The 57,671-nt window shown below is 70.7% G+C and carries 50 protein-coding genes (1 of these 50 running past the window's edge); 15 read left to right on the forward strand and 35 right to left on the reverse strand.

Annotated features, from left to right (window positions below):
- Positions 1-406: 406 nt before the first annotated feature.
- The 3 genes from ACH4OW_RS26965 to thyX all read right to left on the reverse strand — a co-directional run bounded on the left by ACH4OW_RS26965 (position 407) and on the right by thyX (position 4,101).
- Entirely contained in the window at positions 407-2,092 is a 1,686-nt protein-coding gene (locus ACH4OW_RS26965) for a ribonuclease J (protein WP_360137798.1), read from the reverse strand.
- 113 nt (positions 2,093-2,205) lie between these two features.
- Positions 2,206-3,105 carry a 4-hydroxy-tetrahydrodipicolinate synthase gene (dapA, locus tag ACH4OW_RS26970; RefSeq protein WP_360137795.1) on the reverse strand — a complete coding sequence of 300 codons (900 nt, stop codon included), beginning with the start codon at positions 3,103-3,105 and terminating at the stop codon, positions 2,206-2,208.
- 237 nt (positions 3,106-3,342) lie between these two features.
- Positions 3,343-4,101, reverse strand: coding sequence for an FAD-dependent thymidylate synthase (thyX, locus tag ACH4OW_RS26975; RefSeq protein WP_360137792.1), 759 nt, complete (start codon positions 4,099-4,101; stop codon positions 3,343-3,345).
- Positions 4,102-4,334: 233 nt separating this feature from the next.
- Between thyX and ACH4OW_RS26980 the strand changes: the two genes are divergently transcribed.
- Both ACH4OW_RS26980 and ACH4OW_RS26985 read left to right on the forward strand, forming a co-directional pair.
- Positions 4,335-4,574 carry a hypothetical protein gene (locus tag ACH4OW_RS26980; protein WP_360137789.1) on the forward strand — a complete coding sequence of 80 codons (240 nt, stop codon included), beginning with the start codon at positions 4,335-4,337 and terminating at the stop codon, positions 4,572-4,574.
- A gap of 130 nt (positions 4,575-4,704) precedes the next feature.
- Positions 4,705-5,259, forward strand: a complete 555-nt coding sequence (locus ACH4OW_RS26985; RefSeq protein ID WP_398030403.1) for a hypothetical protein — start codon at positions 4,705-4,707, stop codon at positions 5,257-5,259.
- A gap of 60 nt (positions 5,260-5,319) precedes the next feature.
- On the opposite strand, the gene ACH4OW_RS26990 is transcribed toward ACH4OW_RS26985, so the two are convergent.
- The 6 genes from ACH4OW_RS26990 to eccD all read right to left on the reverse strand — a co-directional run bounded on the left by ACH4OW_RS26990 (position 5,320) and on the right by eccD (position 12,460).
- The gene (locus ACH4OW_RS26990; protein ID WP_360137783.1) at positions 5,320-5,772 is read right to left on the reverse strand and encodes a tetratricopeptide repeat protein; all 453 of its coding nucleotides are present in this window, start codon (positions 5,770-5,772) and stop codon (positions 5,320-5,322) included.
- A gap of 15 nt (positions 5,773-5,787) precedes the next feature.
- Positions 5,788-6,540: a 4-hydroxy-tetrahydrodipicolinate reductase gene (gene dapB, locus ACH4OW_RS26995; RefSeq protein ID WP_398030404.1), complete on the reverse strand. Its 753-nt coding sequence runs from the start codon at positions 6,538-6,540 to the stop codon at positions 5,788-5,790.
- Positions 6,541-6,608: 68 nt separating this feature from the next.
- Positions 6,609-7,988 (reverse strand): pitrilysin family protein, encoded by a 1,380-nt coding sequence (locus ACH4OW_RS27000; RefSeq protein WP_360137777.1) that lies wholly within the window; start codon positions 7,986-7,988, stop codon positions 6,609-6,611.
- On the reverse strand, positions 7,985-10,198 hold the full coding sequence (locus tag ACH4OW_RS27005) for a polyribonucleotide nucleotidyltransferase (protein ID WP_360137804.1): 2,214 nt from the start codon (positions 10,196-10,198) through the stop codon (positions 7,985-7,987). The genes ACH4OW_RS27000 and ACH4OW_RS27005 overlap by 4 nt, the downstream gene beginning before the upstream one ends.
- Positions 10,199-10,500: 302 nt before the next feature.
- Complete coding sequence (rpsO, locus tag ACH4OW_RS27010; protein ID WP_003982664.1) at positions 10,501-10,788, reverse strand: 30S ribosomal protein S15; 288 nt, start codon at positions 10,786-10,788, stop codon at positions 10,501-10,503.
- A 202-nt stretch (positions 10,789-10,990) separates the two neighbouring features.
- Positions 10,991-12,460: a type VII secretion integral membrane protein EccD gene (eccD, locus tag ACH4OW_RS27015; RefSeq protein ID WP_360137772.1), complete on the reverse strand. Its 1,470-nt coding sequence runs from the start codon at positions 12,458-12,460 to the stop codon at positions 10,991-10,993.
- 282 nt (positions 12,461-12,742) lie between these two features.
- Here eccD and eccCa point away from each other — a divergent pair, with 282 nt between their 5' ends.
- Positions 12,743-16,699 carry a type VII secretion protein EccCa gene (eccCa, locus tag ACH4OW_RS27020; protein WP_398030405.1) on the forward strand — a complete coding sequence of 1,319 codons (3,957 nt, stop codon included), beginning with the start codon at positions 12,743-12,745 and terminating at the stop codon, positions 16,697-16,699.
- 113 nt (positions 16,700-16,812) lie between these two features.
- On the opposite strand, the gene ACH4OW_RS27025 is transcribed toward eccCa, so the two are convergent.
- Complete coding sequence (locus tag ACH4OW_RS27025) at positions 16,813-17,571, reverse strand: WXG100 family type VII secretion target (protein WP_398030406.1); 759 nt, start codon at positions 17,569-17,571, stop codon at positions 16,813-16,815.
- Complete coding sequence (locus ACH4OW_RS27030; RefSeq protein ID WP_398030407.1) at positions 17,568-17,876, reverse strand: WXG100 family type VII secretion target; 309 nt, start codon at positions 17,874-17,876, stop codon at positions 17,568-17,570. Before ACH4OW_RS27030 ends, ACH4OW_RS27025 begins: the two co-directional genes overlap by 4 nt.
- A gap of 273 nt (positions 17,877-18,149) precedes the next feature.
- Between ACH4OW_RS27030 and ACH4OW_RS27035 the strand changes: the two genes are divergently transcribed.
- From ACH4OW_RS27035 to ACH4OW_RS27050, 4 genes are all read left to right on the forward strand, one after another.
- Positions 18,150-18,569 carry a hypothetical protein gene (locus ACH4OW_RS27035; protein WP_360137761.1) on the forward strand — a complete coding sequence of 140 codons (420 nt, stop codon included), beginning with the start codon at positions 18,150-18,152 and terminating at the stop codon, positions 18,567-18,569.
- Positions 18,570-18,869: 300 nt separating this feature from the next.
- Positions 18,870-19,880, forward strand: coding sequence for a hypothetical protein (locus ACH4OW_RS27040; protein WP_398030408.1), 1,011 nt, complete (start codon positions 18,870-18,872; stop codon positions 19,878-19,880).
- Between the two features lie 139 nt (positions 19,881-20,019).
- The gene (locus ACH4OW_RS27045; protein ID WP_398030409.1) at positions 20,020-22,206 is read left to right on the forward strand and encodes an ATP-binding protein; all 2,187 of its coding nucleotides are present in this window, start codon (positions 20,020-20,022) and stop codon (positions 22,204-22,206) included.
- Positions 22,203-23,540 (forward strand): SUKH-4 family immunity protein, encoded by a 1,338-nt coding sequence (locus tag ACH4OW_RS27050; RefSeq protein WP_398030410.1) that lies wholly within the window; start codon positions 22,203-22,205, stop codon positions 23,538-23,540. The genes ACH4OW_RS27045 and ACH4OW_RS27050 overlap by 4 nt, the downstream gene beginning before the upstream one ends.
- 53 nt (positions 23,541-23,593) lie before the next feature.
- Here the strand turns inward: ACH4OW_RS27050 and ACH4OW_RS27055 are convergent, their stop codons facing one another.
- From ACH4OW_RS27055 to ACH4OW_RS27070, 4 genes are all read right to left on the reverse strand, one after another.
- Positions 23,594-23,893: a hypothetical protein gene (locus ACH4OW_RS27055; protein WP_360137749.1), complete on the reverse strand. Its 300-nt coding sequence runs from the start codon at positions 23,891-23,893 to the stop codon at positions 23,594-23,596.
- Between the two features lie 144 nt (positions 23,894-24,037).
- A complete protein-coding gene (locus ACH4OW_RS27060) occupies positions 24,038-24,595 on the reverse strand; it encodes a hypothetical protein (RefSeq protein ID WP_360137746.1) in 558 nt (185 codons plus the stop codon).
- 238 nt (positions 24,596-24,833) lie between these two features.
- Entirely contained in the window at positions 24,834-25,454 is a 621-nt protein-coding gene (locus tag ACH4OW_RS27065) for a hypothetical protein (RefSeq protein ID WP_398030411.1), read from the reverse strand.
- A 47-nt stretch (positions 25,455-25,501) separates the two neighbouring features.
- Positions 25,502-25,993, reverse strand: a complete 492-nt coding sequence (locus tag ACH4OW_RS27070; protein WP_398030412.1) for a hypothetical protein — start codon at positions 25,991-25,993, stop codon at positions 25,502-25,504.
- Between the two features lie 765 nt (positions 25,994-26,758).
- On the opposite strand from ACH4OW_RS27070, the gene ACH4OW_RS27075 reads away from it, so the two are divergent.
- Positions 26,759-27,088, forward strand: coding sequence for a WXG100 family type VII secretion target (locus ACH4OW_RS27075; protein WP_398030413.1), 330 nt, complete (start codon positions 26,759-26,761; stop codon positions 27,086-27,088).
- Positions 27,089-27,320: 232 nt separating this feature from the next.
- A complete protein-coding gene (locus ACH4OW_RS27080) occupies positions 27,321-28,313 on the forward strand; it encodes a PE-PGRS family protein (RefSeq protein WP_398030414.1) in 993 nt (330 codons plus the stop codon).
- Positions 28,314-28,425: 112 nt separating this feature from the next.
- Here the strand turns inward: ACH4OW_RS27080 and ACH4OW_RS27085 are convergent, their stop codons facing one another.
- From ACH4OW_RS27085 to eccB, 9 genes are all read right to left on the reverse strand, one after another.
- Positions 28,426-29,442 carry a PE-PGRS family protein gene (locus tag ACH4OW_RS27085; protein ID WP_398030415.1) on the reverse strand — a complete coding sequence of 339 codons (1,017 nt, stop codon included), beginning with the start codon at positions 29,440-29,442 and terminating at the stop codon, positions 28,426-28,428.
- Between the two features lie 36 nt (positions 29,443-29,478).
- Positions 29,479-29,817, reverse strand: coding sequence for a WXG100 family type VII secretion target (locus ACH4OW_RS27090; RefSeq protein ID WP_398030416.1), 339 nt, complete (start codon positions 29,815-29,817; stop codon positions 29,479-29,481).
- A gap of 938 nt (positions 29,818-30,755) precedes the next feature.
- A complete protein-coding gene (locus ACH4OW_RS27095; protein ID WP_398030417.1) occupies positions 30,756-32,078 on the reverse strand; it encodes a S8 family serine peptidase in 1,323 nt (440 codons plus the stop codon).
- 99 nt (positions 32,079-32,177) lie between these two features.
- The gene (locus ACH4OW_RS27100; RefSeq protein WP_398030418.1) at positions 32,178-33,818 is read right to left on the reverse strand and encodes a hypothetical protein; all 1,641 of its coding nucleotides are present in this window, start codon (positions 33,816-33,818) and stop codon (positions 32,178-32,180) included.
- A gap of 57 nt (positions 33,819-33,875) precedes the next feature.
- Positions 33,876-34,190: a hypothetical protein gene (locus tag ACH4OW_RS27105; protein WP_398030419.1), complete on the reverse strand. Its 315-nt coding sequence runs from the start codon at positions 34,188-34,190 to the stop codon at positions 33,876-33,878.
- Positions 34,191-34,192: 2 nt separating this feature from the next.
- Complete coding sequence (mycP, locus tag ACH4OW_RS27110) at positions 34,193-35,458, reverse strand: type VII secretion-associated serine protease mycosin (RefSeq protein ID WP_360137716.1); 1,266 nt, start codon at positions 35,456-35,458, stop codon at positions 34,193-34,195.
- Positions 35,459-35,681: 223 nt separating this feature from the next.
- Entirely contained in the window at positions 35,682-35,972 is a 291-nt protein-coding gene (locus ACH4OW_RS27115) for a WXG100 family type VII secretion target (RefSeq protein ID WP_360137713.1), read from the reverse strand.
- A 131-nt stretch (positions 35,973-36,103) separates the two neighbouring features.
- A complete protein-coding gene (locus tag ACH4OW_RS27120) occupies positions 36,104-36,427 on the reverse strand; it encodes a WXG100 family type VII secretion target (protein ID WP_030681314.1) in 324 nt (107 codons plus the stop codon).
- Between the two features lie 393 nt (positions 36,428-36,820).
- Positions 36,821-38,452 carry a type VII secretion protein EccB gene (gene eccB / locus ACH4OW_RS27125; RefSeq protein ID WP_398030420.1) on the reverse strand — a complete coding sequence of 544 codons (1,632 nt, stop codon included), beginning with the start codon at positions 38,450-38,452 and terminating at the stop codon, positions 36,821-36,823.
- A gap of 374 nt (positions 38,453-38,826) precedes the next feature.
- Between eccB and eccE the strand changes: the two genes are divergently transcribed.
- The 3 genes from eccE to ACH4OW_RS27140 all read left to right on the forward strand — a co-directional run bounded on the left by eccE (position 38,827) and on the right by ACH4OW_RS27140 (position 44,186).
- On the forward strand, positions 38,827-40,041 hold the full coding sequence (eccE, locus tag ACH4OW_RS27130; RefSeq protein ID WP_360137707.1) for a type VII secretion protein EccE: 1,215 nt from the start codon (positions 38,827-38,829) through the stop codon (positions 40,039-40,041).
- Positions 40,041-40,889 carry a hypothetical protein gene (locus tag ACH4OW_RS27135; protein ID WP_360137704.1) on the forward strand — a complete coding sequence of 283 codons (849 nt, stop codon included), beginning with the start codon at positions 40,041-40,043 and terminating at the stop codon, positions 40,887-40,889. Before eccE ends, ACH4OW_RS27135 begins: the two co-directional genes overlap by 1 nt.
- A 396-nt stretch (positions 40,890-41,285) precedes the next feature.
- Positions 41,286-44,186, forward strand: coding sequence for an SCO5717 family growth-regulating ATPase (locus ACH4OW_RS27140; RefSeq protein ID WP_398030421.1), 2,901 nt, complete (start codon positions 41,286-41,288; stop codon positions 44,184-44,186).
- A 97-nt stretch (positions 44,187-44,283) separates the two neighbouring features.
- Here ACH4OW_RS27140 and ACH4OW_RS27145 read toward each other — a convergent pair whose 3' ends face one another.
- From ACH4OW_RS27145 to rimP, 8 genes are all read right to left on the reverse strand, one after another.
- Positions 44,284-45,234 carry a bifunctional riboflavin kinase/FAD synthetase gene (locus tag ACH4OW_RS27145; RefSeq protein WP_360137698.1) on the reverse strand — a complete coding sequence of 317 codons (951 nt, stop codon included), beginning with the start codon at positions 45,232-45,234 and terminating at the stop codon, positions 44,284-44,286.
- Positions 45,235-45,591: 357 nt separating this feature from the next.
- Positions 45,592-46,572 carry a tRNA pseudouridine(55) synthase TruB gene (gene truB, locus ACH4OW_RS27150; protein WP_360137695.1) on the reverse strand — a complete coding sequence of 327 codons (981 nt, stop codon included), beginning with the start codon at positions 46,570-46,572 and terminating at the stop codon, positions 45,592-45,594.
- The gene (rbfA, locus tag ACH4OW_RS27155; protein WP_360137692.1) at positions 46,572-47,018 is read right to left on the reverse strand and encodes a 30S ribosome-binding factor RbfA; all 447 of its coding nucleotides are present in this window, start codon (positions 47,016-47,018) and stop codon (positions 46,572-46,574) included. Before rbfA ends, truB begins: the two co-directional genes overlap by 1 nt.
- A gap of 55 nt (positions 47,019-47,073) precedes the next feature.
- Complete coding sequence (locus ACH4OW_RS27160) at positions 47,074-47,370, reverse strand: DUF503 domain-containing protein (protein WP_360137689.1); 297 nt, start codon at positions 47,368-47,370, stop codon at positions 47,074-47,076.
- Between the two features lie 130 nt (positions 47,371-47,500).
- The gene (gene infB, locus ACH4OW_RS27165; RefSeq protein WP_398030422.1) at positions 47,501-50,581 is read right to left on the reverse strand and encodes a translation initiation factor IF-2; all 3,081 of its coding nucleotides are present in this window, start codon (positions 50,579-50,581) and stop codon (positions 47,501-47,503) included.
- 148 nt (positions 50,582-50,729) lie between these two features.
- Positions 50,730-51,041 carry a YlxR family protein gene (locus ACH4OW_RS27170; protein ID WP_398030423.1) on the reverse strand — a complete coding sequence of 104 codons (312 nt, stop codon included), beginning with the start codon at positions 51,039-51,041 and terminating at the stop codon, positions 50,730-50,732.
- Positions 51,042-51,207: 166 nt separating this feature from the next.
- Entirely contained in the window at positions 51,208-52,197 is a 990-nt protein-coding gene (nusA, locus tag ACH4OW_RS27175; RefSeq protein ID WP_360137680.1) for a transcription termination factor NusA, read from the reverse strand.
- Positions 52,198-52,199: 2 nt separating this feature from the next.
- On the reverse strand, positions 52,200-52,733 hold the full coding sequence (rimP, locus tag ACH4OW_RS27180; RefSeq protein WP_360137677.1) for a ribosome maturation factor RimP: 534 nt from the start codon (positions 52,731-52,733) through the stop codon (positions 52,200-52,202).
- Between the two features lie 118 nt (positions 52,734-52,851).
- Here rimP and ACH4OW_RS27185 point away from each other — a divergent pair, with 118 nt between their 5' ends.
- The 3 genes from ACH4OW_RS27185 to ACH4OW_RS27195 all read left to right on the forward strand — a co-directional run bounded on the left by ACH4OW_RS27185 (position 52,852) and on the right by ACH4OW_RS27195 (position 55,026).
- Positions 52,852-53,457: a hypothetical protein gene (locus ACH4OW_RS27185; RefSeq protein ID WP_398030424.1), complete on the forward strand. Its 606-nt coding sequence runs from the start codon at positions 52,852-52,854 to the stop codon at positions 53,455-53,457.
- Positions 53,458-53,533: 76 nt separating this feature from the next.
- Positions 53,534-54,055 (forward strand): ferritin-like domain-containing protein, encoded by a 522-nt coding sequence (locus ACH4OW_RS27190; RefSeq protein ID WP_398030425.1) that lies wholly within the window; start codon positions 53,534-53,536, stop codon positions 54,053-54,055.
- Between the two features lie 53 nt (positions 54,056-54,108).
- A complete protein-coding gene (locus ACH4OW_RS27195) occupies positions 54,109-55,026 on the forward strand; it encodes an aminoglycoside phosphotransferase family protein (protein WP_398030426.1) in 918 nt (305 codons plus the stop codon).
- 147 nt (positions 55,027-55,173) lie between these two features.
- Here ACH4OW_RS27195 and ACH4OW_RS27200 read toward each other — a convergent pair whose 3' ends face one another.
- The 3 genes from ACH4OW_RS27200 to ACH4OW_RS27210 form a co-directional block, all read right to left on the reverse strand.
- Complete coding sequence (locus ACH4OW_RS27200) at positions 55,174-56,874, reverse strand: proline--tRNA ligase (protein WP_398030427.1); 1,701 nt, start codon at positions 56,872-56,874, stop codon at positions 55,174-55,176.
- A gap of 96 nt (positions 56,875-56,970) precedes the next feature.
- Positions 56,971-57,504 carry a GNAT family N-acetyltransferase gene (locus ACH4OW_RS27205; RefSeq protein WP_360137662.1) on the reverse strand — a complete coding sequence of 178 codons (534 nt, stop codon included), beginning with the start codon at positions 57,502-57,504 and terminating at the stop codon, positions 56,971-56,973.
- Positions 57,505-57,560: 56 nt separating this feature from the next.
- Positions 57,561-57,671 carry the 3' end of a GNAT family N-acetyltransferase gene (locus ACH4OW_RS27210; RefSeq protein ID WP_360137659.1) on the reverse strand. 735 nt of this gene lie beyond the right edge of the window, so 111 of the gene's 846 nt are visible here — the last part of the coding sequence; its start codon lies off the right edge, out of view; the stop codon is at positions 57,561-57,563.

Raw genomic sequence — 57,671 nt, forward strand, 5'->3', positions numbered from 1 at the left:
AAGGAACGGACGCTTCCTTTGTGCCTGTTTCACCAGGCTCTCCGGGCGCTTCCCTTCGGTCTTGCGTTTCCGACTCTATCAGATCCTCGCGGTCCCGATTTTCGCCGGTGCGTTTCGGCCTTTCGGCTTCTTCGCGGTTCCAACCTTACCAGATCCGTTCGGCGTTTCCGCTTTCCGTTTCCGGCCCCTGTTGGAGTGGGGCGGCCGTCCGGCTTTCGCTTTTCGGCCTTTCCGACTTTATCAGATTGCTCTGGGCCGGAATTCCGCTCCGTCGGGGCGGCCTCCGGACGTCCATGACGTACCGGGGTTCCCCTCAGGCGGAACCGTAAACGTACTGGAGCGGGGCGCCCGGATGCAAATCCGGTTGCCCCGCTCCGCGTACCTGTGCAGGCGTACCCCTGAGGGGTCAGACCTCGACGACCACCGGAAGGATCATCGGGCGCCGGCGGAAGTTGTCGGACACCCACTTGCCGACCGCGCGGCGGACGAGCTGCTGGAGCTGGTGGGGCTCCGCGACGCCGTCCTGGGCGGCCTTGGAGAGCGCCTCGTCGATCTTCGGGATGACGGCGGCGAAGTCCGAGTCGTCGATGCCGGAGCCGCGGGCCTGAATGTGCGGACCGCCGACGATCTTGCCGGAGCTGGAGTCCACCACCAGGAACACCGAGATGATGCCCTCGTCGCCGAGGATGCGGCGGTCCTTGAGGGAGGACTCGGTGACGTCGCCGACCGACAGGCCGTCGACGTACACGTAGCCCGCCTGGACCTTGCCGACGATCTTGGCGACGCCCTTCACCATGTCGACGACCACGCCGTCCTCGGCGATGACGATCCGGTCCTTGGGGACGCCGGTCAGCGCGCCGAGTTCGGCGTTGGCACGCAGATGGCGCCATTCGCCGTGCACCGGCATCAGGTTCTTCGGCTTGCAGATGTTGTAGAAGTACAGCAGCTCGCCGGCCGAGGCGTGGCCCGAGACGTGCACCTTGGCGTTGCCCTTGTGGACGACGTTGGCGCCCCACCGGGTCAGGCCGTTGATGACGCGGTAGACCGCGTTCTCGTTGCCGGGGATGAGCGACGACGCCAGGATCACCGTGTCGCCGGGGACGATGCGGATCTGGTGGTCGCGGTTGGCCATCCGGGACAGGGCCGCCATCGGCTCGCCCTGGGAGCCCGTGCAGACCAGCACGACCTCGTCGTCCGGCAGGTCGTCGAGGGTCTTGACGTCGACGACCAGCCCGGCCGGGACCTTCAGGTAGCCCAGCTCGCGGGCGATGCCCATGTTGCGGACCATCGAGCGGCCGACGAAGGCGACCCGGCGGCCGTACTCGTGTGCCGCGTCCAGGATCTGCTGGATGCGGTGCACGTGGCTGGCGAAGCTGGCGACGATGATGCGCTTCTGGGCGCTCGCGAAGACCTGGCGCAGCACGTTGGAGATGTCGCGCTCGGGCGGTACGAAGCCCGGGACCTCGGCGTTCGTGGAGTCGGACAGGAGGAGGTCGATGCCCTCCTCGCCGAGCTTGGCGAACTTCGGGAGGTCGGTCAGGCGGCGGTCCAGCGGGAGCTGGTCCATCTTGAAGTCGCCGGTGTGCACGACCATGCCCGCGGGGGTGCGGATGGCGACCGCGAGGGCGTCCGGGATGGAGTGGTTGACGGCGACGAACTCGCAGTCGAAGGGGCCGATGCCCTCCGTGTCGCCTTCCTTGACCTCCAGGGTGTACGGCCGGATGCGGTGCTCCTGGAGCTTCGCCTCGATGAGGGCGAGGGTCAGCTTGGAGCCGATCAGCGGGATGTCCGGCTTCTCGCGCAGCAGGTAGGGGACGCCACCGATGTGGTCCTCGTGGCCGTGCGTGAGCACGATGCCGTCGATGTCGTCGAGGCGGTCCCTGATGGACGAGAAGTCCGGCAGGATCAGGTCGATTCCGGGCTGCTCCTCCTCCGGGAAAAGCACTCCGCAGTCGACGATCAGCAGCCGGCCGCCGTATTCGAAGACGGTCATGTTGCGGCCGATCTCGCCCAGGCCGCCGAGCGGGGTGACGCGCAGGCCGCCCTTGGGGAGCTTCGGCGGCGCGCCGAGCTCAGGATGCGGATGACTCAAAAGACTCTCCTCACCACACGCGCCACGTCGCCCTGAGGCACACGTGGCGCGCATGACATTCGTGCACTTGCGGTTTGGCGGTTGTTTTCCGTATTCAGTTGTGAAGTCTGTGGTTACAGCTGTACCCCGCCGGCGGCGAGATCGCGCTTGAGCTGTTCGGTCTCCTCGGCGGACAGTTCCACCAGCGGCAGGCGCAGCGGCCCGGCGGGCAGGCCCTGGAGGCCGAGCGCGGCCTTGGTCGTGATGACGCCCTGGGTGCGGAACATGCCGGTGAAGACGGGCAGCAGCTTCTGGTGGATCTCGGTTGCCTTGGTGACGTCGCCGTGCAGGTGGGCGTCGAGGAGGGCGCGCAGCTCCGGCGTGACGACGTGGCCGACGACGGAGACGAAGCCGACGGCGCCCACGGACAGCAGCGGGAGGTTGAGCATGTCGTCGCCGCTGTACCAGGCGAGGTTGGAGCGCGCGATGGCCCAGCTGGCGCGGCCGAGGTCGCCCTTGGCGTCCTTGTTGGCGACGATGCGCGGGTGCTCGGCGAGCCGCACCATGGTCTCGGTGTTGATCGGGACGCCGCTGCGGCCGGGGATGTCGTAGAGCATGACCGGCAGGTCGGTGGCGTCCGCGATGGCGGTGAAATGCCGGAAGAGACCTTCCTGCGGGGGCTTGCTGTAGTACGGCGTCACGGCGAGCAGGCCGTGGGCGCCGGCGTCGCGCGCGGCGCGGGCCAGCTGCAGGCTGTGGTCGGTGTCGTTGGTGCCGGCTCCGGCGACGACGAAGGCCCGGTCTCCGACCGCGTCCACCACGGCCCGTACGAGCTGGGCTTTCTCCGCATCGCTGGTGGTCGGTGACTCACCGGTGGTGCCGTTGACGACGAGGCCGTCGTTGCCGGAGTCCACCAGGTGCGCGGCGAGCTGCTGCGCACCGTCGAGGTCGAGAGCGCCATCCGCCGTGAACGGCGTGACCATGGCGGTCAGCACCCGCCCGAAGGGGGTCTGCGGTGTGGAAGTCGGAGCCATGGGTCCCACGCTACTCGTAGCGCACCTCGGGTCGCGCCCCTGGGGAGCCGGGATGTGGACTCCGGCACTGCTTGCTCGGGGGTTCAAGCAGTGCCGGGTCCGTTTCCTCAGCGTAGATGAACTTCTCAAAATGCCGCAATACGGACACTTGGCACGTCTGTGCGGTCTGGTACGGCCCCTGGGGGCGGCGGCCGGGCCGCACAGCGGTCCCGCGGGTCGCCCCCGGGGGACGGATCCTTACGGGGCGATACGGCCGTTGGCGTTGAAGGCCGCGTACGTGAGCGGCATGAGCTTGGCCCACTCGGCCTCCATCCGCTCGCCGACCATCTCGATCTCGCGCTGCGGGAAGGACGGCACGGCCGCCAGCTCGTGCTGCGTGCGCAGGCCCAGGAAGTGCATCAGCGAACGGGCGTTGCACGTCGCGTACATGGAGGAGAAGAGGCCGACCGGGAGGACCGCGCGCGCGACCTCACGGGCGACGCCGGCGGCCAGCATCTCCTGGTACGCCTCGTACGCCTGCCGGTAGGAGTCCTCCATGACCTTGCCGGTCAGCTCGTGCTGCTCGGGGGTGCCGGGGACGAACTCGTACTTGCCGGGGCGGCCCTGCTGGACCAGCTTGCGGGACTCGGAGGGGACGTAGAAGACCGGCTCCAGCTGGCGGTAGCGGCCGGACTCCTCGTTGTAGGACCAGCCGACGCGGTGCCGCATGAACTCGCGGAAGACGAAGATCGGGGCGCTGATGAAGAAGGTCATCGAGTTGTGCTCGAAGGGGCTGCCGTGCCGGTCGCGCATCAGGTAGTTGATCAGGCCCTTGGAGCGCTCCGGGTCCTTCTGCAGCTCCTCCAGCGACTGCTCGCCGGCGGTGGAGACGCGGGCCGCCCACAGCACGTCGCTGTCCGCGGCACTGTGCTTGACCAGCTCGACCGTCACCTCACTGCGGAAGCTGGGAGCCGTGCCTTCGGAGCTTTGGACGTTCTCGGCGGGGGTAGGGGACACCGGGCGGATCCTTCCGTTCGTTCCACGTGGGGCGCCCAGCCTACGGCCCGCCACTGACAGTCCAGGAAATACGGCGGGATACCGCGTACCGTACAAAACGGACTCTTCCATGGCCCGCCCGTGCCACGGTTGATATTTTTCACAGAACTTGCAGAAAACGGGCACCAAACGGACGCGTCACGCGTCTAACCCTGTGACAGTGCCCACTTCGAGGTTCCAAGGAGAGCCCGCTCATGTTCCGCCGGCGAGAGCCCGTACCGTTCGCCTTCGTCGCCGAGGCCGACCGGTTCCGCAGCAACGTCGCGCCCCCGCCCCGAGAACGCGTCAGCCGTGCCCAGCTCGCGGCCCGCTCGCTGCTCGGCCTCACGGTCGTGGGCGGCCTGGCCGGCGCCCTGATGCTCGGCGTCCCGGCACTCCAGCAGGAGACCGCCGGTGTCGGCACGCACCAGTCCGAGGCGTCGCACGGCCGCTGAGAGCCCGTGCATCACCCGGCCCGGCGGCACGTGCGCGTGCCGCCGGGCACGGAAGTGGTTCCGGCCCGTAAGTCCCGATAACCTCACCGGTCACAGCTCTCGTCTGCGTGCCCCTGAGTGAGGATCAGCCGTGCCCCTTGCCTTTCTGACGGCCGACCGCGACCTCGACGACCAGGCCGTCGAAGCGGCCCCCCTGCCCCATTCGGGGCCCGACCGCTGGCGCCGTCCTTACCGTCCGGGCCCCGGGCGCGTGGGGACGGCGGCCGTGTTTCTGCTGCTGGCCTCGTTCGTCTTGCTGTCGGCGGTGATCATCGCCGCCGCGGGCGCGCTGCCCGCCGCCGGGATCTGCGTCGCCGTCGCGGTCGTCGTCATCGCGCTCTCGACACGTTTCCTGCGCGTAGGGGTGTGGGTGAGCGCCCATGGCCTGCGCCAGGTGGAGCTGCTGCGGACGACGACGCTGCCCTGGAACGAGGTGGCCGCCGTCCGCACCGTGCAGCGGCCGGTGAGCTGGCTGGGCCTGCCCCGGACGGTCCAGGGACAGGCGCTGGTCGTCGACCGGAAGCGGGGCGGCTCGCTGCGGACGCTCGTCACGGACCGCAACGGGGACTTCCTGGCCCGCCCCGAGGCGTTCGAGCGCGCCGCTGACGTCCTGGAGGCGTGGGCGGCGGAGCACCACCACCGGTAAGCGCGTACGCCCGTAACCGCGTAAGCCCGTACGCCCGTAACCGCGGCGAGCCCGTACGGTTCAGGCCCGTACCGGCTTGCCGTCGTGCAGGGCGATGGCGCGCTGCATCGCCTTGCGGGCCCGCGGGGTGTCCCGGGCGTCGTGGTAGGCCACGGCCAGCCGGAACCAGGCGCGCCAGTCGTCGGGCGACTGCTCGGTCTCGGCGCGCCGGCGGTCGAAGACCTCGTCCGCCGAGTCCCGGTCGATGCGCCCGCCCGGGGTGCGCTTGAGCTCGTCGACGGGCAGTCCCCCCTCGGCCTCCAGCTCGCGCGCCAGGCTGCCGGCCTTGCGGGCGAACTGGGTGGTGTGCCAGAGGAACCACAGTCCGATGAACGGCAGGATCAGGACGGCGACGCCGAACGCGACGGTCAGCGCGGTGCCCTGCTCGATGAGCAGGACGCCGCGGCTGCCGACGAGGACGAAGTAGACGACCAGGATCGCCGCGAGGACGCAGTAAGTGATCTTTGCACGCACGGTCGGTTCTGCCCGTCAGTCCAGGTCGAGGAAGTTCTCCAGGCCCATGGTCAGGCCGGGAGCCGCCACCACGCGGCGCGCGCCGAGCAGGATGCCCGGCATGAAGCTGCTGTGGTGGAGCGAGTCGTGGCGGATGGTGAGGGTCTCCCCCACCCCGCCGAGCAGCACCTCCTGGTGGGCCAGGAGGCCGCGCAGCCGCACGGAGTGGACGGGGATGCCGTCCACGTCCGCGCCGCGTGCGCCGTCCAGCGCGGTGCTCGTGGCGTCCGGCTGCGGCGGGCAGTCCGCCGCGGCGCGGGCCTCGGCGATCAGCTTGGCGGTACGGGCCGCGGTGCCCGAGGGCGCGTCCGCCTTGTTCGGGTGGTGCAGCTCGATGACCTCGGCCGATTCGAAGAACCTGGCCGCCTGCTGCGCGAACCGCATGGTCAGCACCGCGCCGATGGAGAAGTTGGGGGCGATGAGCACGCCCGTGCGGGGCGACGCGTCCAGCCAGGTGCGCAGCTGCGCGAGGCGCTCGTCGGTCCAGCCGGTGGTGCCGACGACGCCGTGGATGCCGTTGCGGACGCAGAACTCCAGGTTGTCCATGACCGCGTCCGGGTGGGTCAGCTCGACCGCGACCTGGGCGCCGGCCTCGGTCAGCGTCTCCAGCTTGTCGCCCCGGCCGAGGGCGGCGACCAGCTCCATGTCCTCGGCGGCCTCGACGGCCCGTACGGCCTCGGAGCCGATGCGCCCCTTGGCGCCGAGTACGGCCACGCGCAGCTTGCTCATCGTTTCCCGCTCTCTCTTTCCCAGTACCCCTGGTACTCCTGGTACCTCTGGTACGCCTGATACGAAGGTCAGGCGACCGCGTCGTGCAGCCGGTCCGCCTGCCGGTCCTTCAGCGGGCCGATCACGGACAGCGAGGGACGCTGTCCCAGTACATCGCGGGCGAGCTCCCTGACCTCGTCCGGGGTGACCGCCGCTATCCGGGCCAGCATGTCGTCGACCGACATCTGGGCGCCCCAGCACAGCTCGCTCTTGCCGATGCGGTTCATCAGCGCGCCGGTGTCCTCCAGGCCGAGCACCGTCGACCCGCGCAGCTGCCCGATCGCGCGCCGGACCTCGTCGTCGGTGAGGCCGTCGGCCGCCACCTGGTCGAGCTGGTCGCGGCAGATCTTCAGGACGTCGTCGACCTGGTTCGGGCGACAGCCCGCGTACACGCCGAACAGGCCGCAGTCGGCGTAGCCCGAGGTGTACGAGTACACGCTGTAGGCCAGGCCGCGCTTCTCGCGCACCTCCTGGAAGAGGCGCGAGCTCATGCCGCCGCCGAGGGCCGTGTTCAGTACGCCCATGGCCCAGCGGCGGTCGTCGGTGCGGGCCAGGCCCGGCACGCCGAGGACCACGTGGGCCTGCTCGGCCTTGCGGTTGAGCAGTTCGACGCGCCCCGCCGTGCGGATCACCTTGGAGCCGTCGCGCGGGGCCACCGGGGTGGCGTCCGTACGGTCGAGGGCACCGGCCTTGTCGAAGGCGGCGCGGACCATCCGGACGACCTTGGCGTGGTCGACGTTGCCGGCGGCGGCGACGACCAGGCGGGTCGGGTCGTAGTGCTTCTTGTAGAAGCGGCGGATGCGCTCGGGGGTGAGCGCGTTGACCGTGTCCACGGAGCCGAGGACCGGGCGGCCGAGGGGGGTGTCGCCGAGCATGGTGTGCGCGAACAGGTCGTGCACGCAGTCGCCCGGGTCGTCCTCGGTCATCGCGATCTCCTCGAGGATCACGCCGCGCTCGGCGTCGACGTCGGCGGGCTCGATGAGCGAGCCGGTCAGCATGTCGCAGACCACGTCGATGGCGAGCGGCAGGTCGGAGTCGAGCACCCGCGCGTAGTAGCAGGTGTACTCCTTCGCCGTGAACGCGTTCATCTCGCCGCCGACCTCCTCGATGGCGGCGGAGATGTCCAGGGCGCTGCGCTTCCTGGTGCCCTTGAAGAGCAGGTGTTCCAGGTAGTGGGTGGCGCCGTTCAGCGAGGGCGTCTCGTCGCGGGAGCCGACGTTGGCCCAGATGCCGAAGGTGACGGAGCGGACGGAGGGCAGGGTCTCGGTGACGACGCGCAGGCCGCCGGGCAGGACCGTCTTGCGGACCGTGCCGGCGCCGCCCGTCCCCTTGAGAAGCGTTTGGGTACGGGCGACGGCCCGCCCCTCCGAAGAGGTGCGGGCCGTCGTCCGTGAGCTACGGGACGTCACTTGGCGGCGTCGTCCTTCGCCTCGTCGTCTTCGCCCTCGATGACCGGGGCCAGCGACAGCTTGCCGCGCTGGTCGATCTCGGCGATCTCCACCTGGACCTTGGCGCCCACGGCGAGCACGTCCTCGACGTTCTCGACGCGCTTGCCGCCGGCCAGCTTGCGGATCTGCGAGATGTGCAGCAGACCGTCCTTGCCCGGGAGCAGGGAGACGAACGCACCGAAGGTCGTGGTCTTGACGACCGTGCCCAGGTAGCGCTCGCCGACCTCCGGCATGGTCGGGTTGGCGATGCCGTTGATCGTGGCGCGGGCGGCCTCGGCGGCCGGGCCGTCGGCGGCACCGATGTAGATGGTGCCGTCGTCCTCGATCGTGATGTCGGCGCCGGTGTCCTCCTGGATCTGGTTGATCATCTTGCCCTTGGGGCCGATGACCTCACCGATCTTGTCCACCGGGATCTTGACGGTGATGATGCGCGGCGCGTTCGGGGACATCTCGTCCGGAACGTCGATCGCCTCGTTCATCACGTCCAGGATGTGCAGACGGGCGTCGCGGGCCTGCTTGAGGGCCGCGGCCAGCACGGACGCCGGGATGCCGTCCAGCTTGGTGTCCAGCTGCAGGGCGGTGACGAACTGCTTCGTACCGGCGACCTTGAAGTCCATGTCGCCGAACGCGTCCTCCGCACCGAGGATGTCGGTGAGGGCGACGTAGTGCGTCTTGCCGTCGATCTCCTGGGAGATCAGGCCCATGGCGATGCCGGCGACCGGGGCCTTGAGCGGCACACCGGCGTTCAGCAGCGACATCGTCGAGGCGCAGACCGAGCCCATCGAGGTCGAGCCGTTGGAGCCCAGCGCCTCGGAGACCTGGCGGATGGCGTACGGGAACTCCTCGCGCGTCGGCAGCACCGGCACGATGGCGCGCTCGGCGAGCGCGCCGTGGCCGATCTCGCGGCGCTTGGGCGAGCCCACGCGGCCGGTCTCACCGACGGAGTACGGCGGGAAGTTGTAGTTGTGCATGTAGCGCTTGCGGGTCACCGGGGAAAGGGTGTCCAGCTGCTGCTCCATGCGGAGCATGTTCAGGGTGGTGACGCCCAGGATCTGGGTCTCGCCACGCTCGAACAGCGCCGAGCCGTGCACGCGCGGGATCGCCTCGACCTCGGCGGCGAGCGTACGGATGTCCGTGACGCCACGGCCGTCGATGCGGACCTTGTCCTTGATGACGCGCTCGCGCACGAGGGACTTGGTCAGCGCGCGGTAGGCGGCGGAGATCTCCTTCTCGCGGCCCTCGAACTGCGGGAGCAGCTTCTCGGCGGCCACGGCCTTGACGCGGTCCAGCTCGGCCTCGCGGTCCTGCTTGCCCGCGATGGTCAGCGCCTGCGCCAGCTCGCCCTTGACGGCGGCGGTCAGCGCCTCCAGGACGTCGTCCTGGAAGTCGAGGAAGACCGGGAAGTCGCCGACCGGCTTCGCGGCCTTGGCGGCCAGGTCCGACTGGGCCTTGCACAGCACCTTGATGAAGGGCTTGGCGGCCTCCAGACCGGCGGCGACGACCTCCTCGGTGGGGGCCTCGGCGCCGTCCTTGACCAGCTGGATGGTCTTCTCGGTGGCCTCGGCCTCGACCATCATGATCGCGACGTCGCCGTCCGGGAGGACACGGCCGGCCACGACCATGTCGAAGACCGCGTTCTCCAGCTCGGTGTGGGTCGGGAAGGCGACCCACTGGCCGTTGATCAGTGCGACGCGGGTGCCGCCGATCGGGCCGGAGAAGGGCAGGCCGGCCAGCTGCGTGGAGCAGGAGGCGGCGTTGATGGCGACCACGTCGTAGAGGTGGTCGGGGTTGAGAGCCATGATCGTCTCGACGATCTGGATCTCGTTGCGCAGGCCCTTCTTGAAGGAGGGGCGCAGCGGCCGGTCGATCAGGCGGCAGGTGAGGATCGCGTCCTCGGAGGGCCGGCCCTCACGGCGGAAGAAGGAGCCGGGGATCTTGCCGGCCGCGTACATGCGCTCTTCGACGTCCACCGTCAGGGGGAAGAAGTCGAGCTGGTCCTTGGGCGTCTTGGACGCGCTGGTGGCCGACAGCACCATGGTGTCGTCGTCCAGGTACGCGACGGCGGAGCCGGCGGCCTGCTTGGCCAGGCGGCCCGTCTCGAAGCGGATGGTGCGGGTGCCGAAGGAGCCGTTGTCGATGACGGCCTCGGCGTAGTGGGTCTCGTTCTCCACCAGGGATATCTCCTCGTCTGCGTCCACCGCCCGTGTGGCGGTGGACCTTCGTCGGCGGAGCGCCGGGGTTGCGGGCCGGTCTTCGATCGAAGCACCCGGATACGGGGTCGCGCGGTGCGTTCCGCGCGCCATCCGGGGGCCACTACCGAGGACCGGCGGCTGAAAGGCGCTCCACCTCGTTCGCTATGGCGTTATGGGACCAGACTACAAAGCTCCGGTCCACCAGGCAGTGGACCGAACGTCCGGTGCGTACGGCAAAGGGAGCGGCCCCCGGATGTGGGAACCGCTCCCTTCACGACGTGTTACTTGGCGCCCGCCGCACCGCGGCGGATGCCCAGGCGCTCGACCAGCGCGCGGAAGCGCGTGATGTCCTTCTTCGCCAGGTACTGCAGCAGGCGGCGGCGCTGGCCGACCAGGAGCAGCAGACCACGGCGGGAGTGGTGGTCGTGCTTGTGGACCTTGAGGTGCTCGGTCAGGTCCGAGATGCGGCGGGAGAGCATCGCGACCTGGACCTCGGGGGAGCCGGTGTCACCCTCCTTGGTGGCGAACTCGGCCATGATCTGCTTCTTCGTAGCGGCGTCGAGCGACACGCGGTACTCCTCTTGATATCCATCGGGCCCGCGAGCGCCCCTGGATTGACTTCACAGGGGATCTTGGATGACTCGACAAAGGCCGTCACCCAGAGTACCAGCTGCAAACGGCCCCCCGACCGGGCGGTCGGAGGGCCGTACGGACGGGTGACCCGGTGCCGCTCGGGGGTCACCCGTCCTGAGGAGTCCTTGCGGGCTCTGTCTAGGAGCTGGTCAGGCCGCGTACGGTGCCGTACACGTCCAGGACCGCCAGGCACAGGGGCACCAGCGACAGCAGGACGACGCCGTCGAAGATGTCGAAGAGGCGGCCCCAGAAGGGGGTGACCCCCTTGCGCGGGACGATCAGGCCCACACCGACCAGGACGGCGGCGCCGGCCGCGATGCTGCTGGAGAACCAGACCGTACGGATGTTGAGCGGGCCGGAGTCGCCGAAGCGCACGAGGTCGGCGAGGACGTCCACCGGCGGGTGCAGCGCGATGCCCAGGATGAGCAGCACGATGGTCAGGATGCCGGCGATGGTCATGCAGGCGACCTGCGCGGTGTAGTCGAAGAGCCGGGCCCGCAGCATGATCGTGATGCCCGCGGCCAGCGCCAGCAGCTGCGCCCAGCTGTTGTCTGAGAAGCCGAGGACGACGCCGGCGGAGCCGACGACCAGCGCGGAGCAGCCCGCGACCAGGCCGAGCAGCAGTTCGTGGCCGCGCTTGGCCTGGTTGCCGATCTTGACGAAGTCGACCGACTCCATGACGCTCTGGTCGCCGTCATGGTGCGGGCCCTTCGCGATCTGGTCGGGCGACTTGTAGCCGATGGGCAGCCGGGCGAAGCGCGAGGACAGGCCGGGCAGCCAGGCGACGACGGCGATGGCGACGATGGCGGTGACCGCGGCGACCTCGCGCGGCTCGGCCTCGGTGAGGATGGACGCGAAGACCGCGAGGGTGCCGATGGTGGCCAGGAAGGCGGCGGCCACGAAGGGCGCGTCGCCGCGCGGCAGCAGCATCGTGAGCAGGACCGAGGCGATCAGCACGGTCACGCAGCCGACCAGGAACTGCAGGCGCCCCGGGCCCTCGCCGTCGGCCACCGGCATGATTCCGGAGCCGGCGAGCAGCAGGTGCGGCAGCGAGGCCAGGCCCAGCGCGATGGACGAGGCGTGGTCGTCGTAGACCCGGGCCCGTACGCCGGACAGCGCGACCAGGACGATGCCGGTGACGCCGGCGATGATGCCGGGCAGCCGGTGCATGTCGCGGTCGACCGGGTTCGAGAACCACAGGGCGAACGCCATCATGACGAGCAGCAGCACGCCGGCGGTGAGGCCGACGATGTTCATCAGGTCGTCGCTCCAGCGGTTGCGGTTGCGCTTGACCGCGGAGGCGACGGCGTCCGAGACGTCGTCGAAGACCGGCAGCGGCAGCGACTCGGCGAACGGCCGGAGCAGGAGCAGGTCGCCGTCGAGGATGCGCTGCTGCGCGAGGGACTGCCCCGCGTCCAGGACCGTGCCGTCGCGGCGCACCAGGTGGTAACCGGTGGGGGCGCCCTCCGCCTGGGACTGGCCGGAGAGCCGCAGGATCTCCGGATAAATATCGACGAGTGCGACATCCTCGGGCAGTGCCACGTCGATCCGTGCGTCCGGTGCGGCGACTGTGACCCGGCAGAAGCCGGTGCCTGTAGTCGTGCTCACCTGGCGGTTCCCCCTATCCGTTGGGCAGTTTGTCGCGTGCGTGCCTTATATATAGGGGCCGCCGCCACCGTGCCTTATATATAGGGACGTCGTTACGGGGCCGTGGGCGCGCTCGCGAGGCGTCAGCGTACCCCCCAATTAGGGCGCCGCCCCACCCACCCCGGCACTTGACCGTTAACAGTAGGATCAACGCCTGCGTCGGGCCATGGACTTGGTCCGGGGGACCGTCGAACCAACGGGGGCGGTCCGAGACTGCGAGATGCATGAAGGACTGATGCCTCGGTGAGCGTTGTCATCGTCAAGCGCCCGCCCCGCGCGCTTCCACCGGATATCCCCAGTGAGGAGTTGACGCTCGAAGCTCCGCCGGAGCTGCCCCGCGAGGGCGAAGACAACATGCTGATGAACCTCATGCCGATGATGGGCATGGCGGGTTCGGCAGGTTTCTTGTTCATGGGCACCCAGCCGTTCATGAAGATCATGGGCGGCGTGATGGTGGTTTCCACCCTCGCGATGGCTATTGTCCAGATCGTCAAGGCCCGCCAAGGGCCTTCCGGGCAAATGCTCCAGGAGCGCCAGGATTACCTCAAATACCTGGCGCAGAAGCGAAAGGAAGTACGGCGCACCGCGCGCAAACAGCGCGACGCACAGCTTTTTCTCCACCCGGACCCGGGCCAATTGTGGTCGATCGTGGCCGAGGGCAAACGGGTGTGGGAACGCCGTGCCTCCGATGCCGACTTCGCACAGGTACGCATGGGGCTGGGCCCGCAGCAGCTGGCAACTCCCCTGAAAGCCCCGGAGACCGCGCCGGTCGACGAGCTGGAACCGCTCACCGCGCACGCGATGAAGGAATTCCTCGACAAGCACGGGCATCTGGAAGAGCTGCCGCTCGCGGTGTCGCTGCGCGCCTTCTACCACCTGACGATTTCCGGCGACCCGGACACGGTGTACGGCTCGGCGCGCGCCATCGTCGCGCAGCTGTGCACCCTGCACTCGCCGGAGGACCTGGTCGTCGCCGTGGTGGCCGCGCCGGGCGCGCAGGCCGAGTGGGAGTGGACCAAGTGGCTGCCCCACGTGCAGGACAAGACCACCGACGGCGCCGGCACCCGGCGTCTGGTCGTCGGTGACCTGGGCGAGATCGAGGAACTGCTCGCCGACGAGCTGGAGGGCCGCGGCCGCTTCAACCCGCAGGGCACGCCGGTCACCGACACCCCGCACGTGGTGATCGTGCTGGACGCCGGCGAGGTGCCGATGGACTCGGTGATCGCCGGGGCCGAGGGCCTCCAAGGCGTAACGATCCTGGAGGTCGTGCCGGGCGACCTGGACGAGATCCGGGGCGGCCTGGCCGTCCAGGTGTGGCCGGGCAAGCTGGTGCTGGAGTCGGCGAGCGGCGCGGTCTACAACGGCACCGTGGACACCCTGTCGGTCGCCGAGGCGGAGGCGCTGGCGCGCCAGCTCGCGCCGCTGCGGGCCGGTTCGGGCGCCGACGGCGAGGAGCCGCTGCTGTCCAACCTGGACTTCACGGACCTGATGAACATCGGCGACGCCGGTTCGGTGGAGGTCTCCCGCACCTGGCGTCCGCGCACCCTGCACGAGCGGCTGCGCGTGCCGATCGGTGTCGACAAGGACGGCCAGCCCGTCATGCTCGACATCAAGGAAGCCTCGCAGGAGGGCATGGGCCCGCACGGCCTGTGCGTCGGCGCGACCGGTTCCGGCAAGTCCGAGGTGCTGCGCACCCTGGTGCTCGCCCTCGCGGTCACCCACTCCTCGGAGACGCTGAACTTCATCCTCGCGGACTTCAAGGGTGGCGCCACGTTCACCGGTATGTCCGAGATGCCGCACGTGGCGGCGGTCATCACCAACCTGGCCGACGACGTCAGCCTGATCGACCGCATGCGCGACTCGATCACCGGTGAGCTGCAGCGCCGCCAGGAACTGCTGCGCTCGGCGGGCAACTACGCCAACATCACCGACTACGAGAAGGCCCGCGCGGCCGGCGCCCCGCTGGACCCGCTGCCCTCGCTGGTGATGGTGCTGGACGAGTTCTCCGAGCTGCTGACCGCCAAGCCGGACTTCATCGACATGTTCATCCAGATCGGCCGCATCGGCCGTTCGATGGGTGTGCACATGCTGCTCGCCTCGCAGCGCCTGGAAGAGGGCAAGCTGCGCGGCCTGGACACGTTCCTGTCGTACCGGCTGGGTCTGCGGACGTTCTCCGCCGCCGAGTCCCGTACGGCGATCGGCGTGCCGGACGCCTACCACCTGCCCAACGTGCCGGGCTCCGGCATCCTGAAGTACGACACCGAGACGATGGTGCAGTTCAAGGCCGCGTACGTGTCCGGCCCCTACCGCGGGCCCGGCGCCGGCGGTGGCGGCGGTGGCGGGCGTACGACCCGGATGCCGGTGCCGTTCACGGCGTCGCCGGTGCTGGCGCCGATCGTCGAGGAGATCATCGCCGAGGAGCCGTCGCTCACGCAGCAGCAGGACGACGCGCTGGCCGACACCGTCCTGGACGTGATCGTCCAGCGGATGCAGGGCCAGGGGCCGCCGGCGCACCAGGTGTGGCTGCCGCCGCTGGACGAGTCGCCCACGGTCAACCAGCTGCTCCCGGCGCTCGCGGTCACGCCCGAGCGGGGCGTGCACGCCCCGGAGTACACGGCGCTCGGCAAGCTGGTCGTGCCGGTCGCGCTCGTGGACAAGCCGTTCGAGCAGCGGCGCGACGTCATGTACCTGGACTTCTCCGCCGGCGCCGGTCACGGCCTGGTCGTCGGTGGCCCGCAGTCCGGCAAGTCGACGCTGATCCGCTCCGCCATGGCGGGCTTCGCGCTCACCCACACCCCGGCCGAGGTGCAGTTCTACTGCCTCGACTTCGGTGGCGGCGGCATGCTGGCCATGGAGGAGCTGCCGCACGTCGGCGGCGTCGCCTCCCGGCTGGACGCGGAGAAGGTCCGCCGTACGGTCGCCGAGGTCGTCGGCATCCTCAACGAGCGCGAGGAGTTCTTCCGCTCGAACGGCATCGACTCCATGGGGACGTACCGCCAGCGGCGCGCCGCCGGTTCCTACCCGGACCAGAAGTGGGGTGACGTCTTCCTCGTCATCGACGGCTGGGGCACGTTCAAGACCGACTACGAGCAGCTCGACCCGGTCATCCTGGACATCGCCAGCCGCGGCCTGGGCTTCGGCATCCACCTGGTCCTCGGCGCCTCCCGCTACACCGAGGTGCGGCCTGCGCTGCGCGACCAGCTGCTGAACCGCGTCGAGCTGCGGCTCGGCGACCCGATGGAGTCGGAGTTCGACCGCAAGCGCGCGGAGAACGTGCCGATGGGCCGCCCCGGCCGCGGCCTGTCCCCCGAGAAGCTGGACTACCTGGCGGCACTGCCCCGTATCGACGGCGTCCAGGAGGCGGAGAGCCTCAGCGACGGCATGGCGCACCTGGTGGCCACCGTCAAGGAGCACTGGCAGGGCGCGCCCGCGCCGAAGGTGCGGATGCTGCCGACGCTGCTGCCGGCGAGCGACCTGCCCAAGGGCGGCGACTACCCGGAGCACGGCATCGCGATCGGTGTCGACGAGACGACGCTGTCGCCGGCGTTCATCGACTTCGAGACCGACCCGCTGCTGGTCATCTACGGCGAGAGCGAGTCCGGCAAGTCCGCGCTGCTGCGTCTGATCGCCAAGCAGATCTCGGAGCGCTACCCGTCGGACAAGGCGCTCATGGTGGTCTCCGACTACCGGCGCGCGCTGCTCGGCGAGATCCCCGAGAGCCACATGTACAAGTACTGTGCCGCGGGGCCGCAGCTCCAGGAGGTCATCACCGGGCTGGCCGGTTCCCTGGGCCGCCGGATGCCGGGGCCCGACGTCACGCCGGAGCAGCTGCGCAACCGCAGCTGGTACGACCTGCCGGACGCGTTCGTGATCGTGGACGACTACGACCTGGTGGCGACCAGCAGCGGCAACCCGCTGCAGCCGCTGCTGGAGTACCTGCCGTTCGCCCGTGACCTGGGCCTGCGCCTGATCCTGGCGCGCAGCTCCTCGGGTGCGGGGCGGTCCTCGTTCGAGCCCGTGATGCAGCGTACGAAGGAGCTCGGTGCCCAGGGTCTGATCCTTTCGGGTGACCCGGGCGAGGGCCCGCTGATGGGCAACATCAAGGCGACCAGCCTGACGCCGGGGCGTGCGCACTTCATCACGCGCAAGCGCGGGGCACAGCTGGTGCAGACCGGATGGCTGCCCGCGCACAGCGGCTGAGGCCCTGTGCAGCGGCTGCGGGCCGCCGGTGACAAGAAGACGGTGGGGCGCTCCTCCTTCGGGAGGGGCGCCCCACCGTCGTTGCGAGCGGGCCGTCGGCCGTGCGCGCGGCCTCAGCCGAAGGCGCCGTGGCGGCCCACGTCGGGGGACGGGCCCTTGGTGCCGGGCCGCTGGGCATCCGGGGTCTCGGGCGTCGCTCCCGGCTCGTCCTGGCCCGCGGGGGCGGCCGGTTTCGCCGTCGGCTGGGCCTGCGCCTTCGGCGTCGCCTCGGCGGCGACCGCCTCGGCCGCCGGCGCTCCCGTGCGCCGGCCCTTGGCCACCCCCGCGCCGCCCCGCGCGCTCTTCGGGTCACCGGCCTGCGGCGGCCCGAAGGGGTCGGGGCCCTGAGGCGCGCCGGAGGCCGCCCACCGCGCGGTCAGCGGAGGCCGCTGGCCCTGGCCGCCCTTGCCGCCCTTGCCGCGGAAGGCACCGCCGAGCGATGTGGCGAGCTGCCCCAGCGCCATGAAGCCGTACGCGGTCTGCGAACCCGACGACTGCGAGCCGTCGTCGCGGGAGCCCGCCGCGCCGGAGTCGTGCGCGGCGGATTCCGCGCCCTCTCCCCCGCCGCCGTGCGCCCCCTTGTCCTGGGAGGCGGCCGCGTTCTCCAGGTCGGCGGCGGCCAGTTCGAAGACCGGCAGCGTCTCGTCGACGGACCGCTTGAGCCGGTGCCAGTCCGCGGCGAACGCCTCGCCCGCCGGGCCCTGCCAGTTGGCGGCCGCGGCCTTGCCCACCTGCCGGTCCAGGTCCCGTACGAGGCCGTCCAGGTGCTTGCCCATGTCCCGCCAGCCGGCCGCCGCTTCGTGCAGGGCCCGGGGATTGCGCTGTTCGGTCACCGGGCACCCCGGATCGTCTTGACGAGTTCGTCCTCCGCCGCGTCCGTCGACACGGCGGTCTCCTTGAGGCCGCCGGCGACCTCCACCAGCCGCTCCCGCAGCTGTCCGAGGGCGCGCTCGGCCTGCTCGTACAGCTCCAGGTACGGGCCCGCCGCCGCGCGCGAACCGAAACCGTCGCACAGCGCCTCGGCGTCGCTGCGCCGTCTGAACGAGGTCAGCTGACGGCCCAGGTCGTCCGCGGATATCTCGAACTCGGTACCGAGCTTGTGCAGCTCCTCGGTACTGATCCGGACCTCGTCTGACATCTTTTCTCCCCGAATTGATTGGCGCGGCTCGAATGACGCCGCTCGAATGGCGCGGCGGCCCGCCGGACAAGGCCCCAGGTCTAGCACACCCGCATTGCGGCCGGCGGCCGCGTCCGAACCGGCCGGACGGCAACGCGGAAGGAATGAAAAGGGACCAATATCCCGCAATGCCAACAACCCTCCTTGACGAGTCGTTCACATCCGTCATTAGACTCATGACGCCGGTGCAGCACACGCGGTTGCTGTGCCACGGAGTTCCCTGGGGGAGATGACATGAGCGGCAACAGCGGCATGGGCAATGAGCGGCAGATCCAGGACGAGGACCTGATGGACGTCGCCCAGGACCACGAGCAGGCCCACCGGCTGCGCAAGGCCCTGCAGACGCTGGCCACCAATCCCAATGTCGGCGGAAAGCTCCAGGAGATGGCCCAGGAGGTGCTCTCCGGGCGGATCGGCATGAAGGACGCCATCCAGTCCGAGGACTACATGGGGGCGATCGGCGACCGTATGAACGAAATGCGGCGGGCCGCGGAGAACCAGACGCAGGCCGAGCGGGAGGCGTCCCGCGAGCAGTTCGCGAAGTGGCAGAAGGAGCAGGAGGAGCAGGAGGACCGGGAGCGCGCCGAGCGCGACGGCCCTTCGGGCGCCATCGTGACGGGGCCGCGGCGCGGCGGCCGGAGCCACCGGGACTGAACCGCCCCCAATTCGGCAGCACGTTCTCCTGCTTGTCCGCTCTCTTGATCGGCATTGCTAATGTGCACGCTCGCGTGCCGGTGAAGCGCACGGGGGAGAGAGCGGAGCAAAATGCCACATATTCGGGTGCTCGGTAAGGGTGCGAGGATCACGGCGGGGACGTTGTGCCTGCTTTTCTTCCTGCACACCCTCGTGTGGCTGGGCCATGATCTTGTGGCAGCCGGTCCCGCCGCTTTGTGGGATTTCTGGACCGCCGGCCGGGCTCCCGGTTCCGGTGCTTCGCCCGCCGCCGTCTATCCGGTGACGACTCCGTACGACGCGGGTCTCGTGGTGCTGCAAGGCGCCGCCGTCTGGACCGCTTTCGCCGGGCAGCGGACGGCCGGCGGAATGCTCGCGGTGGCGACGGCGCTGACGTTCTCCGCCCGTCTACAGGCCATCGTCAGCACCGGCAGCCACACCTCGACCGATCGCTGGTTCCTCGGCATGGGCGACGGCGACGACACGACCCTCATGAACGTCTTCCTCTCCTCGGGCGTGGTGGTGCTGCTGGCCTTCGTCACCGCCGTCGTACTACTGGCGGGCATGCGCTCCTGGCCGCCGCTGAACGCGGCACCCGGTACGCCCCCGCTGCGCCCCGCGGGCCCGGCCGGTGCGGTGTCCGCCGTCGCGCTGGGCGTGTTCACGCTCGGCTGCCTGTGCTGGATCGGCTACACACTGACGCAGTCCCTCGGCGGCACGTACGGGGCCCCGCTCGAAGCCCTGCTCCTCGGCCGCGGCCTGCTCGTCGGGCTGCTCGGCCTCGGGACCGGCTGGGCCTGGCTGACCTACCTGCCGCTGTACGCCGTCGGCGCGCTGCTGGCCGCCACCCGGCGGGTCTCCGCGCGCGGCTTCACGCTCGGGCTGGCGTTGATGCTGCTGCCGGTCGCCTTGCTGAACATGTGCGCGTACCTGCGTACCGGAACGCTCTTCGAACTGGGTGACATCGCCCCGGGCGCCGCGCTGCTGGGCAGGGCGCAGACGGTGGTGGAACTGGTCGGGTCGGTCGTGATACTCGCCCTGATGGGGCGGCGCGGCGAGCCGGTCCTGCCAGGGATGCCGGGAACGCCGGGGCCTGTCGGCGCGCCCGGCTTCGGCGCCTTCGGAATGCCGGGCCCCGGCGCTCCGGTGCCCGGCGGATACCAGGCAGCGCCGCCCCCGCCGGGGTACGCGGGCCACCCGGCGCCGGGCGGATACCAGGCGCCCGGCGGGCATCCGGCGCCCGGCGGTTACCCGCCGCCCCAGGGCGGCTTCGGCCCGCCGCCCACGGGCTGAACCCGCCGCCGGGCGGCGGTAGGGCCGGGTGTCAGAGGCGGATCGTAGGATCGGCCGGGAGACAGCGGACCGGGCGACGGACAAGCCGGGCAGTACGCACGACACGCGGCGATCCACGACGGTGGAGGGCGAAGGATTCATGGGGGACGAGGAATTCATGACCGCCTCGGACGAGGAGCGCGGCAGCACGGAGGGTTACGCGCCGCATCCGCACATCGGCGGCCGCACCACCGTGCTGCGGGCGCTCGCCGCGTGGCGGATGCAGTGGCCCGGCGCGCCCCGCGTCGTCGTGCTCACCGGGAGCCCGGGAAGCGGGCGTTCGCGCCTGGTGACCGGCTTCCTCATGCTGTGCGAGCCCGAGTACCGCAAGCGGCTGCCGCTGGACGACCTGGACCCGACGACCGTGCCGCCCGACCTGCCCGCACCCGCCGTCCCCGACCCCAAGGGGCTCACCGCCGACCAGTTCCTGTGGGCCGTCGCCGATCACTTCGGCCTGGACGCCACCCGCACCGCGGACATCGTTCCCCGGCTCGCCGCCGCGGCGGACCCGGTGACGATCGTCGTCCCGGACGTCGACCGGGCCGGCCCCGTGCGCGCCGCCGGCGAGCCCGCCCGCCTCGTACGGGACGTACTGAAGCCGCTCGCGGCGGCCGACAAGGTGCAGCTGCTCGCCGACGTGCCGCGCGCGCTCGCCGCCGAGCTGGTCGAGTCGCTGCCGGCCGGCCAGGGCCAGGTCATCGACCTCGACGACGCGCGCTGGGCCGACCCCGAGGGGCTGGCCCTCCAAGCGGAAACGATGCTCGACCCGCGGTTCGGGGCCCCGGCGCTGCCGTACACGGAAGATCCCGTCGCGCGCCGGGCGCTCGCCGAGACCGTCGCGGAGCGCGCCGCCGGCAGCCGGCTGACCGCGCAACTCGCCGTGCAGTGCGTCCTCATGCAGCCCGAGGGCTTCGACCCGGCCGACCCTTCGCAGCTGCCGGGCAGCGTCGGCGAGGCCCTGGACCTGCACGCCCGGCGGCTGGGCGCCGACCCGCAGACGCTGCGCCTGATGCTGGCACCGCTGGCGCTCGCCGAGGGCGACGGGCTGCCCGTCGGCCTGTGGGGCCCGCTGGCCAACGCCGTCGCCGGGCGCGACATGAGCCAGGACATCGCGGCCGGAATGCTGCTCGCGGGGCCGTTCGTCGAGCCCGTCGAGCTGCCGGCGGAAGGCGCGGCGGAGCCGCACGCCGACGGCGGCGCCTCCGCCGTCCGTACGCTGCTGCGGCTCGCGCACCCCGGCATCGCGGACGCCGTACGGGCCGGGCTGGCCGACCCGCGCGACGCGCAGACGCGCATCGCCATGGCCCTGCTGGAGGCCGTGCCCCAGCAGGACTGGTCCCGGGCCGACCCCTACGTCCGCGACCACCTCGCCGCGCACACCCTCGACGCCGGTCTGCTGCCCCAACTGCTCACCGATCCGGGGCTGTTCGTGCACGCCGACCCGGTGACGCTGCGCGCGGCCGTCGAGGCCGTCCCGTACGAAGCGCTGGGCGCGCCCGCCCGCACGTACCTGCGGACGGCTCCGCTGCTCACCCGGTCCGAGGCGCCCGCCGCCGTCCGTGCGGCGCTCCTGGAGACGGCCTTCGTCGAGGACGGCCTCGGCCCGTACGCGGACGCGCTGCACGCGCTCGGCCTCGGCCTGCCGTGGCGCACACTGTGGAGCGTGCCGCTGCCCGGTGTCACCGGCGTCACGGCCGGCAGCCTGCCGCAGGTTACGGGCGGCGGGGACACGGCGGGCGCCCCGGCTTCCGCCACCGCGCTGCCGGTCGCCGTTTTCCTCGTCCCCGAAGGCACCCCCGGCGCCCGTACGGTCACCGGCGAGGACGCCGGAACCGGCGCCTCCGCCGTGCTCGTCCACCAACTCCTGGGGCCGGAGTACGTGGACGCCGACCCGGCGCAGGTGTCGCGCCCCTCGGAGGAGGCGCGGGTGGCGGCACCGCTCGCGCTGAGCCGGGGCGCGGACTACCTCCGGGTGTGGGACCGGCAGCGCCGGGAAGTAGTGGCCGCGCTGGTCAGCGACACTCCCTTCGTGGGGGCCGACCTCTCACCCGAGGGCGTCCTCATAGTGGCCACGGCACGCGGCGTCAAGGCACTCCACATCCCGCTGCCGCCACCGGTACCGGCACCGGCCGGCGACGCGGCCGCGGCTCCGGAGCCCCCCGCCGGAACCGTCCCCGCCCCGTCCCCTCCCGCCGACCCCGACCCCGCACCCGCACCCGCACCCGCACCCGCACAACCTGCCGAACCCCCCGCCGGCCCGCACGGCCGCGAAGGAGACCGCTCGTGATCACCCAGGCGCAGGCCCACGCCACCGCCGACCGCTGGCTCAACCCCGAGGGGCAGCAGGGCCGGCCGCGCCAGGTCGGCATGCAGGAGTTCGACCTCGGCTGGGTGGTGTGGGCCGTCCCGCCGCCGCCGGAGGTCGATCCGGCGACCGGTCAGCGGCGGCCGCCGGCGGAGGTGGGCAGCGCCTGCGGCGTCGTCGACCGCGCCAGCGGCGAGCTGACGGTCTGGCCGTCCGTGCCGGTCGACGAGGTCGTACGGATGTACCGGCAGAAGCACGGCGCGGGCGGCGGGGCTCCCGCGGCCGCCTCCGCCGAACCGCCGGCCACCGGCCCCGGCAACACCGCCGTGGCGACGTACAACGACCCGGCCAACGGCGAGGAGACCAACCTCGTCCGGGTGTCGGCCCCCGGCCTGCCGCCCGCCGAGTACCAGCTGGCCGAGGAGCTGCGGCGCATCGGCGTGCGCGGCGAGGACGTCGGCGCGGTCCACACCGACCTGCGCCCGGCCCTGCTGCCCGGCGGCTACACCGGCGACTTCGTCTTCCGCGCCTTCCCCAACGCGCAGTTCTCCTGCACCGAGGGCTACGGCATGGCGCCCGAGGAGCGCGCCCAGGGCGTCGCCGGGCTGCTGCGGCACGTCGAGATGATGCACCAGCTCGCCGGCCAGCAGCCGCCGCCCCGGCCGCACCGGCTGCCGGTTCCGCCGGCCGACAGCGTGCCGCGCGCCGAGCCCCTGCGGGACGTGGCGCTCGGCAAGCACCTCGCCGAGGTCTTCGGCCCGCAGGGCGTGGTCAGGCCGGACGCCGACGACATCGCGCGCACCCAGCTGCCCGAGGCCGCCAAGAAGACACTGACCTGGGCCGGGCTTCCCGTACAGGTGCCGTACTTCTTCACCGCGGACGAGGCGGGCCGGCCGCCGGCCGGGGGCCTGTTCACCGACGCGGCCACCCATCTGCGGGCGATCGGCACGCAGGCGTCCGAGGGCACGCTGGCCAACCTGGCGGGCCACGTCCGTATCGGTACGGACGGCGGCTACGCGATCACCGTCCAGTGCACGGCGCCGGAGGACGGCCAGTCGCTGATCGGCGCGGTCTGGGCGGTCCAGACGTCCACGGGCGGCGGCCGGTTCGTCAATGCCTCCCTCGCGGGGTTCCTGCGGTCGCTGGCCCTGCTGACGACCACCCGGCAGCAGACGCGGGGCATGGACCCGCGCGCGGCGGGGGCGGCGGTCGCCGCCTTCCAGGAGCAGCTGGTCGCGATCGACGCGTGGTCCCTGGACGACGCCGGCAACTGGTGGTCCCTGATCGTCGAGCAGATGTGGCACGGACTGTTCTGACCGGCCGGCCGCTCGGGGACGGAGCACAGACTCCTACGCCCCGGGCGGCCCGCTCAGGGCAGCAGCAGCCAGTCGGCCGCCAGGGCCGCCGCGAGGCCGAAGCCCAGCAGCCAGGTGCCCAGGCGCGTACGGCCGTGCCGGCTCAGCTCGATGACGATGCCGCACAGGATCAGCGCGGCGCCGTACACACCCACCACCAGGACCGACGTCCGGCTCGCGAGGCGGACGACGAGCACCACCGCCATCGCGGCCATCAGCACGGAGGCCAGTACGATGCGCACCCGCCGCGCCTGACGGGGCGTCAGACCGACGCGGGTTCCGGGCAGGGGCTGTTCATCGGCGGGTGCGTCCATGAGCGGGAATGGTACGGGACTGCTGTTCGGCTCCGTACGGCTGCGCTTCCCGCTACGTGAAGACGCGTTCCCTCGCCACGTGCATCGCTGGCGCAGCGCCACGTGCATCGCTGGCGCAGCGCCACGTGCATCGCTGGCGCAGCGCTACGTGAAGAACAGCACCGCCCCGGAGAGCACCGCGCCGATCAGCCCCGCGGCCATCAGCCCCATCAGCACCGTCCGCAGCACACCCGGGCCGACCGAGCGCCACGCGTCGTCGAAGGAAGGCGTGCCCCGGAAGCGGTAGCCGGTCACCGTGCAGAGCACGCCCATGACGAGGACGACCAGCCCGCCGCAGAGGCACAGCACCCCGTTGGCCAGCCGGTTCCAGCTGTGCTGCACATAGCTGGAGCGGCCGACCTGGCGGACCTCGATCAGGTCGCCCTCCTTGAACTTGTGCCAGGAGTCCACACTGGCGTTCAGGTCCTTGGTCTTGCCGTCGTCCGACCGGAACGTGCCGTAGCACTGGATGTCGCGCGTGCGGTTCCCCGAGTGCTGCTTGTTCGCGTAGTGGTAATCCGTCGCACACGCCTCGACCGTGATCTTGCCAGGGCTGCCGTCCACCCACACCGAATACGGGCCCACATAGACACCGATCGCGATCAGCATGAGCCCGGCCAGAAGGACACCCGCACCGATCAGCCGCCCCAGCACGCGGTTCACCCCGGCCGACACACCCGGCGCATTGTTCACACTAGACGCAGGGGCAGTGCCTGACCTGGTGTGCTCCGACTGTGCTGCCATGGTCAGCGATCCTTTCCAGGGGCGTGCGTAGGTGCAGGACATGCGATGCGCGCGCGGCATGCGGAACATGCCGCCCGCGCGGGGTGTACGGGCTTCCGCGACGTGCCGAGCCTACGGCCCGAAGGCACCCGCCCGGTCGGCCAGGCGGTCCGCGGTGTCACCCGTAATGCTGCAAAAAGAAGAAGACGGCTGCACCAAGGATGCCCACCCCGGCAACGGACAGCAGCAGCGGGCGCAGCACGGCCCCGCCCGGCAGCCCGTCCCAGCTGTCACCGAACGACCGCCCCCAGCGGGCACCGAAGCCGGTCAGCAGGCAGAACGTGCCCGCCGCGAGCATCGGCAGCGCGAGGAACACCCCTGCGGCGGCGCCCCATGCCTGCGGCCACCCGGCGGCCGTGAACGTCACTCCGTCACCGGTTTGCACGGGGACCCGCGCACCCGGCCGGTACACGGTATCGGGATGAAACGTTCCGAATCCGCCCTCAGGGGCATCGGCGCCACCGGCAGGGCCGACGCCCCCGTCGGCACGAAAGGTGCCCGTACAGGTGACGGTCCTGCCGACGTGACGGCCGCCGCCGCCTGCCTGGTAACGCTCGTGACATTGCCCGACGGTGTACGTCCCGCGGGTGCCCGCGTAACCCGCCGCCAGGGCCGTTTGCTTGGCCGAAACGGCGCAGACCGTCACCCCGAGCACCACGAGAACGAGGCCGACGGCGCGCCCGAGCACGTAGTGCGCGGCGTTGCGGCGACTGGTTACCACCGCAAGCCCCCGGCGCAACGACCCGAGTGCCGCGAGCAGCGTACGGGACGCCTTCGGATGCGACATCAAACGATCCCGTCGACGAGCAGGGCGGCACCGGCAGCGAGCGCGGCCAGGCCGCCGGCCCCGGCCAGTACGACGCGGACCGCCGCGCCGCCGGGCACCCGACGCCAAGCCTCCCGGAACTTCGGGCCCCGGCGGCTGCCGAACCCCGTAAGGAGACAGAACAGGCCCGCGACCAGCGCACACGCCGACACGCACACGAGCGCCAGGCTTCGCCAGACCCACTGCTCGTCGATCATGACGAACCGGTAGTCCGTCTTCTGGACCGCCAACTGCTTCCCCGGCTCGAACTTGGCCGCGGCCTCGACCGTCGCGTCCTCGACGGTGACGCCGCCCTCGTCGGCATGGAACGTGCCGGCGCAGATGTCGACGGGCCGGGCGTGCCGGTGGCGCGACGAGCCGACGCGGTGGAACTCCGTATGGCATTCCCGGACGGTGAGCGTGCCCGCTGTGCCCTTGTGGCCGTTCTCGTAGCCCATGTCCTTGGCGGTCACCCCGCCGAAGAACAGCCCGGCGAGGACGAGACCGGCACCGACGACCCTGCCCGCCGAGGACGACGACCGCCCAGAGGACGGCGACCGGTCTGAGGAGGACGACCGCTCTGAGGACGGCGACGGACTTGAGGAGGACGACCGACCCGAGGAGGACGACCGGCCGGGCGGGCGCGGGCGCTTGAAGGGCTGCGTTGGCATGGAGGGACCGTGTTGCTGTGGAGGACGGATTTGAAGACGGATTCGAAGTTCGAGGACGGATTTCCGGACTGCCCGTCGGCCGTACGACCGAGCCCGCACGCCGCATGGGGCGCGCGGTCCGCACGTTGCACGGGGCACGCGGTCCGCACGTTGTACAGGCCGGGCGGTCCGCGCGTTGTACAGGGCGGGCGGTCCGCGCGCCGTATGGGGGCGCGCGCGGCCGGTTGACGGGACGGGTACCGAAACTTAACCACCTCTTTCCCTGCCCGCACCACTCCCCTCCCACCCGCCATTCCGAGAGTCACCAACGGACCCAGTACGGTCAATCCCCCCGAATTCGATCCGCATTCGATCGGACCCCACGCCCCCTGGGCGCCACACCACCCCCGCACCGACGCCCCATTGCCACCGCTTTCGACGCCGCTGTCCCCTCGCAAAGCCCCGCCGCCAACCCGACGGCGGCGTCTACTGGGCCGCCTTGACATGGCTGCGTTAAGACCACATAAAGTGGTCACGCTGAATGTGTCGAGAGTGCATCGCGCCCAAGCGCGAATGACGGGGGTCGTAATGGCGGACAAGGCATTCGACGTAGATCCTGACGTGCTGCGCACACAGGGGCAGGCGTTCGTGAACATCGGCACCGAGTTCGGCAAGGCAGCCAAGAAACTCAAGGACGACCTTGAGGGCCTCGGAAAGCCGTGGGAGGACGCCGGCTTCGGCGCGGTCTTCGACACGATCTACACACCGATCCGTGACGGCATGTTCGAATCCATGGATTCCCTGGGCGAACGCCTCGAAGACATCGGCGACAAACTCCAGGGCATGGCGCGCACGTACACGGCATCCGACGAAGAGGGCGTCCACGTCGTCAGCTCGGTCCACCGCCCCGCCGTCTGACCTCACGCGCCACGTCCGTACGGCGCTCCGGCGCGCGTCTCAGGGCTCGCGGCGCACGGCTCACCACAGCCGCCCACCACGGCCGGCCCGCCGCGGACGCCGGCTTCACCTCCCCCTCCCCCGCCCTCGCTCCACTCCACTCCACCCCACCCCACCTTCCTGATCAGCACCAACATCCCAACCAAGATCACTCCAGCCGCATCCGGCTGCAACCGCACGGGGGACGATCACTGTGTCACTGACGCTGCCGAGCGAGGTCGCCTGGGTCCTCGGGCTTCTCGGGTACGACTGGCCGGAGGCCGACGAGGACGCACTCTTCAAGTGCGCCGAAACCTGGCGGAACTTCGCCACCCAGGTCGAACAGGCAGCGTCACAGGGCACGTCCGCGGCACAAGAGGTGGTCGCGGCCAATACGGGTGAAGCCGTCGAAGGATTCACCAAGGAATGGGGCGCCTTCTCCGGCGGCTCCGGTTCCGACCACTATCTGCGCGACGCCCAACTCGCCGCCGAAGTGATCGCATTGGCTTTCGACGCGGCGGCCATCGCCGTCCTCACCGGCAAGATCGCGATCATCGCCCAGCTCGTCGTCCTCGCCGTCGAACTCATCGCCGCACAGGCCGCCGCACCCTTCACCTTCGGCCTCTCCGAAGCCGGCGCGGCGGGCGCCACGCAAATCACCCGGGTCGCCGTCCGCGAGATCCTGAACAAGATCAAACAAGAGGTCGTCCAGGCCGCCACCAAGGCCATGGAACACGCGACGATGGACGCCGTCAAAAAGATGGCAAAGAAGGCGGTGTCCAAGGAAGCCCGCAAACTGGCGATGGACTACGCCAAGAAGACGGTCAAAGACACGGTCAAGGAGACCGTCAAGGACAAGGTCGTCGAAGAGGGCAAAGCCAAGGCCACCGAAGCCGCCACGGAAATGGGGCAGAACGTCGCCCAACAGGGCATCGAGAACCACTTCGGCGCGCGCGACGGTATCGACTGGGGCGAAACCGCCGACATCGGCAAGGAAAAGGCCGGCGAATACGTCGACGGCCTCAAGGAAGGCGCCCAGAGCCTCGCCGACCCGCAGACGTACGTCGACCACGCCAAGGAAGACCTGACCAACCGCGGCCTAGCAGCGGGCCAACGACAGGTCGACAACCGCACCGGCGGCGCCGCCACCCGCCACCAGGGCGTCACCGACAGCGCCACGGACTCGGTGCGCTCCGTGTTCGGCTGAACGAAAGCCGACCGCGGGCCCCGGGCGCTCACTCACGTACGCCCGGCCTGCTCGCCGCGAGCTAACCCTCCCCGTCCGGCACTCACCCAGCCTCTACCGACCCAACTACCCCTCAGCCGAAAACAGCACGAACATCACCACTGCTGCTCCCGGCGCAACCAGTTGCGTCCCCCTTTCCCTCTCCTCCTGCCTCTCCCCTGGCACGCTGAACCCCCGCCCGCACCTTCGCAGCCACGGCGTTGCCCCCCGACTCCCTCACATCGTCGACGACACGATCGCGATGAGTCGCGGGATCGGCAAGACCGGCCAGCCCGCCCTCTCTCCCACCGTGTCCGTCCTGCTGGCCGGCGATGTACTCGCCCGGCTTGAACGCCCCGTTCTCAACCACACCAAACTGTTCCCCGAACTCCTCCTTAGCGCCGCCCACCACCTCCCGCACATCGATGCCCTTTCGGGCACCGAACCGGGCTTCGACCCCCTGCTGCACGAGGTTCTGCCCGGCCCCGGTCACGATCTCCGTGGCCTTCTCCTTGGCGGGATCGACGACGACGTCCCTGACCGCCTTCCTCGCGTAATCCACAGCGAAATTCTTGACCTGTCCTCGTACCAGGTCCGAAGCGATCTTCTTTACACCCTTCTCGGCAGCTTCCGCCATAGCCTTGGTGACTGCTTCGACAACCTTCCGCTTCAGCTCGTCCAAGAGCCGCCGCACGATGAGCCGGGTAGCCTGCGTCACCCCCAGCGCACCCACCTCGGAAAGCCCGAGCGTGAACGGAGCGGCTGTCTGCGCCGCAATGAGTTCGACGGCCAGGACGACGAGCTGCACGATGACTTCGACTTTGGCCATGAGAACCGCGGCCGCCGCAACCTCGAAAGCGATGCCCACAACATTCGCCGCGATCTGCGCATCGGCAAAGTACGACCCGGGCCCACCCGAGAAATCCCCCCACGCCTCGGCAAAGCGCCCCACCGCGTCTCCGCTGTTCACGGAAACGACCTCCCCCGCGGCCGCCCCACCCCGCCCATCCGTCAAACCGACCTGGACAGCGAACTCCAGCCAGGCTTGCCCGCACTCCGCGAGCTTGTCCTCATCCGCCTCGGGCCAGCTGTACCCGAGCAGGTCAAGCACCCATACGACCTCACCGGGAAGCGTCAGCGCCACAGGTCACCCCCAGGGAGAGGCATGCGCATGCGACACCTGCCCGACGAGCTGCACGCTGTCCCGCTCCGCCGCCTCATACCTTCTCGCCATTTCCTGCAGGTTCTCCCCCATCCCCTCCAACCGCTTCCCGAGCGCATCCATGGACTTGAACATGCCGTCCCGGACCGGCTCGTAAATCATCGCGAACGTCTCCGCGAACCCGGCGCCCTGCCACGGCTCACCCAACCCCTCCAATCTGTCCTGCAGCCGTTTCGAAGCAGCACCGAACTCCACGCCAATTTCGACGAATTCACTCCCCCGACGCCTGACGACATCCGAATCAACGTCGAAAAACTTCTCCACCACATCGCCCCTTTCCCCGAGCGCACAAGTCCCAACAGGAGGCACGAACTACAATCCCGCCCCCTGACGTACCGCGCCGCGAGCCTTCCACGCCGCCACCACACGCAGCAAAGCCCCGAGCCCTCGGAAACCCTCCGCCGCACGCTCCGGCCACCCGACCAGCCGGATCCTTTCCCCACCCCATCCAAAGACCTGAAAAAACCTTTACCGCACGGAAATCAGGCGCCCCTGCCACAGCACCACCAGATCCCCCACACCCCGGCCAGCCTCCCACCCCACACCTAATACGTTCATAGCAAGTCAGTTACGGACGCCCCACCAAACACAAACACACCCCCAACCCACCCCAAACTGTCACCACTCATCCGAGCGAATACCTCGCATGCCGCTGACGACTGCACCATCCCCGCCGCCCGCCCCGCACAAAAGGGGCTCGGCTGCTGCCGGTACGGACCGAGCTGCCGCGGCGGCGGTCCGGCATTGCTGTTCTTATTGCCGTCGGGAGTGAGCGCCGTCTTCGTCAGCCGGTTGGCGACCTGGCCGGCGGTGAGGCGCGGGAACGCGGACCGTACGAGCGCTGTGGCGGCGGAAACGTAGGCCGCGGCGCAGCGAGATGGCGATCATGCTCACCGGTGTTAGGCGTAGCGTTCGAGTCGTTCCCGCGTCGCCTTCGCCTCATGGTCGGCAGTGCCCCCACCGGACGCGAAGCTCTTCCCCGGCAAGACGTCCCGTGCTCTGTTTCCACACGTCCTTGGCGCCGAGCGCCTCAAGCGCCCATTGCCCGGCCCTGATGTAATACGCCGAAGCAGCCGACGCGGCAAGCCCCTACCAAACGCAATCGCGTGACCGCTCTTCCGGAACATGAAGAGGCCCGCAGCCAAAAGGACTGCGGGCCTCATGTCACTGGACGTCACGCCGAGCGCGCACGCCAGCGGCGACTACTGCGCCGGAGGCTGCTGCGGCGGGTACGGATACGCTCCCGGGGCGCTCGGCTGCTGCTGATAAGCATTGGGCGGATACGGCGCCCCACCGGGCCCACCCGGGCCTCCCCAACCACCAGGCCCACCAGGGCCACCGGGCGGAGGCCCGTTACGGCGGTTCTTCTTCTGACTGACAACCACAGCAATGACGATGATGGCAATAACAACCAGGACGCCTACACCAACACCGACAAGAACCCCGGTGCTGATGCCAGCGCTCTTCTTGTCACCAGCCTGCTGGTTGCCACCACTGGCGGCGTTCGCGCTGCCGGGGCCAGAAGAGGGCTGCGCTACAGGCGCCTTCAGCGGACCGTTCTTGGATCCGGCAGGAATGTCTTGCGACAGAGCCCGCAGGGGGCGGATGAAGCCATACCCATAGAAGGGGTCGGGTAGCTTCGTGCCCTCCATGCCCGGTGGCATTCCGGCGGTTTTCACCAAGCGATTGGCAATTTGGCCGGCGGTGAGGTTGGGGAACTTGGAGCGGAGCAGAGCCGCAGCAGCCGAAACGTAAGCGGTGGCGTCGGAAGTACCTGACGCTTGCCTATAAGGCTTGGAAGCAGCAGCAGACCTGATGTGTACACCAGGGGCTGTCAGCATCAACGCCGATCCGTGGTTGGAATCCTCCCACGGTCGCCCGTTAGCCCCTACCGCTCCTACACCGACGACGCCCGGTGACGCAGCCAAGGGGCTGAGTTCCTTGCCCTCATTGCCGGCACCTGCCACCAAAAGCACATCCTTTTGGACAGCGTACGCAATGGCTTGCTCATCCACCCCGGTGAGACTGCCCGGCGCAATCGACATGTTGATGACGGTCGCCCCAGCATCAACGGCATACCGGATTGCGTCACCCAGGTCAGCGTCCCCCGTTCCGTTTGCAAACGTGGGTAGAGCAACGGGAAGGATCTTGGCGTCAGGGGCAAGCCCCTTCACTCCGTCTGCATTGCCGGGACCATGCCCATGGGCGGCAATGATCGAGGCCATGCTCGTGCCGTGATCCTCGGAAGTCTCCTGGTCGGCAGCGGGCACACCATCGATGAAGCTCTTACCCTTCAGGACGTTTCCCTGCAGGTCAGGATGCTTACCGTTGATAGCCGTGTCGATTACCGCGACCGTGACACCCTTGCCTGTGGCCTTCTGCCACACCTGCTCAGCTTCGAATGACTCCAGTGGCCACTGTGCGGCCCTGGTCTCATCTGCAGCGGCAACCGGCGCGGTGCCGAAGAGCAAGGCTCCCGTCACTGCCACGCCGCCCACCGCCCGGAGCGCTCGAGCGAAGCTCATGCCCTAACAACACCTCTCGCTGACGTGATGGGGCCCGCGGCCCGAAGACCGCGGGCCCCATCATGTTCTGCCGGCTACCTAGCCCCGGCTGGGAAGACCCTACTCAATGACCCTGGGGGCCACGTTACGTTGCGTCGTCCAGGTCTCCTCGTCCTCTACGAGGTAGTCGGGACGCTGCCCGTTGTTCTGATCCTTGTCCTTGCCCTTGCCGCCATGCGCGCCGGGCGCTCCGGCCATCGGGCGCCGCCCTTCCTTGGCGCCCTGCTGCGTGCCGCCCCGGCTACGGTGCAGGCCCGAGCCGCCCTGGGCTCCGCCTCCGGCCTTCTTGCCGGCGCCGCCCACGACCCCGCCCTTCTGGCGGGCGAGAGGGCCACCGCGACCAGCGGCTCCCTTACCGCCGGCGCCACGTCCCGCGGCACCGGCCGCACCACCCATGCCCGGCGTGCCACCGGTTCGCCCGGCGCCACGCGCTGCACCACCGGCTCCAGCGCCGCCCTTGGCTGCGCTTCCGCCCTTGGCCGTGCCTCCACCGGTGCCGCCGATACCGCCGACCATCCCGGGTGCACCGCCGGAGGAACCGAGTCCCCCAGCGCCGAGGCCTCCGCCACCGCCGCCACTGAGGCCGCCGGTTCCGACTCCGCCGCCCAGGCCGGGGCCGCCTGGCGTGCCCAGACTCTTGCCGCCACCGAGGCCGTCAAGTCCTGTGTTGACGTTCGGCATCGGCTTCGGCGTCGGCGTCGGCGAGGTTCCGATACCGCCGCCGATGCCCTTCGGGCGCGGCGGTTCCAGAGGAGTAGGCGTCTGGTAGCCACCCCCCTTGAGCCCCGGAACCTTAGCTCCGCCACCTCCGGGCTTCGGTGCGGAAGGTGTGGGACCGAAGCCGCCGATGCCAGGCAGAGGGCCGCCTCCAGCACCTGGGTCCTGATGCGAAATTCTCTCATCTTTGTCGATGATTGCAGGCTTCATCGACGCGCTACCCACCCGATAAACCGTCGCCAACTGCTCCATGTAATGAGCAGCCTCCAGCTCCCGCTCCCTGTCGAGCGACAGGTTGGTGCGGTTCGCGTTCATGGCGTCGTAAATGCTGGTCTTCGGGTTTCCGAGAGCTTTGTTCAGACCGGAGTCGTCACGGCCGTCGCCCGCTCCCAACAGCTTGGCGGCGCCACCGACCACAAGACTGCCACCCGGGACCACCGCCCCGATAGCGCCCGCCTTCCCGGTGTCGGAGTGCGCCAAGTCATAGAGCCGGTCGGCCTTCCGCTCCAGCCAGGAAGGCTCCTCGACCGCTTCTACCAGCTTCTTGACCGTGGCGAGGCGCTCGCTGATCTGCTCCATGATGTGCCCCGTGTTGTGGGGGTACGGAGCGCACGCTGCGAAGTTGTTGCTGATCTTCTGCGCTGCTTTGGCGAACGCTTCCGCGCTCGCGCCGTGCCAGGACTGGAGGACCTTGGTGACAGCGTCGTCGAACTGCTTCTTGATGCCGCTGTTCCAGTCCTCGCCGACCAGCGAGACCCGGACCTTCTTCCAGCCTTCGGCGACCTCGCCGACCGTCTCCGGGCTGGCGTTCTGCACCATCTTCTTCAGCTGGTGGAGCCGTCGTCCGGTGAACTGAGGGCGGCTCTCCCCGATTTCGGTCGGCGCCTCCCTGTTGTCACCGGACGACGCCTGCTTGCCGTCCGTCTCGTAGCCCTTCGGCACCTTGATCTCTGCTGGCTTGAAACCAGAGTCGTCCGAGGCCATCAGCCGTCCCCCATTCCCTTTGCAATCGTTCTTTGAGTGTCACTGCCATGAGAACCGTCAGCCCATTTTGACCTTGTTCTCGGCTTCGGCGTCCTGGTAAGCACCCCGCGTCTTGTGCGACTTCTCGCCGAACTGGTTGACCAGGTTCTCGATCAGGTCGACCAGGCCCTCGATGGACGCCTTCATCTTGTCGTGAGCCGCATAGAGCTGCGGTGCCTCTTTGAAGTCCTCGCCCAGCGCGCCCTTGGGCAGGTAGGTGCTGTTCTTCGAGTGGCTCTTGGCGGAGCCCATCTCCTTGATCACGTGGTTCAGTTCCTTCACCACCTGATCCAGTGCGTCCAGGTCGACGCCGTACTCTTGATTCCTGCCCATGATCAGGCCTCCCCGTGTGTTCTGATTCCGGTCTTGCGGCGCCAGTCGCGGAGGGCGATGGAAGCGCCTACGACCGCGGCGACGGCTAGGGCGCCGCCGCCGATGATGTAGATGGCGATGCGGGTCTGCCGTTCCTCGGGGCTTTCGCCGATGCTGAGGACGGCCGGTTGGATGTTGGCGCCGGTGCTGGCCGGGTTGGAGTTGGTGTCCGGCCTGGGTTCGGCGGTGGGCTTGGTGTCGTCGTTCAGGGCCGCTACCGGGTCCACGACGCCCCAGCCGATGTTGTGGTCGCGGTCTTTACGGACGCGTTCCGCCGTCTTCTCCAGCTGCCAGATGACTTCCTTCGGCGCCCATTTGTCGTGCTGGGCCTTGTGCTTGCCGATGAGGAGTGCGGCGGCGCCGGCGGCGTAGGGGGCGGCGAAGCTGGTGCCCTGGTCGACGCAGTTGCCGCCCTTGGGGACGGTGGAGACCATGTCCACGCCGGGCGCTGCGACGTCGACGAAGGAGCCGGCCTGGGAGAAGGGGGCGCGTTCGTTGTTGCGGTCGGATGCCGCGACGGCCATGACGTTGCTGTTCGGGAACGCGGCGGGGTACATCTCCTTCTCCGCGCCGGTGGCGCCGCCGTTGCCCGCCGAGGCGACGATCAGGACGCCTGCCTGCTCGGCCTTGTCGACCGCAGCCCTCAGGGTGGGCAGGAACCTCGGGTCCTCGCCGGTGCCCTGGGAGATGTTGATGATGTCGACGTTTGCCTTGACGGCGGCGTCGATGGCCTTGGCGAGGTTCTCCGCGGTGCCGGCCTTTTCCTTGTCCGTCTGCTGGAGCGGGAGGATCTTGGCGCCGGGGGCGATGCCGTAGAAACCGGAGTCGGGGGCCGGCTGGGCGGCGATGATGCCGGCGACCTTGGTTCCGTGGCCGACCTGGTCGTCGGTGGCCTTGCCGCCCGTGAAGCTCTGTCCGGCGGAGGCCAGTGACGGCTTCACCTGCTTGTTGCCGGCGTCGACGCCCGTGTCGATGACGGCGACCTGTACCCCTTCGCCATTTCCGTACGCCCACATCTGCTTGGTGAGCAGACGCTGGAGGGACCACGGGGTTTCTTTGATGTTGTCGGCACCGAAGTTGCACTGTCCGCTGTTCAGCGGCACGTTCGTGTCCGCGAGAGCCGGGGTGGCGGTGGTCGCGGTCAGGCCGACGGCGCAGACCGCACCGGCCAGCGCTACCGCCGCTCGACGGCGGTGACCGGCTCGGTGGCCATTGGCGCGAGGTCCCACGGGATGTCTGCTCTCCATGTGTGGCGGATTTGGTGGAGGTGCGGAGGAGGGGCGGCAGGGGGATGTGGAGGGGTGGGGGGAGGTGTGGAGGGAAGGGTAAGGGTGGCTGGACCGCGTAAGGGCGGGCGCACTGGTGCAGCGCGCCCGCCCTCATTCACTACTGTGCGAGCCTTCGTGGCTGCTCAGCCGTTGTGCCGTAGCTGTCTCTGCGGACAGTGACGGGTCAGCTCCAGATCTGCGCGTTCTTGGACTCGGTGCTCTGGTAGTTCTGAGCGGCCTGGTCCAGGGCCTTGGCGATGGCTTCCAAGGTCGAGTGCAGGGAAGCGGCGCGCTGGTCCCACTCGCGCTGACGGGCCTGGTAGCCCTCCTGCGCGGAACCTTCCCAGCTGGCGGCGATCTTCTTGACGCCCGACTCGAGGTCGTCGAGCTGGGTGCGGATGTTGTTGGCCGTTCCGCGCACGTCGGCAGAGGCCTGGGAGATCGTCGCGAAATTGACGAGGATCTGGCCGGACATATGGTCTCCTCAGGGAGTTGATCTGGTCGATTCACACGCCGCGGCAGGACGGCCGGCCCGGGGCCGCCGAGGCGGTGGGCCGGTGCGCGCTGCGGCGAAGTGGGCGCGCCGCGGGTGGCGGCGCGGTCCCGTCATCCGAAGGGCGAGGCCTGCGCGGAGACGTGGGACATCGACTGGGCCTGCTCCTCTTCCGAGGCCACGTAGTTCTTCGTGGTCGAGTCGATCGCTTCCTTGATCTCGTTCAGCAGCTGGTTCAGGCGCTTCGCGTCGTCGTTGACCTGAGACTGCAGCTGGTGGTACGAGGAGGCCGCAGCGCCCTTCCACCCCGACGTGATGCCCTCGACGACCCCGTTCAGGCGCGTGATCTCACCCTGGATCGACTGGTTGACGGAGGCGATACGGCCGCTGAATGCGACCATCTCCTCCTCAGTGGTTGTGAACTGCTGACCAGCCATAAGTCAACGTCCCCCATGAGACTCGTACGTCGTGCCGGAGGGACTCGTGTGAAGAGGGCCCCCGGTTGGCATCTCCTGCTGACGCCTTCCGCCACTTTAACCACTCCATACCCCTGCCCCCAACAGCGGGTGGGAGGTTGTGACGGGATCACAACAATGCCAACTGGCCGTTCGGGAATGCCGTTTCGATGGAAACGGACAGAAGTATTTCTTTCGGTCAGGTGGGGTGGGGATATGGAGGATCGGAGGAAGGGGTGCGGGGGGAAGGTGGCCGGGAGGGGGAGGCGACTGGGGCGGGTACGGCCTGACGCCGGTCTTGATGACCGGCGTCAGGTGCGGTGAATCAGGAGAGCGGGAGAGCAGGAGAGCGCAAAGAGCGAGGTGGGCGCCGTTTCAGGAGCTCTGCGGCTTCTTGGCGCTGTTCGTGTTCAGCTCGGGGCCCTCGGAGAGCAGCTGCGACCACGCCTTGCTGACGGTCAGCGGGTGGACGCTCTCATAACCGAGGTGGATCTGCGCCTGGTCCTGTTCCTTCTCGGCGTTGCCGGCCTTCTGGGCGCTGTCGTTGTTCTTGGGGATCGAGTAGCGCAGGCCGGTGTCGGTCACCAGGAAGAGCGAACCGGTCTTCGCGTTGCCGGACACCTGCTGGTAGAGCAGGCCGCTGCCGGGGGTGACGTACGCGGACGAGCCGGCGGCGATGTTGGCCGGGTAGTCCTTGCCGACCCAGGTCGACATCTTCGGCACGCCGCCCTCGAAGCCCAGCCGCTTGCCGGCGCCGTTGGCGTACTCGGTGCTGGTGCCGTGGTAGACGCTGCAGGAGACGTCGGCGCCGGAGCCCTGGTCGCCGAGGCCCGAGCTCTTCTTGGTGGCGGCCGCGTTGGCCATGGTGACCGCCTCGGAGGGCCACAGGTCGACGCCGGGGACGTTGGACAGGAACTGGACGACCTGGCCGTTCTCGTCGCGCTTGGGGTCGATGGCGGACGTGGAGACCGTGTGCGGCGCCAGCTTGGAACCGTCCTTGTTGACGTCTGTGGCGTTGGGGCCCTCCAGCAGGAGTTTGGCCGTGAAGTTGGACACCTTCTGCAGGCTGTCCGGCAGGACGACGTACTTGTCGCCGGCGTTGGTCTGGAGGATGGTGCCGGTGACGGCGTCCTTGGCGGGCACGCCCTTGGCGGCCGAGGGCTTGCCGGCGCCGGGGATGCGCGGCATCGCGATGGGCATGGGGCTCTTAATGAGGGTGTTCATCCATTCGGATGAGACCTTCTGCGGTTGCGCGTCCCCGAAAATCACCTGGCGCAGCTTGGTGTCCGCCTGCTCCTTGACCGGCTGCGTCACGCCCGCCTGGCCGTGCAGGGCGTCGAAGGCGAAGGCCACGCCGTTCTGGTCCACCAAGTACTTGTTGCCGTCCGGGTCTTCCACGTACAGGGCCTGGTGCAGGTCCAGTTTGCCCTTGTCCTCCACCTTGGCCTTGTCCTTGCCGCCGAGGACGAAGACGGCTTGCTGGGCCTTGCTGTTCTGGCCGCTGCCGGGCCGGGAGCACACCGCCCACGTCTTGGGGGTGCCGGCTTCCTTGTCGGTGGGCAGGCGGTCGGGGGCGTACGGGATTCCGATGGCCGGGCCGTGCGGGATCTTTCCGTCCAGTTCCTCCTCCTTCACCTTTACGACCTGAAACTTCTTCGGGTCGAGGAGGAGTTTGGCGGATGCCAGGTTGAGGATGGGGTGGAGGAGTTTCTGGTTGTTTCCGTTTTCGTCCTTGTTGTTCAGGACGACATACCTGGTGGTGGATTTGTCGCCGACGATGACGTTCTGCGCCGGCGTATCCCACCCCTTGGGTGCGACGGGCTTCAAGATGCCGCAGGCGCCGAACCCGACGGTGACCACCACGCCGAGCAGGATGCTCGGGAGCACCGCTTTGAGCGGTCGCGGTGCGCTCTCGATCGAGCCGTTCGGCAGCGGCTTCAGAAATGCCGCAGTCGTCCGCTTTCGAGCGAACGAATACGCATTCAGCTCGTCCCGACGTGATGCCATTGTTGCTTTCTCTCCCCGCCTGTCGGATCCACCGTGGACCGCCCCCGGCACTCGGGCCGCAGCGCCCTCTACTATGCCGTGTGTCGATCGACCCGTACGGTACGGGTGCCACCTTCCGACGCACCAGTCTCGACGACGGTACCGAGGCGGGAAGACATACCGCTCAGAGGCACAATGCTCAGAGCCACACCACCAGTAGAGGAGCAGGCCGGGGGATGTCCAGCGCCACCAGGGCTCGACGCCGCAATGGGCGGCAACAGCAGCAACAGCCTTCCGCTCCAGCGCAATACGCAGGAAATGCGGGCCAAAACGGTATAGCTCCGGGCAATGGAGGAAATCAGGGCCGGGAAGAGGCAGCGCGTTCGGCCGGTCCGGTGGCTCCCCGGCTGCGCGCACAGGCCGGGAGCATCGGTGGCGTACGCGTACAACAGCTCGCGATCATCGAAATCGCGGCGGCGCTGGTCCTGGTCGGCTGGTCGATCCACCCCGTCGCCCTGACCGTGGCCGCGGTGGTGGCCGCCGTACTGATCGTGTTCGCGCTGGGGCGGCGCCGGCGGATCCCGCTGCCCGAGTGGATCATCACCGTGCGCGCCATGAAGCGCCGCGGTAAGACCGGCGCTTCGGCCGCGGCCGGCGTCGACCCGGCCTTTGCCCCGCTCGTGGAGTGCGACCCGGCGCTGCGTACGTACGAGTACACCGACGCCGAGCAGCGCGCGATCGGATTTGTCGGTGACGGCACGTTCTTGACCGCCCTTGTTCAGGTGGAGGGCCGGGACGAGCCGCTGCGCCCGAGGAGCGGCAGCCGTCCGCTGCCGATGGACGTGCTGCACACCGCCCTGGACGTGGAGGACATCCACCTCGAATCGGTGCAGTTCGTCCAGTACACACAGCCCGCGCCGGCCCCGCACCTGCCCGAGCAGGCCGTCGCCGCCCGCTCGTACGCGCCGCTCCAGGCACAGACCAAGACGCCCGCGCTCCAGCTCACCTGGATCGCGCTCAAGCTGGACCCGGAGCTGTGCGCGGAGGCCATCGAGGCGCGCGGCGGCGGGCTTGAAGGTGCGCAGCGCTCCCTGCTGCGCGCCGCCGACCAGCTCGTCAGCCGCCTCACCGCGCACGGCGTACGGGCCCGGGTGCTCGACGAGCGCGAGGTGGTGGCCGCGGTCGGCACCGCGGTGTGCGTCAGCCCGCGGGCGGCCAGCGGGGCGATGGGGCGCGACGGCCGCGCCGCGCGCCGCACCCAGGAGACGGTCCGCGCGATGCGCTGCGACGACCGGTGGCACACCACGTACTGGATCGGCCGCTGGCCGCAACTGGGCCCGGGCGGTACGCCGCTGGCGGGCATCGCCCAGCTGCTGACCAGCACCCCGGCGATGGCGAGCACCTTCGCGCTGACCGCCTCGCACGGCAGCGGCCGGGCGCCCGCCATCTCGGGCTACGTCCGCCTGTCGACGCGCAGCGAGAACGAACTGACCGCCGCACAGGGCGAGTTGGAGCGCCGCTCCGGTTCCGTGAAGGTCGGGCTCGTACGGCTGGACCGTGAGCAGCTCCCCGGTCTCCTGGCCACGCTCCCCCTCGGAGGTACCCGCTGATGGCGACGCCCACCTACCAGCCCCGCGCCACCCCCAGCAGCGACGGCTGGCGCAACCCGCCCATCGGCGGCGCGCCCGCGGGCGGCGGGCGGCGGCTCTCGCACGAGCCGCGCCCCGACGAGCGGCAGGCGGCGCCCACCGGACCGCGTCCGCAGCCGGGCTTCGGCCTGCGCGGTCCGCGGCGCAGTCCGCACATACTGACCGCGGACTCCCTCGCGTCGCTGACGCTGCCGGTCGCCGAGGACGGCGTCGTCATCGGCATCGACCCGGAGAACCAGCCCGCGGTGCTGAGCCTCCTGCGGCCCAGCCCCCTCGAAGTGGTGCTGGTGGGCAGCATGTGGATGGCGCAGGTGCTGGCGCTGCGCACGGTCGCCACCGGCGCCCGGGTCGCGGTCGAGACCGCCCGTCCGCCGGCCTGGGCGCAGATGGCGCAGGCCGCGGGCGGCGGGCAGCAGTGCGTGTCGGTCCACGACGTACGGCAGATCGCGCCGCAGGGCCCTTCGGTCTCCAGCCCGGTCCTGGTCGTACGGGACATGGGCGCGCGGCCGCCGCGCAATCAGCTCGCGCCGGGGCCCTGGCAGTCGGTGCTGACCGTGCTCCCCTTCCTGGGGCCGCGGTCGCCGCAGATGCTGGCCCGTGCCGACCTGGTGTGCCTGCAGCGGCTGTCGCCGGAGGAGGCCGAGGTGGTGACGCGCATCATGCGGCTCCCGGAGCAGATCGGCGGGGTGCTGCCGACGCTCAGCGACAACGCGATGCTCTGGTGCACGCGCGACAGCCACCAGTTCGTGATGACGCAGCCCACCGAGGCGGAGACCAACCTGCTCGGCGGCCCGCGGCGCATGGACTGACGGACGGCAAGCGGACGGCGGGCGGCCGGCGCGGGCGGTCGCGGGTACCTCTTCAGGGTGTCCGCCGGCCGTGCGCCGGGGCTCGCCGTACGCGTGGTTTCGCGCCGGGGTCCACGGTGGGCCGGCGGCGGGCGTACGGGCGCATCCCGAGGGTGCGCCCGTCCGTGTGCCGTCTGGCCCCCAAGACGGGACGGCATCGACTGCCGTTCGGGGGCGACTGTTGATTAGGCTGTATCGGAGAGCCGCAAGAGCACACCGACGGCTGCCGTTACGGGGATGGAGACAGTTAGTGTTGGCGCAACCCGGGGTGGTGTGTTCCGACGTCCGCTACATCCGATTGATCCGCCTGTATCCGGTCTTGCCGTTCAGGTGCGTTTCAGTACACCAGGAGGCACAGTGAACGAGCAGGAGGCTTTCCGTCCGGACGGGAACGATCCTGACGACGACCAGTCCGAGTTCGATCTGACAGGTGAGTTCAAGATCGATTTTGCGGCTCCGGCCTGGTACGCGAGCAACGACACCAGTGGCGGCGGTACGGCCGCCGTCACGACGCCTCCTGCCGCCCCCTCCCCCGCGCCGCCGCCCGAGGGCATGCCGCCGAGCGCTCCACCGACGGCCGGCCCCCCGCAGGCCGGCCCGGCCCAGGGCGTACCGCAGGGCGCCTCGGCGCCGCCCGCCGCACCGCCCGCGTTCCCGACGCTGCGGCCCAACGACGGTGCCGCCGACGCCGGTCCGGCACCCGCGCCCACCGCGCCGGCCCCGGTCGCGCCGGCTCCCCTGGCGCCCGAGCCGCCGGCTCCCGTGGCGCCGCCCGCGCCCGTCGCCGAGGCGGCGCCGGAAGCGCCCGCCGAGCCCGAGGAGTCCGCGAAGCCCGGCGCGCCGCAGTCCGGGAACGTACGGACCGGCAGCGTCGACCCGACGGCGTCCCTGTGGGACGACGACCCGGAGCCCGAACCGGCCCCCGCACCCGCCCCGGCCGAGGCCGAGGCCGAGGCCGAGGTCCCGCCCGCGATGCAGGTCGCCGAAGAGCCGCAGCCGCAGCCGGATGCAGCGAGCCAGTTCGGCGGTCCGGCCGAGGCCGACGCGTCGGCGCCCGCGCCCGTACCGCAGCCTGCGCCCGAGCCCGACGCGCCGGTCGCCGCGCCCCAGCCGCCCGTACAGCAGCAGGCGGCACCGGAAGCACAGCAGCAGCCGGAGCCCCAGCAGCCGGAAGCGCCTCAGGCCGAGGCTCCGCAGGAAGTTCAGCAGCAGGGCGTTCCCCCGCAGCACATGCCGCAGCAGCAGATGCAGCAGCAGGCCGCGCCCCAGCAGGCGCCGCAACAGGGCATCCCGCAGCAAGGCATCCCGCAGCAGGGGGCGCCTTGGGGTGCCGCCACCGGCCAGCAGGCAGGTGCGCCTGCGAACTTGCCGCCGCTGCCGCCGGAGTACCAGCCCGCGGACCCGCAGGCAGCCCAGGCACAGCAATACGCGCAGCAGTACGGGCAGCAGTACGCCCAGCAGCAGGCGCAGCAGGCCCCGCAACAGCCGCAGGCTCAGGCCCAGCCGCAGCCCCAGCAGCAGGCATACCCCCAGGCCCAGCCGCAGCAGCAGCCGTACCAGCAGCAGGGCGCGTACCAGCAGCAGCCGCAGGCTCCTCAGCAGGCTCAGCCGCAGGCCGGTTACGGCTACCCCCAGCCCGCCTACGGCTACCCGCCGCAGCAGCAGCCCCAGCAGGCCGCACCGGCGCAGCAGCAGGCGCAGGCTCCCGCCGATCCCAGCACCGCGGCAGCGCAGGCGGCTTACGGCTACCCGCAGCAGAGCGGATACGGCTACCCGCAGGCGCCCCAGGCCCAGGGTTACCCGCAGCAGGCCGCGCCCGCCCAGCAGCAGTACCCCGGTTACCCTCAGCAGCAGCCGCAGGCCCAGCCCCAGGCCCAGGCCCAGCCGCAGCAGCAGCCGGCCCAACAGCCCCAGCAGGTGCAGCCGCAGGCGCCGCAGCAGCCGCAGGCCCCCACCCCGGTCCAGGCGGCCGACCCGAACGCGGCGGCCAACTACGCGCAGTACTCGCAGCCGGGCCAGCAGCAGCAACAGCAGCGGGCCGCTCCCGGCGCGCCCCTGGGCTACAGCGCCGCCGTCGAGCTGACCTCCGACCGCCTGCTCCGCAACCAGCCCAAGAAGAAGAAGCCGGGTGCCAACGCGCAGCCCTCGCGCTTCAAGCTTGGTGCGAAGAAGGAGGAACAGGAACGTCAGCGCAAGCTGGAGCTGATCCGTACGCCGGTGATGTCCTGCTACCGGATCGCGGTCATCAGCCTCAAGGGCGGCGTCGGCAAGACCACGACGACGACCGCGCTGGGCGCCACGCTCGCCTCCGAACGGCAGGACAAGATCCTGGCGATCGACGCGAACCCGGACGCCGGCACGCTCGGCCGCCGGGTGCGCCGCGAGACCGGTGCGACCATCCGTGACCTCGTGCAGGCGATCCCGCAGCTGCACAGCTACATGGACATCCGCCGGTTCACCTCGCAGGCGCCGTCGGGGCTGGAGATCCTCGCCAACGACGTGGACCCGGCCGTCTCGACGACGTTCAACGACGACGACTACCGGCGGGCGATCGACGTCCTCGGCAAGCAGTACCCGATCATCCTCACCGACTCGGGCACCGGCCTGCTCTACAGCGCGATGCGCGGGGTGCTGGACCTCGCCGACCAGCTGATCATCATCTCCACGCCGTCGGTGGACGGTGCCTCCAGCGCCAGCACCACGCTGGACTGGCTGTCCGCGCACGGCTACGCCGACCTGGTGCAGCGCGGCATCACGGTGATCTCCGGGGTCCGCGAGACCGGCAAGATGATCAAGATCGACGACATCGTGTCGCACTTCGAGACGCGGTGCCGCGGCGTGGTCGTGGTCCCCTTCGACGAGCATCTGGCCGCCGGTGCCGAGGTCGACCTGGACATGATGCGCCCTAAGACCCGCGAGGCGTACTTCAACCTGTCCGCGCTGGTCGCCGAGGACTTCTCCCGGGCGCAGCAGGCACAGGGCGCTTGGAGCGACCCCGCGGCCCAGCAGCAGATGCAGCAGCCGGGCGACCCGAACGCCCAGCAGCAGTACGGGCAGCAGCAGTACGGCCAGCAGGCGTACCCGCAGCAGGGCCAGGAGATGCCGGGCCAGCAGCCCACCGGATACCCGCCGCAGCAGGGCGGCTGGACACAGCAGCCGCAGCAGCCCCAGGGCTGGCAGCAGCCCCCGGACGCGCCGCAGGCTCCCGGGCAGCCCGGTCTCCAGCCGGGCTGGACGCAGCAGCCTCCGCCGCAGTAACGCCACGGCACACGGCAGGGCCCGGCACTTTTCCCAAGTGCCGGGCCCTGTCCCGTTGGTGCGGGCCCGCTCGGCGCGGGCCCGGTGTGACGCCGCGTCAGTCCTCGGCGGAGGCGATCAGTTCGCGGGTTTCCTTCACGTCGACCGCCATCCGCTCCAGCAGCCCGTCCAGCGTGTCGAACTTCTCCATGCCGCGGAGGTAGGCGTAGAAGTCCACCGCGACGTGCAGGCCGTACAGTTCCAGGCCGACGCGGTCGATGGCGTGCGCCTCGACGGTCCTGGCCGTGCCGTCGAACTGCGGGTTGGTGCCGACCGAGATGGCCGCAGGCATCTTCTCGCCGTCCGCGTGCAGCCAGCCCGCGTACACGCCGTCGGCCGGGATGGCGGTGTGCGGCAGGGTCTCCACGTTCGCCGTCGGGAAGCCCAGTTCGCGGCCGCGCTGGGCGCCGCGTACGACGACTCCCTCCACGCGGTGCGGGCGTCCCAGTACCTCCATGGCGCCCGCGACGTCGCCCTCGGCGACCAGCCGCCGGGTCAGGGTGGAGGAGAACGGCTCGCCGCCGCCCGCGGCGCCGCGCTCGAACAGGTCGACGACCTCGACCTCGTAGTCGTAGGTGCCGCCCAGTTCGGCGAGGGTGTCCACGGTGCCCGCGGCCTTGTGCCCGAAGCGGAAGTTCGGCCCCTCGACGACCAGCTTCGCGTGCAGCTTGTCGACCAGCACCTTGACCACGAAGTCGGCCGGGGCCAGCTTCGAGAACTCCTTGGTGAACGGCAGGATCAGGACGGCGTCGACTCCCAGGCTCGCCATCAGCTCGGCGCGCCGCTCGTGCGGGGCCAGCAGCGGCGGGTGGGTGCCGGGTCGTACGACCTCGCTGGGGTGCGGGTCGAAGGTGACCACCACGGCCGGCACGCCCAGCTCCCGGGCGCGCGCCACCGTCTTCCCGATGATCAGCTGGTGCCCGCGGTGCACGCCGTCGTAGGAGCCGATGGTGACGACGCTGCGTCCCCAGCCCTCGGGGATGTCCTCCAAGCCACGCCAGCGCTGCACTGTGCCCGCTCCTCGCCCGAACTCTCGTCTGTCCACTGTGCCGGGGGGCGATCCGGTCGGATCCGGACTCCCTCGGCCTTACGCAGGTCTAAGACTGCCATGCCGTGCGCACCGCTTCGCGGGAAGGGTCGCCTCGCTTCTGTTAGGTGCGGCACCCGGAAGGGGCCGTTCGGCCGCCGCGGTCCGCCTGCCGCCGCGTGGCGGGGTCCGTATGGACCTGGCGAGCGCCCCTTCCACGCCCTCGCCGCACTCCGGGTGCCCCCCGTTGGAGTGAACGCGGTCGCGGCCGGTACGACCGCGTACGGCGACGGGCGGCGCCCTGTACGTGGCGCCGCCCGTCGGACCGGTCGTCTTCGGCTACTGGGCGAAGACCGCCAGGCTCTTCGCCCGGCCGCCCTGGTTCTCCAGCAGCGCCAGGAACGTCCCGTCGGGCGCGAACGCCGCGGCGGGCCGCACCGGGCCCTCGCCCTCGTCGAACCGCGGCATCGGGATGCGCACACCGTTGGTGAGCAGCCGTGCCTGGTCCAGGGTGACGTCCCAGCGCGGGAAGGCCGCGGCCGCCGCCTCGCCGATCGGCATGACCGGCAGGCCGCCGCCGGCTTCGTCGTCCACGGACGTCTGGAGCTGCTCCAGCGTGCGGGCCCGGTCCAGCTTGTACGGGCCGACTCGGGTGCGGCGCAGTGCGGTCAGGTGCCCGCCGACGCCGAGCGTCTCCCCCAGGTCGCGGGCGAGCGCCCGGATGTACGTACCGGAGGAGCACTCCACCGAGACCAGCAGGTCGGTGACGGGCGTGCCGTCCTCGGCCTCGGTCTCCTCGACGGAGTACACGACGAACGAGGAGACGGTGACCGGGCGGGCCGGTATCTCCACGTCCTCGCCGTCGCGTACCCGGGAGTACGACCGCTTGCCGTCGATCTTGATGGCGCTGACCTTGGACGGCACCTGCATGATGGCGCCGGTCAGCGCCGCCACGCCCGCGTCGATCGCGGCCCGGTCCAGGCCGTGCGCGGCCGTGGCCGCGGTGATCTCGCCCTCGGCGTCATCGGTGACGGACGTCTGGCCCAGGCGGATGGTGCCGACGTACTCCTTCTCGGTCAGCGCGAGGTGGCCGAGCAGCTTCGTGGCACGCTCGATGCCCAGGACGAGCACACCCGTCGCCATCGGGTCGAGCGTGCCGGCGTGCCCGACGCGGCGGGTGCGGGCCATACCCCGCATCTTCGCCACCACGTCGTGCGAGGTGAAGCCGGCCGGCTTGTCGACGATGACCAGGCCGTCCGGCGCCCCCTGCTTGGCACGGCTGCGCTCCACACGCCTCGCGCCGGTGTTCTCGCGCTTCATTACGCCGTGGTGTCCTCGTCCTCGTCGCCCGGCTTGCGGTACGGGTCGGCCTCGCCCGCGTACTTCGCGCCCGAGGACGCCTCGCGCACCTTGGCGTCCGAGGCCCGTGCCTTGTCCAGCAGGTCCTCGATCGTCTTGGCGTTCTCCGGCAGCGCGTCCGCGACGAACGTGAGGGTCGGCGTGAACTTCACGCCCGCCGCCCGGCCGACCTCGGAGCGCAGGATGCCCTTGGCGCTCTCCAGCCCGGCCGCCGCGCTGGCCCGCTCCTCGTCGTCGCCGTAGACCGTGTAGAAGACCGTAGCCTCCCGCAGGTCGCCGGTGACCCGGGTGTCCGTGATGGTCACGTGGCTGCCCAGCCGCGGGTCCTTGATGCCGCGCTGCAGCTTCTGGGCGACCACCTCCCGGATGAGGTCCGCCAGCTTCTTCGCCCGCGCATTGTCGGCCACTGGTCCGTCTCCTTCTGTGTCTTTCACCGTGGTGCTTGTGGCGCCGACGACCCGCTCAGTCGTCATCGTCGCCGTGGATCCGCCGTCGTACCGACAGCAGCTCCACTTCGGGCCGTGCGGCGACCAGGCGCTCGCAGCGGTCCAGTACGTCTGTGAGGTGCCCCGTGTCCCCGGACACCACCGCGAGTCCGATGGTGGCTCTGCGGTGGAGATCCTGCTCGCCGACCTCCGCCACGCTGACCGCGTACTTGCGGTGCAGTTCGGCGACGATCGGGCGGACGACGGAGCGCTTCTCCTTGAGCGACCGTACGTCGCCGAGGAGGAGGTCGAAGGACAGTGTCCCTACGTACATGCGGTGCGGGTAAGGCCACCCGTGGGGCACTAGATGCCAGATGTACGAACCATTCGAACCGTACAGGCAACGGCCGGGGCCGATCGACGGAATTTCTCCCGCCGACCGGCCCCAGTCGGTCACTGCATGATCAGCCGCGCGGCTTCTCGCGCATCTCGTACGTCGCGATGACGTCGTCGACCTTGATGTCGTTGAAGTTGCCGAGGTTGATACCGCCCTCGAAGCCTTCGCGGATCTCGGTGACGTCGTCCTTGAAGCGGCGCAGACCCTCGATGTTGAGGTTCTCCGCGACGACCTTGCCGTCGCGCACCAGGCGGGCCTTGGTGTTGCGCTTGACCTCGCCGGAGCGGATGAGAACACCCGCGATGTTGCCCAGCTTGGACGACTTGAAGACCTCGCGGATCTCCGCCGTACCGAGCTCGACCTCTTCGTACTCCGGCTTGAGCATGCCCTTGAGGGCCGCCTCGATCTCCTCGATCGCCTGGTAGATGACCGAGTAGTAGCGCACGTCCACGCCCTCGCGCTCGGCCATCTGCGTCGCGCGGCCTTCGGCGCGGACGTTGAAGCCGATCACGATCGCGTCGGAGCCGGACGCCAGGTTGATGTCGGACTCCGTGACCGCACCGACGCCGCGGTGCAGGACCCGGATGTCGACCTCTTCGCCGACGTCGAGCTGGAGCAGCGAGGACTCCAGGGCCTCGACCGAACCGGACGCGTCGCCCTTGATGATGAGGTTGAGCTGCTGCACCTCGCCGGCCTTGAGCACCTTGTCCAGGTCCTCCAGCGACACCCGGCGGGTGCGCTTGGCGAACGCGGCGTTGCGCTCACGGGCGGCGCGCTTCTCGGCGATCTGGCGTGCCGTGCGGTCCTCGTCGACGACCAGGAAGTTGTCGCCGGCACCCGGGACGTTGGTCAGACCCAGCACCAGGACGGGGGTCGAGGGACCCGCTTCCTGCACGTTCTGGCCCTTGTCGTCGAGCATCGCCCGGACGCGGCCGTACGCGTCGCCGGCCACCATCGTGTCACCGACGCGCAGCGTGCCGCGCTGGACCAGGACGGTCGCCACGGCGCCGCGGCCACGGTCGAGGTGGGCCTCGATCGCGATGCCCTGCGCGTCCTGCTCGGCGTTGGCCCGCAGGTCGAGCGAGGCGTCCGCGGTCAGGACCACGGCCTCCAGCAGCTCCTCGATGTTCTGGCCCTGGCGGGCGGAGATGTCGACGAACATCGTGTCGCCGCCGTACTCCTCGGCCACCAGGCCGTACTCGGTGAGCTGACCGCGCACCTTGGTCGGGTCCGCGCCCTCGACGTCGATCTTGTTGACCGCGACCACGATCGGCACGTCGGCCGCCTTGGCGTGGTTCAGGGCCTCGATCGTCTGCGGCATGACACCGTCGTTGGCCGCCACCACGAGGATCGCGATGTCGGTCGACTTGGCACCGCGGGCACGCATGGCGGTGAACGCCTCGTGACCCGGGGTGTCGATGAAGGTGATGCGCCGCTCTTCGTCGTTGACCTCGGTCGCGACCTGGTAGGCACCGATGTGCTGGGTGATGCCGCCGGCCTCGCCCGCGATGACGTTCGTCTTGCGGATCGCGTCGAGCAGTCGCGTCTTACCGTGGTCGACGTGACCCATGACGGTCACCACCGGCGGACGCGCGACGAGCATCTCCTCGCCGCCCTCGTTCTCGCCGAAGTCGATGTCGAACGACTCCAGGAGCTCGCGGTCCTCCTCCTCCGGGGAGACGATCTCGACGACGTAGTTCATCTCGTCGCCGAGGAGCTGCAGCGTCTCGTCGGAGACGGACTGCGTCGCGGTGACCATCTCACCCAGGTTCAGCATGACCTGGACGAGCGACGCCGGGTTGGCGTTGATCTTCTCGGCGAAGTCCGTCAGCGAGGCACCGCGCGACAGGCGCACCGTCGCACCGTTGCCGCGGGGCAGCATGACGCCGCCCACCGACGGGGCCTGCATGGCCTCGTACTCCTGGCGCCTCTGACGCTTGGACTTGCGGCCGCGGCGCGCGGGACCGCCGGGACGGCCGAAGGCGCCCTGCGTGCCACCACGGCCACCGGGACCACCCGGACGTCCGCCGAAGCCGGGACGGCCGCCGAAGCCGCCGCCACCACCGGGGCCGCCGCCACCGGGACGACCGGCGAAACCGCCGCCGCCACCCGGACGACCGCCACCGCCGCCACCGGGACGGCCGGCGAAGCCGCCGCCACCGGGACGACCGCCGCCACCGGGGCGACCTGCGCCACCGGGACCGCGACCGCCGCCGCCACCGGGACCCGGACGCGGGCCGGCGGCCGGGCTCTTCGGCATCATGCCGGGGTTGGGGCGGTTACCGCCGCCGGGACGCGGGCCGCCCTGGCCTGCGCCCTGCGGGCGGGGCATGCCGCCCGGGGTCGGACGGTTGCCGCCGGGAGCCTGCGGACGGGGACCGCCCTGGCCGCCCTGACCGCCCTGCGGACGCGGACCGCCGGGGGCACCCTGGCCGCCGGGGCGCGGCGCGCCGCCGGGACGGGGGGCCTGCGGACGGGCCATGCCGGTGGAGCCACCGGACGTGAAGGGGTTGTTGCCCGGACGCGGTCCGGACGGACGGTTGCCGCCGGGACGCGGGGCGCCGCCCTGGCGGTCGCCGCCGGGACGGGGCGCGTTGCCACGGCCCTGACCGCCCTGGCCGCCGCCCTGGCCGCCCTGCTGCGGGCGGGCCGGACGCGGGCCGGGGGTGGCGCCGGGGCGCGGCGCGGCGGGAGCCGACGGGGGCGCCTGGAACTCGGGCTGCGCGGGCGCGGCCGGAGCGGGCTTGGGGGCCTTCGGGCCCGGCGTGGGACGCGGACCCGGGGCCGGGGCCGACTTCGGGGCCTCGGCGGGGGCCGCCGGTGCCTGGGTCGCCTCGGGGGCGGCCGGCGCCGGAGCCGCGGGGCCCGGCTTGGGGGCGCCCGGCTTCGGGGCGCCGGGGCGTGCCTGCGCCGGGGACGGCGCGGACGGCTTTGCGGGCGCGCTCTTGCGCGGCGCCGCGGGCTTGCCGGCGGCACGGCCGTTGCCGTTGCCAGCCTGGAAAGCGTCGGTCAGCTTTCGAACAACCGGCGCCTCGATCGTCGAGGACGCCGAACGGACGAATTCACCAAGTTCTTGGAGCTTGGCCATGACGACCTTGCTCTCAACTCCGAACTCCTTGGCGAGTTCGTATACCCGGACCTTAGCCACTTCGCTCCTTCTAGGTCCGGGTGTCCACCGGACCGTCGCTACTTCATGGGCGTACTCATCGCGTACTCATCGAGTGCTCATCGCAATCTCGACCTACTTCCGACTCGCGAGGTACCTGACCGCACGGTTTTCCGTGCGCTGTGCTTTCTTACGGTGTTGCCTGATCAACCGGTGTAGCTTGATCAACATGCGCCCCTTCGACGAACCGGCGCAAGGCCGTCACATCGAACGGTCCCGGGCCCCGGAAGGCCCGGGGGAAGGCCCGGCGGCGGACCGCCAGGTCGAGACAGACCCGTGTCGGGTGCACATAAGCACCCCGGCCGGGCAGCGTACCGCGCGGATCGGGGGCGCACTCGCCCTCGATCGCCACGATGCGCAGCAAATCGCCCTTGGCCGCTCGCTCCCGGCACCCCACACAGGTGCGCTCAGGGCATGCGCGGGCATGCGTCCGGCCAGACACTGCTTAAGTCTACCTCCCCGCGCCGACCTCACCCCTACGGGGTAATGCCCGAACGGTCGCTCAAAATTCCGGTGGGCCGCCACCGATTTTTTCGGCTGCGGCCGCACCCTTGCGTGCTCCCGGCCGCCGCCGGACGCGGGCCCCGGCCCGTGCGCGGCGGCGCGGATCACTCCTGTTCCGCGCCCTCGGTGTCCGGGCGGATGTCGATGCGCCACCCGGTGAGCCGGGCGGCGAGGCGGGCGTTCTGCCCTTCCTTGCCGATGGCCAGCGAGAGCTGGTAGTCGGGCACGGTGACCCGCGCGGAGCGCGCCGCCAGGTCGACCACCTCGACCTTGCTGACCCGGGCCGGCGAGAGCGCGTGCGCCACCAGCTCGGCCGGGTCGTCCGACCAGTCCACGATGTCGATCTTCTCGCCGTGCAGCTCGGCCATGACCGCGCGCACCCGGCCGCCCATCGGGCCGATGCAGGCGCCCTTGGCGTTCAGCCCCGAGCGGGTGGACCGCACGGCGATCTTGGTGCGGTGACCGGCCTCACGGGCGATGGCGGAGATCTCCACCGAGCCGTCCGCGATCTCCGGGACCTCCATGGCGAAGAGCTTCTTCACCAGGTTGGGGTGGGTGCGCGAGAGCGTCACGGACGGGCCGCGCACGCCCTTGACCACCCGGACCACGTACGAGCGCAGGCGGGTGCCGTGCGTGTACTCCTCGCCGGGGACCTGCTCCTGCGACGGCAGGATGGCCTCCAGCTTGCCGATGTCGACCAGCACGTTCTTCGGGTCCCGGCCCTGCTGGACGACGCCCATGACGACGTCGCCCTCCCGCCCGGCGTACTCGCCGAAGGTGATCTCCTCCTCGGCGTCCCGCAGCCGCTGCAGGATGACCTGCTTGGCGGTGGTCGCCGCGATCCGGCCGAAACCCGACGGGGTGTCGTCGAACTCGCGGGGCTCGGCGCCCTCTTCGAGGTCGGCCGGGTCCTCCTTCGCCCACACCGTCACGTGCCCGGTGTTGCGGTCCAGCTCCACCCGCGCGTGGCGGCGGCTTCCCTCGGTGCGGTGGTACGCGATGAGGAGGGCCGACTCGATGGCCGCGACCAGCAGGTCGAACGAGATCTCCTTCTCTCGTACCAAACCCCGCAGGGCACTCATGTCGATGTCCACGGCTACGCCTCCTCCTGGCTCTCGTCGTTCTGCTCGGCGCGGTCGTCGCGCCCCTTGTCGTGCTTGCGGTTGAACTCGATCTCCACGCGCGCCTTGGCGATCTCGGCGAAGGCGACCCGGCGGGCGGTGGGCTTGCGGCCCTTGACGCCCGGCACCTCCAGGTCCAGCCCCTCGTCGTCCACGGCGGTGATACGTGCCACCAGCTCGCCGCCCTCGTGGAGTTGGGCCTTGACGAGGCGGCCGACGGCGCGGCGGTAGTGCCGCGGCTCGGTCAGCGGGCGGTCGGCTCCGGGGGAGGTGACCTCCAGCGTGTACGGCGCGCCGCCCATGGCGTCGGAGTCGTCGAGCGCCTGCGATGCCTCGCGGCTCAGCTCGGCACACTCGTCCAGCTGTACGCCGTCGTCGGAGTCGACCACGATCCTCAGCACACGCCGCTTTCCGGCCGGTGTCACCTCGATCTCTTCCAGATCCAGGTCTCGCGCGGCGACGAGCGGTTCAAGCAGTCCGCGCAGCCTCTCGCTCTGGGTGGTGCTCATCCGGGTGACTCCTCGGCCGCGTGTGCTGTTGTGGGAAGGTCGCGTGTCGGGTCAAAGCCTAGCTGTTCCGGCGGGGTACTGACGATTCGGTGGCGGGGCACGGATACGCTCGCCTGCGGTGATCACTACGGATGCCCCCACCGAAGACCACGGGAAGTCACACGTGCACAACGTCGCGCTCACGCGCAGGAGGACCTTGCTGGCCGGCTCCGTGCTCGGCGGGGCGGCGCTGCTGCTCACCGGCTGCTCGGACGATTCCGGGTCCGGCGGGGGCAAGAAGGACGCGGACGCGGCGGCGGAAGCGCGGCTGCGCGCGCAGGCCGCGCGGGACAGCGCCGCGCTGCTCGCCCGGTACGACGCGACGCTCGCCGCGCACCCCGGGCTCGGCGAGCGGCTGCGGCCGCTGCGCGCCGAAGTGGCCCGGCACGCGGCGGCGTTCGGCGGCGCGTCCCCCGCACCGTCCTCGGCTGCCCCGTCTTCTCCCGCGGCCCCGTCCGCGCAGCCCCGCGCGGGCGCGACGGGCACGCCGTCCGCACCCGCCTCCCCCGCCGTCCCGCCGGACGGGAAGCAGGCGCGTACGGATCTCGCGGCGGCGGAGCGGCGCACCGCCGACGCCCGCGCCGCCGCCCTCGTGACGGCCCCGCCGGAGCTGGCCAGGCTGCTGGCGTCGGTCGCGGCGGCGGGCGCGGCACACGCGTACCTGCTCGCGGAGGAGGACGCGTGAGGCGGGCCGGAGCGGCGGCCGTGACCGGCACGTGCGACAGGCCGGGCGCGGGCCCGGGGACGGAAGGGGCACAGCGATGCTGACATCCAGGGTGGCGCGGGCGGGCGCCGCTGACGGCGACGCGCACGCCGCCGAGCTGCGGGCGCTCCAGTCCGCGCTGGCGGCCGAGCACGCCGTCGTCTACGGCTACGGCGTGGTCGGCGGCCGGATCGGCGCCGACCGGCGCAAGGAGGCACGGGAGGCGTACGACGCACACCGCGCGCGCCGGGACGAGCTGGGGCGCGGCATACGCGACCTGGGCGGCACGCCGCGGGCCGCGGCGGCCGCGTACGAGCTGCCGTTCCCGGTGCCGGACTCCGCCGCCGCGGTCCGGCTGGCCGCTGAGCTGGAGGACCGGGTGGCGGCCGTCTACGCCGATCTCGTGCGGGCCGGCGGCGGCGCGCGGCGCAAGGACGCGGCGGCGGCCCTGCGGGAGGCCGCGGTGCGGGCGGTGCGCTGGCGCGGCAGCGGCGTAGCCTTCCCTGGGCTCGCGGAACGGGCCGGGGCCGCCGGCACCCCGTCCGGCGCGGCGTCCGGCGCCGCCGCGGACCCGCACTGACGGCCGCCCGCACCAGGGGGCACCGAACGTCCACCGAAAGGGACAGCACAGGCATGGCTACGGCACCCATCGAACCGCCGCAACGGCTGGTGAGCGCGCTCGGCGGCGACCCGGGCGGCCCGGCCGGTGCCTGGCTGGACGCGCTGCCCGCACTGGTCGGCGAGCGGCTGGAGGCGTGGGAGCTGACGCTGGAGCGGGTGCTCGTCCCAGGCGGGCGCAGCAGTCTGCTCGCGTACGTGCGGCAGGCCGACGGCACACCGGCGGCGTTGAAGTTCCCGGCCCCCGGCCGGGCGCCGGCGCATGAGGGTGCGGCGCTGGCGCAGTGGGACGGCTGGGGCGCGGCGCGGCTGCTGCGCGCCGACGCGGACAGCGGTGCGCTCCTCCTGGAGCGGTTGCGGGGCACCGTGTCGCTGCGCTCGCTGCCGGAGGCGAAGGCCGTGCTGGAGGCGGCGGGCACCGTACGGCGGCTGTGGGTGCGGCCGGCCGAGGGGCACCCCTTCGAGACGCTGGCGGGCCGCGCGGAGGAGGCCGTCGAGTCGCTGCGCGCCCTGGGGGCGACGACGCGCGCCGAAGGGCCGCTGCTGGACGAGGCACTCGAACTGCGCCGCGCGCTGCCGGCCGACGCACCGGAAGAAGTGCTGCTGCACGGCGCGTTCCGGCAGGGCAAGGTGCTGGCGGGCGAGCGGGCGCCGTGGCTCGCGGTCGGGCCCTCGCCGGTGGTGGGCGAGCGGGCGTACGACCTGGCCGGGCTGGTGCTGGACCGCTCCGAGGACCTGGCGGCCGGCTCGGGTGCGGCCTCGGCGGCCCGCCGCCGGGTCGCCAAGCTGGCCGACTCCCTGGACGCGGACCGCGACCGGCTGCGCAGTTGGACGTTGTACCGCGCGGTGGACGCGGGCGTGCGCGAACTGACGACGCCGGGCGGCGACGCGCAGCGCGGGGAAGTGCTGCTGGAGTTCGCCACGTGGCTGTGAGCGCACGGCTGTGAGCACATGGCCGTGAGCACGTGGCTGTGAGCACGGCGCGGCCGTAGGACCGGCGCGCCCGTGGTCGTACACGGCCGGTGGCCGGGCGGCCCCGGAATCCCGGTACCCGCCCGGCCACCGGCCGTGTTGTCCGCGTTACGCGCTCAGCCGGGCCACGGCCTCCTCGACCGTCAGCTCCTCGCGCTCGCCCGTACGGCGGTCCTTGAGCTCGACGACGCCCTCGGCGGCGCGGCGGCCCGCGACCAGGATCTTCGGGACGCCCAGCAGCTCGGCGTCGGTGAACTTCACGCCCGGCGAGACGCCCGCCCGGTCGTCCACCAGGACGCGCAGGCCCGCGGCGCCCAGCTTGTCGCCGACCTCCAGGGCCAGCTCGGTCTGCTTGGCCTTGCCCGCGGCGACCACGTGCACGTCGGCCGGGGCGACCTCAGGCGACCAGCACAGGCCGGACTCGTCGTGGGTCTGCTCGGCGAGGGCCGCGACCGCGCGGGAGACGCCGATGCCGTACGAGCCCATCGTGACGCGCGCGGGCTTGCCGTTCTGGCCGAGCACGTCCAGCTGGAAGGCGTCCGCGTACTTGCGGCCGAGCTGGAAGATGTGGCCGATCTCGATGGCGCGGTCGATGCGCAGGCCAGCGCCGCACTGGGGGCAGGGGTCGCCCGGCTCGACCACGACGACGTCCAGGTACTCGTCGACCTCGAAGTCACGGCCCGCGACGACGTTCCGCGCGTGCTTGCCGTCCTTGTTGGCGCCGGTGATCCAGGCGGTGCCGGGGGCGACCCGCGGGTCGGCGAGGTACTTGAAGGACTTGCCGGCCAGGCCCTGCGGGCCGACGTAGCCGCGCACGAGGTCGTCGCGGCCGGTGAAGTCCTCGGCGGTGACCAGCTCGACCGTGGCCGGGGCCAGGTGCTCGCCCAGCTTGCCGAGGTCCACCTCGCGGTCGCCGGGCACGCCCACCGCGACGATCTCGCCGTCCACCTTGACCAGGAGGTTCTTGAGGGTGGCCGAGGCGGGGACGCCCAGGTGCTCGGCGAGCGTCTCGATGGTCGGGGTGTCCGGGGTGTCCAGCTCCTCCATGGCGCCGACGCCGGAGGCGTCCGAGGGCTCGACCTTGACCGTGACGGCCTCGGTGTTGGCCGCGTAGTCGCAGGCCGGGCAGTCCACGAAGGTGTCCTCGCCGGCCGCCGCCGGGGCCAGGAACTCCTCGGAGGCCGAGCCGCCCATGGCGCCGGAGACGGCGGAGACGATGCGGTAGTCCAGGCCCAGGCGCCGGAAGATCCGCTGGTACGCCTCGCGGTGCAGGCGGTACGACTCGGCCAGGCCCTCGTCGGTGGTGTCGAAGCTGTACGAGTCCTTCATCTGGAACTCGCGGCCGCGCAGCACGCCGGAGCGCGGGCGGGCCTCGTCGCGGTACTTGGTCTGGATCTGGTAGAGCATCACCGGCAGGTCCTTGTAGGACGTGCACTGGTCCTTGACCATGAGGGTGAAGATCTCTTCGTGGGTCGGCCCGAGGAGGTAGTCGGCGCCCTTGCGGTCCTTGAGCCGGAACAGCTGGTCCCCGTACTCCTCCCAGCGGCCGGTGGCCTCGTAGGGCTCCTTGGGCAGCAGGGCCGGCAGCAGCACCTCCTGCGCGCCGATCGCGTCCATCTCCTCGCGGATGATGCGCGACACGTTCTCCAGGACCTTCTTGCCCAGCGGCAGCCAGGTCCAGATGCCGGCGGAGGTGCGGCGGACGTAGCCGGCGCGCACGAGCAGCTTGTGGCTGGCGGTCTCGGCGTCGGCCGGGTCGTCGCGCAGCGTCTTGATCATCAATCGGGACATGCGCTGGACCTGGGCCATGGTGATTCTCCTGCGTAAGAAAGGTGACTGCCGCGAGGTTATCCGGAGGGACGCGCCCCAAGGAAATGGGATGCGGCCCCGCCCGGTCGCGTTCCCTCAGCGTTTGAGCGGCAGGGGCGCGCCCATGACCGCGTACGGGAGGGGGGCGCTCGGGAAGACGACGCGGCGGGCCAGGTCCTGGTAGCCGAGGGAGCGGTACAGGCCGCGGGCCGGGCTTTCGGTGTCGATGGCGGAGAGGATGCTGCGCGGTTCGGCCGCGGCGTCCGTGATGCGGGTGATCAGCCGGCGGCCGATGCTCCGTTTCTGGAAGGCCGGCAGCACATGCAGCTCGGTGATCACGAACGAGTCGTCGAGCCAGTGGTCCAGCTCCCGCGAGCGCAGGTACGGCTCGACGACGGTGGACCACCAGTGGGCGCGGCTGTTGGGCATGCCGTAGACGAAGCCGACCAGGCGCCCCGCCGGGGTCGTGGCGCCGAGGGCGCGGGCTCCCGGGCTGGTCAGGTGCCGTAGGACGATGTGGCGGCGGACGCCGATCTCGTCGTCGGTGAGGCCGAACGCGAGCGCCTGTACGGCGAGCGCGTCGTCCACGCGGGCAGCGAGATCCAGGGGGCCGACCGCGACGTCATCCATGGTCGGGAGCGTACAAGGCGGCGGCGCTGCCCGAGTAGGCGGCCGCGCCACCGGCCTCAGAACAGCACGCTCATGAACGCGCCGGTCTCCTGGAAGCCCACCCGCCGGTACGCGGCGCGCGCGGCCGTATTGAAGTCGTTCACGTACAGGGAGGCGACCGGCGCGAC

It is taken from the genome of Streptomyces sp. NPDC017056 (genome assembly GCF_044332485.1).
GTDB lineage: Bacteria > Actinomycetota > Actinomycetes > Streptomycetales > Streptomycetaceae > Streptomyces.

Coding starts and splice junctions, on each gene's coding strand:
- dapA (WP_360137795.1), bottom strand. CDS start 3,105: ATGGCTCCGACTTCCACACCGCAGACCCCCTTCGGGCGGGTGCTGACC.
- ACH4OW_RS26980 (WP_360137789.1), top strand. CDS start 4,335: ATGTTCCGCCGGCGAGAGCCCGTACCGTTCGCCTTCGTCGCCGAGGCC.
- dapB (WP_398030404.1), bottom strand. CDS start 6,540: ATGAGCAAGCTGCGCGTGGCCGTACTCGGCGCCAAGGGGCGCATCGGC.
- ACH4OW_RS27030 (WP_398030407.1), bottom strand. CDS start 17,876: ATGTCAGACGAGGTCCGGATCAGTACCGAGGAGCTGCACAAGCTCGGT.
- ACH4OW_RS27035 (WP_360137761.1), top strand. CDS start 18,150: ATGAGCGGCAACAGCGGCATGGGCAATGAGCGGCAGATCCAGGACGAG.
- ACH4OW_RS27045 (WP_398030409.1), top strand. CDS start 20,020: ATGGGGGACGAGGAATTCATGACCGCCTCGGACGAGGAGCGCGGCAGC.
- ACH4OW_RS27055 (WP_360137749.1), bottom strand. CDS start 23,893: ATGGACGCACCCGCCGATGAACAGCCCCTGCCCGGAACCCGCGTCGGT.
- ACH4OW_RS27075 (WP_398030413.1), top strand. CDS start 26,759: ATGGCGGACAAGGCATTCGACGTAGATCCTGACGTGCTGCGCACACAG.
- ACH4OW_RS27095 (WP_398030417.1), bottom strand. CDS start 32,078: ATGAGCTTCGCTCGAGCGCTCCGGGCGGTGGGCGGCGTGGCAGTGACG.
- ACH4OW_RS27100 (WP_398030418.1), bottom strand. CDS start 33,818: ATGGCCTCGGACGACTCTGGTTTCAAGCCAGCAGAGATCAAGGTGCCG.
- ACH4OW_RS27105 (WP_398030419.1), bottom strand. CDS start 34,190: ATGGGCAGGAATCAAGAGTACGGCGTCGACCTGGACGCACTGGATCAG.
- ACH4OW_RS27115 (WP_360137713.1), bottom strand. CDS start 35,972: ATGTCCGGCCAGATCCTCGTCAATTTCGCGACGATCTCCCAGGCCTCT.
- ACH4OW_RS27120 (WP_030681314.1), bottom strand. CDS start 36,427: ATGGCTGGTCAGCAGTTCACAACCACTGAGGAGGAGATGGTCGCATTC.
- eccB (WP_398030420.1), bottom strand. CDS start 38,452: ATGGCATCACGTCGGGACGAGCTGAATGCGTATTCGTTCGCTCGAAAG.
- ACH4OW_RS27135 (WP_360137704.1), top strand. CDS start 40,041: ATGGCGACGCCCACCTACCAGCCCCGCGCCACCCCCAGCAGCGACGGC.
- truB (WP_360137695.1), bottom strand. CDS start 46,572: ATGAAGCGCGAGAACACCGGCGCGAGGCGTGTGGAGCGCAGCCGTGCC.
- ACH4OW_RS27160 (WP_360137689.1), bottom strand. CDS start 47,370: ATGTACGTAGGGACACTGTCCTTCGACCTCCTCCTCGGCGACGTACGG.
- rimP (WP_360137677.1), bottom strand. CDS start 52,733: ATGAGCACCACCCAGAGCGAGAGGCTGCGCGGACTGCTTGAACCGCTC.
- ACH4OW_RS27190 (WP_398030425.1), top strand. CDS start 53,534: ATGCTGACATCCAGGGTGGCGCGGGCGGGCGCCGCTGACGGCGACGCG.
- ACH4OW_RS27195 (WP_398030426.1), top strand. CDS start 54,109: ATGGCTACGGCACCCATCGAACCGCCGCAACGGCTGGTGAGCGCGCTC.
- ACH4OW_RS27200 (WP_398030427.1), bottom strand. CDS start 56,874: ATGGCCCAGGTCCAGCGCATGTCCCGATTGATGATCAAGACGCTGCGC.
- ACH4OW_RS27205 (WP_360137662.1), bottom strand. CDS start 57,504: ATGGATGACGTCGCGGTCGGCCCCCTGGATCTCGCTGCCCGCGTGGAC.